General features: G+C 54.5%; 58 protein-coding genes, 2 tRNA genes, 1 rRNA gene and 1 pseudogene (1 of these 62 running past the window's edge). 30 read left to right on the top strand and 32 right to left on the bottom strand.

Translation table 11 applies throughout. From position 1 onward, the window contains the following. From E3E37_RS09400 to E3E37_RS09415, 4 genes and pseudogenes are all read left to right on the top strand, one after another. The coding region (locus E3E37_RS09400; protein WP_167716445.1) for a biotin/lipoyl-containing protein at window positions 1-129 on the top strand (129 nt) is incomplete at its 5' end. 6 nt (window positions 130-135) lie between these two features. Next, a pseudogene (locus E3E37_RS09405) lies at window positions 136-1,340 on the top strand (sodium ion-translocating decarboxylase subunit beta). An 81-nt stretch (window positions 1,341-1,421) separates the two neighbouring features. Continuing rightward, complete coding sequence (locus E3E37_RS09410; RefSeq protein WP_088864032.1) at window positions 1,422-2,267, top strand: CBS domain-containing protein; 846 nt, start codon at window positions 1,422-1,424, stop codon at window positions 2,265-2,267. A 41-nt stretch (window positions 2,268-2,308) separates the two neighbouring features. Next, a complete protein-coding gene (locus tag E3E37_RS09415; RefSeq protein ID WP_167716904.1) occupies window positions 2,309-3,319 on the top strand; it encodes a homoserine dehydrogenase in 1,011 nt (336 codons plus the stop codon). A 53-nt stretch (window positions 3,320-3,372) separates the two neighbouring features. On the opposite strand, the gene E3E37_RS09420 is transcribed toward E3E37_RS09415, so the two are convergent. Continuing rightward, the gene (locus tag E3E37_RS09420) at window positions 3,373-3,750 is read right to left on the bottom strand and encodes a hypothetical protein (protein WP_167716906.1); all 378 of its coding nucleotides are present in this window, start codon (window positions 3,748-3,750) and stop codon (window positions 3,373-3,375) included. Between the two features lie 71 nt (window positions 3,751-3,821). Between E3E37_RS09420 and E3E37_RS09425 the strand changes: the two genes are divergently transcribed. Further along, the gene (locus E3E37_RS09425) at window positions 3,822-4,346 is read left to right on the top strand and encodes an ASCH domain-containing protein (RefSeq protein WP_167716908.1); all 525 of its coding nucleotides are present in this window, start codon (window positions 3,822-3,824) and stop codon (window positions 4,344-4,346) included. Here the strand turns inward: E3E37_RS09425 and E3E37_RS09430 are convergent. The 9 genes from E3E37_RS09430 to E3E37_RS09470 all read right to left on the bottom strand — a co-directional run bounded on the left by E3E37_RS09430 (window position 4,343) and on the right by E3E37_RS09470 (window position 9,949). Beyond that, complete coding sequence (locus tag E3E37_RS09430) at window positions 4,343-4,975, bottom strand: ZPR1 zinc finger domain-containing protein (protein WP_167716910.1); 633 nt, start codon at window positions 4,973-4,975, stop codon at window positions 4,343-4,345. The two genes, E3E37_RS09425 and E3E37_RS09430, sit on opposite strands and share 4 nt — an antisense overlap. Before the next feature lie 69 nt (window positions 4,976-5,044). After that, entirely contained in the window at window positions 5,045-5,440 is a 396-nt protein-coding gene (locus E3E37_RS09435; RefSeq protein ID WP_167716912.1) for a cell division protein SepF, read from the bottom strand. A 51-nt stretch (window positions 5,441-5,491) separates the two neighbouring features. Beyond that, on the bottom strand, window positions 5,492-5,788 hold the full coding sequence (locus E3E37_RS09440) for a hypothetical protein (RefSeq protein ID WP_088864026.1): 297 nt from the start codon (window positions 5,786-5,788) through the stop codon (window positions 5,492-5,494). 32 nt (window positions 5,789-5,820) lie between these two features. After that, complete coding sequence (rrp42, locus tag E3E37_RS09445; RefSeq protein ID WP_088864025.1) at window positions 5,821-6,630, bottom strand: exosome complex protein Rrp42; 810 nt, start codon at window positions 6,628-6,630, stop codon at window positions 5,821-5,823. A 1-nt stretch (window position 6,631) separates the two neighbouring features. Then, complete coding sequence (gene rrp41 / locus E3E37_RS09450; protein WP_088864024.1) at window positions 6,632-7,381, bottom strand: exosome complex exonuclease Rrp41; 750 nt, start codon at window positions 7,379-7,381, stop codon at window positions 6,632-6,634. Beyond that, window positions 7,378-8,148 (bottom strand): exosome complex RNA-binding protein Rrp4, encoded by a 771-nt coding sequence (gene rrp4, locus E3E37_RS09455; protein ID WP_088864023.1) that lies wholly within the window; start codon window positions 8,146-8,148, stop codon window positions 7,378-7,380. The genes rrp41 and rrp4 overlap by 4 nt, the downstream gene beginning before the upstream one ends. After that, window positions 8,145-8,855, bottom strand: coding sequence for a ribosome assembly factor SBDS (locus tag E3E37_RS09460; RefSeq protein WP_088864022.1), 711 nt, complete (start codon window positions 8,853-8,855; stop codon window positions 8,145-8,147). The genes rrp4 and E3E37_RS09460 overlap by 4 nt, the downstream gene beginning before the upstream one ends. 11 nt (window positions 8,856-8,866) lie before the next feature. After that, a complete protein-coding gene (gene psmA, locus E3E37_RS09465; protein WP_088864021.1) occupies window positions 8,867-9,649 on the bottom strand; it encodes an archaeal proteasome endopeptidase complex subunit alpha in 783 nt (260 codons plus the stop codon). A gap of 78 nt (window positions 9,650-9,727) precedes the next feature. Next, window positions 9,728-9,949, bottom strand: coding sequence for a hypothetical protein (locus E3E37_RS09470; protein WP_088864020.1), 222 nt, complete (start codon window positions 9,947-9,949; stop codon window positions 9,728-9,730). 55 nt (window positions 9,950-10,004) lie between these two features. Between E3E37_RS09470 and E3E37_RS09475 the strand changes: the two genes are divergently transcribed. Further along, entirely contained in the window at window positions 10,005-10,463 is a 459-nt protein-coding gene (locus tag E3E37_RS09475; protein ID WP_167717160.1) for an HIT family protein, read from the top strand. On the opposite strand, the gene E3E37_RS09480 is transcribed toward E3E37_RS09475, so the two are convergent. Continuing rightward, window positions 10,432-10,758 (bottom strand): nucleotide pyrophosphohydrolase, encoded by a 327-nt coding sequence (locus tag E3E37_RS09480; RefSeq protein ID WP_167716914.1) that lies wholly within the window; start codon window positions 10,756-10,758, stop codon window positions 10,432-10,434. The genes E3E37_RS09475 and E3E37_RS09480 overlap by 32 nt on opposite strands. Window positions 10,759-10,772: 14 nt before the next feature. Then, a complete protein-coding gene (locus tag E3E37_RS09485; protein ID WP_167717162.1) occupies window positions 10,773-11,060 on the bottom strand; it encodes a hypothetical protein in 288 nt (95 codons plus the stop codon). A gap of 137 nt (window positions 11,061-11,197) precedes the next feature. Between E3E37_RS09485 and iorA the strand changes: the two genes are divergently transcribed. Next, window positions 11,198-13,105, top strand: coding sequence for an indolepyruvate ferredoxin oxidoreductase subunit alpha (gene iorA / locus E3E37_RS09490; protein ID WP_167716916.1), 1,908 nt, complete (start codon window positions 11,198-11,200; stop codon window positions 13,103-13,105). An 87-nt stretch (window positions 13,106-13,192) separates the two neighbouring features. Here iorA and E3E37_RS09495 read toward each other — a convergent pair whose 3' ends face one another. Further along, on the bottom strand, window positions 13,193-13,408 hold the full coding sequence (locus E3E37_RS09495; protein ID WP_167716918.1) for a hypothetical protein: 216 nt from the start codon (window positions 13,406-13,408) through the stop codon (window positions 13,193-13,195). 39 nt (window positions 13,409-13,447) lie between these two features. Further along, window positions 13,448-14,131 carry a DUF4152 family protein gene (locus tag E3E37_RS09500; RefSeq protein ID WP_167716920.1) on the bottom strand — a complete coding sequence of 228 codons (684 nt, stop codon included), beginning with the start codon at window positions 14,129-14,131 and terminating at the stop codon, window positions 13,448-13,450. Window positions 14,132-14,188: 57 nt separating this feature from the next. On the opposite strand from E3E37_RS09500, the gene E3E37_RS09505 reads away from it, so the two are divergent. Next, window positions 14,189-14,668, top strand: coding sequence for a hypothetical protein (locus E3E37_RS09505; RefSeq protein WP_371731712.1), 480 nt, complete (start codon window positions 14,189-14,191; stop codon window positions 14,666-14,668). Here the strand turns inward: E3E37_RS09505 and E3E37_RS09510 are convergent. Next, a complete protein-coding gene (locus tag E3E37_RS09510) occupies window positions 14,634-14,954 on the bottom strand; it encodes a hypothetical protein (RefSeq protein WP_167717166.1) in 321 nt (106 codons plus the stop codon). The genes E3E37_RS09505 and E3E37_RS09510 overlap by 35 nt on opposite strands. A gap of 54 nt (window positions 14,955-15,008) precedes the next feature. Between E3E37_RS09510 and E3E37_RS09515 the strand changes: the two genes are divergently transcribed. After that, the gene (locus E3E37_RS09515) at window positions 15,009-16,055 is read left to right on the top strand and encodes an AI-2E family transporter (RefSeq protein ID WP_167716922.1); all 1,047 of its coding nucleotides are present in this window, start codon (window positions 15,009-15,011) and stop codon (window positions 16,053-16,055) included. On the opposite strand, the gene E3E37_RS09520 is transcribed toward E3E37_RS09515, so the two are convergent. Both E3E37_RS09520 and E3E37_RS09525 read right to left on the bottom strand, forming a co-directional pair. Continuing rightward, on the bottom strand, window positions 15,982-16,527 hold the full coding sequence (locus E3E37_RS09520) for a nicotinamidase (RefSeq protein WP_167716924.1): 546 nt from the start codon (window positions 16,525-16,527) through the stop codon (window positions 15,982-15,984). The two genes, E3E37_RS09515 and E3E37_RS09520, sit on opposite strands and share 74 nt — an antisense overlap. Before the next feature lie 60 nt (window positions 16,528-16,587). Next, complete coding sequence (locus E3E37_RS09525; RefSeq protein WP_167716926.1) at window positions 16,588-16,986, bottom strand: DUF2240 family protein; 399 nt, start codon at window positions 16,984-16,986, stop codon at window positions 16,588-16,590. 54 nt (window positions 16,987-17,040) lie between these two features. Here E3E37_RS09525 and E3E37_RS09530 point away from each other — a divergent pair, with 54 nt between their 5' ends. The 3 genes from E3E37_RS09530 to E3E37_RS09540 are packed head-to-tail and all read left to right on the top strand — an operon-like array spanning window position 17,041 to window position 18,979. Then, window positions 17,041-17,457, top strand: coding sequence for a PaaI family thioesterase (locus E3E37_RS09530; RefSeq protein WP_167717168.1), 417 nt, complete (start codon window positions 17,041-17,043; stop codon window positions 17,455-17,457). Between the two features lie 49 nt (window positions 17,458-17,506). Beyond that, entirely contained in the window at window positions 17,507-17,797 is a 291-nt protein-coding gene (locus E3E37_RS09535; RefSeq protein WP_167717170.1) for a PadR family transcriptional regulator, read from the top strand. 3 nt (window positions 17,798-17,800) lie between these two features. Continuing rightward, entirely contained in the window at window positions 17,801-18,979 is a 1,179-nt protein-coding gene (locus tag E3E37_RS09540) for an MFS transporter (RefSeq protein WP_167716927.1), read from the top strand. 46 nt (window positions 18,980-19,025) lie between these two features. On the opposite strand, the gene E3E37_RS09545 is transcribed toward E3E37_RS09540, so the two are convergent. Beyond that, window positions 19,026-19,241 carry a hypothetical protein gene (locus E3E37_RS09545; protein WP_167717172.1) on the bottom strand — a complete coding sequence of 72 codons (216 nt, stop codon included), beginning with the start codon at window positions 19,239-19,241 and terminating at the stop codon, window positions 19,026-19,028. 39 nt (window positions 19,242-19,280) lie between these two features. Next, entirely contained in the window at window positions 19,281-19,535 is a 255-nt protein-coding gene (locus E3E37_RS09550) for a hypothetical protein (RefSeq protein ID WP_167716929.1), read from the bottom strand. Window positions 19,536-19,790: 255 nt separating this feature from the next. Between E3E37_RS09550 and E3E37_RS09555 the strand changes: the two genes are divergently transcribed. Beyond that, window positions 19,791-26,072, top strand: a complete 6,282-nt coding sequence (locus E3E37_RS09555) for a NosD domain-containing protein (RefSeq protein ID WP_167716931.1) — start codon at window positions 19,791-19,793, stop codon at window positions 26,070-26,072. 1 nt (window position 26,073) lies between these two features. Here the strand turns inward: E3E37_RS09555 and E3E37_RS09560 are convergent, their stop codons facing one another. The 3 genes from E3E37_RS09560 to E3E37_RS09570 form a co-directional block, all read right to left on the bottom strand. Further along, window positions 26,074-28,299: a DHH family phosphoesterase gene (locus tag E3E37_RS09560; protein WP_167717174.1), complete on the bottom strand. Its 2,226-nt coding sequence runs from the start codon at window positions 28,297-28,299 to the stop codon at window positions 26,074-26,076. A gap of 38 nt (window positions 28,300-28,337) precedes the next feature. After that, window positions 28,338-29,516 carry an MFS transporter gene (locus tag E3E37_RS09565; RefSeq protein ID WP_167716933.1) on the bottom strand — a complete coding sequence of 393 codons (1,179 nt, stop codon included), beginning with the start codon at window positions 29,514-29,516 and terminating at the stop codon, window positions 28,338-28,340. A 160-nt stretch (window positions 29,517-29,676) separates the two neighbouring features. Beyond that, complete coding sequence (locus E3E37_RS09570; protein WP_167716935.1) at window positions 29,677-31,146, bottom strand: S-layer protein; 1,470 nt, start codon at window positions 31,144-31,146, stop codon at window positions 29,677-29,679. A gap of 142 nt (window positions 31,147-31,288) precedes the next feature. Between E3E37_RS09570 and E3E37_RS09575 the strand changes: the two genes are divergently transcribed. From E3E37_RS09575 to E3E37_RS09585, 3 genes are read left to right on the top strand one after another with little or no spacing between them, the layout of a single operon-like run. Next, entirely contained in the window at window positions 31,289-31,750 is a 462-nt protein-coding gene (locus E3E37_RS09575) for a DUF2391 family protein (RefSeq protein ID WP_167717176.1), read from the top strand. Further along, window positions 31,751-32,788, top strand: a complete 1,038-nt coding sequence (locus tag E3E37_RS09580) for a DUF3226 domain-containing protein (protein ID WP_167716937.1) — start codon at window positions 31,751-31,753, stop codon at window positions 32,786-32,788. A 40-nt stretch (window positions 32,789-32,828) separates the two neighbouring features. Next, on the top strand, window positions 32,829-33,536 hold the full coding sequence (locus E3E37_RS09585) for an HAD family hydrolase (protein WP_167716939.1): 708 nt from the start codon (window positions 32,829-32,831) through the stop codon (window positions 33,534-33,536). Here E3E37_RS09585 and E3E37_RS09590 read toward each other — a convergent pair. Then, window positions 33,529-33,921 carry a type II toxin-antitoxin system VapC family toxin gene (locus E3E37_RS09590; protein ID WP_167716941.1) on the bottom strand — a complete coding sequence of 131 codons (393 nt, stop codon included), beginning with the start codon at window positions 33,919-33,921 and terminating at the stop codon, window positions 33,529-33,531. The genes E3E37_RS09585 and E3E37_RS09590 overlap by 8 nt on opposite strands. Next, window positions 33,908-34,132: a hypothetical protein gene (locus tag E3E37_RS09595; protein ID WP_167717178.1), complete on the bottom strand. Its 225-nt coding sequence runs from the start codon at window positions 34,130-34,132 to the stop codon at window positions 33,908-33,910. The genes E3E37_RS09590 and E3E37_RS09595 overlap by 14 nt, the downstream gene beginning before the upstream one ends. Window positions 34,133-34,252: 120 nt before the next feature. On the opposite strand from E3E37_RS09595, the gene E3E37_RS09600 reads away from it, so the two are divergent. Continuing rightward, window positions 34,253-35,254, top strand: a complete 1,002-nt coding sequence (locus E3E37_RS09600; protein WP_167716944.1) for a hypothetical protein — start codon at window positions 34,253-34,255, stop codon at window positions 35,252-35,254. Window positions 35,255-35,257: 3 nt separating this feature from the next. On the opposite strand, the gene E3E37_RS09605 is transcribed toward E3E37_RS09600, so the two are convergent. Both E3E37_RS09605 and E3E37_RS09610 read right to left on the bottom strand, forming a co-directional pair. After that, on the bottom strand, window positions 35,258-37,585 hold the full coding sequence (locus tag E3E37_RS09605) for a DNA polymerase (RefSeq protein ID WP_167717180.1): 2,328 nt from the start codon (window positions 37,583-37,585) through the stop codon (window positions 35,258-35,260). An 81-nt stretch (window positions 37,586-37,666) separates the two neighbouring features. After that, window positions 37,667-38,221 carry a hypothetical protein gene (locus E3E37_RS09610; protein WP_167717182.1) on the bottom strand — a complete coding sequence of 185 codons (555 nt, stop codon included), beginning with the start codon at window positions 38,219-38,221 and terminating at the stop codon, window positions 37,667-37,669. Between the two features lie 103 nt (window positions 38,222-38,324). On the opposite strand from E3E37_RS09610, the gene E3E37_RS09615 reads away from it, so the two are divergent. Continuing rightward, entirely contained in the window at window positions 38,325-39,683 is a 1,359-nt protein-coding gene (locus E3E37_RS09615) for an RsmB/NOP family class I SAM-dependent RNA methyltransferase (protein WP_167716946.1), read from the top strand. Here E3E37_RS09615 and E3E37_RS09620 read toward each other — a convergent pair. Together E3E37_RS09620 and E3E37_RS09625 are read right to left on the bottom strand one after the other, a co-directional pair. Next, entirely contained in the window at window positions 39,680-40,783 is a 1,104-nt protein-coding gene (locus tag E3E37_RS09620; RefSeq protein WP_167716948.1) for a hypothetical protein, read from the bottom strand. The two genes, E3E37_RS09615 and E3E37_RS09620, sit on opposite strands and share 4 nt — an antisense overlap. A 93-nt stretch (window positions 40,784-40,876) precedes the next feature. Next, entirely contained in the window at window positions 40,877-41,491 is a 615-nt protein-coding gene (locus tag E3E37_RS09625) for a TIGR00296 family protein (RefSeq protein ID WP_088863988.1), read from the bottom strand. A 94-nt stretch (window positions 41,492-41,585) separates the two neighbouring features. Here E3E37_RS09625 and E3E37_RS09630 point away from each other — a divergent pair, with 94 nt between their 5' ends. From E3E37_RS09630 to E3E37_RS09645, 4 genes are read left to right on the top strand one after another with little or no spacing between them, the layout of a single operon-like run. After that, window positions 41,586-41,888 (top strand): MTH1187 family thiamine-binding protein, encoded by a 303-nt coding sequence (locus tag E3E37_RS09630; RefSeq protein ID WP_167717184.1) that lies wholly within the window; start codon window positions 41,586-41,588, stop codon window positions 41,886-41,888. Continuing rightward, on the top strand, window positions 41,881-43,014 hold the full coding sequence (locus E3E37_RS09635; protein WP_371731713.1) for a DUF373 family protein: 1,134 nt from the start codon (window positions 41,881-41,883) through the stop codon (window positions 43,012-43,014). Before E3E37_RS09630 ends, E3E37_RS09635 begins: the two co-directional genes overlap by 8 nt. After that, window positions 42,992-44,053, top strand: a complete 1,062-nt coding sequence (locus E3E37_RS09640; RefSeq protein WP_167716949.1) for a hypothetical protein — start codon at window positions 42,992-42,994, stop codon at window positions 44,051-44,053. The genes E3E37_RS09635 and E3E37_RS09640 overlap by 23 nt, the downstream gene beginning before the upstream one ends. A gap of 41 nt (window positions 44,054-44,094) precedes the next feature. Continuing rightward, window positions 44,095-44,940 carry a deoxyribonuclease IV gene (locus tag E3E37_RS09645; RefSeq protein WP_167717188.1) on the top strand — a complete coding sequence of 282 codons (846 nt, stop codon included), beginning with the start codon at window positions 44,095-44,097 and terminating at the stop codon, window positions 44,938-44,940. Here the strand turns inward: E3E37_RS09645 and E3E37_RS09650 are convergent. Beyond that, window positions 44,937-45,983 (bottom strand): P1 family peptidase, encoded by a 1,047-nt coding sequence (locus E3E37_RS09650; protein WP_167716951.1) that lies wholly within the window; start codon window positions 45,981-45,983, stop codon window positions 44,937-44,939. The genes E3E37_RS09645 and E3E37_RS09650 overlap by 4 nt on opposite strands. 84 nt (window positions 45,984-46,067) lie before the next feature. Here E3E37_RS09650 and E3E37_RS09655 point away from each other — a divergent pair, with 84 nt between their 5' ends. From E3E37_RS09655 to E3E37_RS09670, 4 genes are all read left to right on the top strand, one after another. After that, window positions 46,068-47,693 (top strand): iron ABC transporter permease, encoded by a 1,626-nt coding sequence (locus tag E3E37_RS09655; protein WP_167716953.1) that lies wholly within the window; start codon window positions 46,068-46,070, stop codon window positions 47,691-47,693. Beyond that, on the top strand, window positions 47,687-48,691 hold the full coding sequence (locus E3E37_RS09660) for an ABC transporter ATP-binding protein (protein ID WP_167716955.1): 1,005 nt from the start codon (window positions 47,687-47,689) through the stop codon (window positions 48,689-48,691). The genes E3E37_RS09655 and E3E37_RS09660 overlap by 7 nt, the downstream gene beginning before the upstream one ends. A 279-nt stretch (window positions 48,692-48,970) precedes the next feature. Then, the gene (locus E3E37_RS09665; protein WP_167716958.1) at window positions 48,971-50,557 is read left to right on the top strand and encodes a hypothetical protein; all 1,587 of its coding nucleotides are present in this window, start codon (window positions 48,971-48,973) and stop codon (window positions 50,555-50,557) included. 142 nt (window positions 50,558-50,699) lie between these two features. Then, on the top strand, window positions 50,700-52,037 hold the full coding sequence (locus E3E37_RS09670; protein WP_167716960.1) for an NCS2 family permease: 1,338 nt from the start codon (window positions 50,700-50,702) through the stop codon (window positions 52,035-52,037). A gap of 38 nt (window positions 52,038-52,075) precedes the next feature. Here the strand turns inward: E3E37_RS09670 and E3E37_RS09675 are convergent, their stop codons facing one another. Further along, window positions 52,076-52,513 carry a metal-dependent transcriptional regulator gene (locus E3E37_RS09675; protein ID WP_088863980.1) on the bottom strand — a complete coding sequence of 146 codons (438 nt, stop codon included), beginning with the start codon at window positions 52,511-52,513 and terminating at the stop codon, window positions 52,076-52,078. Window positions 52,514-52,940: 427 nt separating this feature from the next. On the opposite strand from E3E37_RS09675, the gene E3E37_RS09680 reads away from it, so the two are divergent. Continuing rightward, a tRNA-Lys gene (locus tag E3E37_RS09680) sits at window positions 52,941-53,018 on the top strand. Window positions 53,019-53,237: 219 nt separating this feature from the next. Here the strand turns inward: E3E37_RS09680 and E3E37_RS09685 are convergent. Then, a tRNA-Asp gene (locus E3E37_RS09685) sits at window positions 53,238-53,315 on the bottom strand. 8 nt (window positions 53,316-53,323) lie between these two features. Then, window positions 53,324-53,445: ribosomal RNA gene (gene rrf, locus E3E37_RS09690) — 5S ribosomal RNA — on the bottom strand. 218 nt (window positions 53,446-53,663) lie between these two features. Between rrf and E3E37_RS09695 the strand changes: the two genes are divergently transcribed. From E3E37_RS09695 to E3E37_RS09705, 3 genes are all read left to right on the top strand, one after another. After that, on the top strand, window positions 53,664-54,635 hold the full coding sequence (locus tag E3E37_RS09695; RefSeq protein ID WP_167716962.1) for a DUF835 domain-containing protein: 972 nt from the start codon (window positions 53,664-53,666) through the stop codon (window positions 54,633-54,635). A 42-nt stretch (window positions 54,636-54,677) separates the two neighbouring features. Next, window positions 54,678-55,286, top strand: coding sequence for an SMC-Scp complex subunit ScpB (gene scpB / locus E3E37_RS09700; protein WP_167717190.1), 609 nt, complete (start codon window positions 54,678-54,680; stop codon window positions 55,284-55,286). A 134-nt stretch (window positions 55,287-55,420) separates the two neighbouring features. Continuing rightward, window positions 55,421-55,658, top strand: partial view of an OB-fold nucleic acid binding domain-containing protein gene (locus E3E37_RS09705; RefSeq protein WP_167717193.1) — the 5' portion only. Its footprint extends 827 nt past the window's final position; the window shows 238 of its 1,065 coding nt (coding positions 1-238); the start codon lies at window positions 55,421-55,423; its stop codon lies beyond the right edge, outside the window.

Below are 55,658 nucleotides of genomic sequence, written 5' to 3' on the forward strand. Positions count from 1 at the left end.
CTACTCATCCTCGAAGCAATGAAAATGGAGAATGAAATCCCAGCACCAAAGGATGGAGTAGTCAAGAAAATCCTCGTCAAAGAAGGCGACACCGTCGACACCGGACAAGCACTAATAGAACTCGGGTGAATGGCCATGGCCGGACTGGTGGAATCGATAATAACGTTCTTCCAGGGAATGGGACTGCTGAACCTCACCGCGGGCAACGTGATAATGATAATAGTGGGCCTCACGCTGGTCTACCTGGCCATAAGGTACGAAATGGAGCCACTGCTGCTCCTTCCGATAGGCATAAGCGCCGTGCTGGTGAACATACCCCTCGGACACCTGGCCAACTGGCCCATAGCCCCCAACCTCCCGGAGCACATAGCGGACAACATATTCGCAACGATGAGCTACCTCAACCAGCAGTACGGACCGCCCGGAATCTTCGATATCATCTATTACACCCTCATAAGAACGGAAATCGTCCCGCTCCTGATATTCTTCGGTCTTGGAGCGATGACGGACTTCGGGCCGATGATAGCGGACCCGAAGACGGCGCTCATGGGTGCGGCGGCGCAGATAGGTGTGTTCATAGCGATGCTCACCGCCCTCGCCCTCGCTTCAACCTCCACCAGGCTGCTTCGATAGGAATCATCGGCGGCGCCGACGGGCCGACGACGATATACCTCACCACGAAGCTGGCGCCGGAGATACTTGGAGCCACTGCGGTTGCGGCTTATTCCTATATGAGCCTGGTCCCGCTGATTCAGCCGCCAATCATAAGGGCCCTCACCAGCAAGGAGGAGAGAAGAATCAGAATGGAGCAGCTCAGACCGGTGTCAAAGAGGGAGAAGATAATATTCCCGATAATCAGCATGATCGTTATCGGTCTCCTCGTTCCAAGTGCAGCCCCGCTGGTCGGAATGCTCATGATAGGCAACCTGTTCAGGGAGAGCGGCGTCGTCGAGAGGCTCAGCAAGGCCGCCCAGGAGGAGCTGATGAACATAGTCACCATATTCCTCGGCCTCGGTGTCGGTTCGACGATGCGTGCCGGGAGCTTCCTCACCCAGGAGACCCTGATGATTCTCGGTCTCGGAATAGTCGCCTTCGCCAGCGCAACAGCGGGAGGAGTGCTCTTTGGAAAGCTCATGATGAAGCTCTCCGGAGGCAGGATAAACCCGATGATAGGTGCAGCAGGCGTTTCAGCGGTTCCGATGTCGGCGAGGGTCGTTCAGAGGATGGCCAGCGAGGAGGACCCGGGGAACTTCATCCTCATGCACGCGATGGGACCGAACGTCGCGGGAGTTATAGGAACCGCTGTGGCCGCTGGAGTTTTCCTGGCGGTTCTCGGGTGACTTTCTACCTTTTTGTCAATTTTTGAATGAAAACCTTAAAATAGGAGAAGAGCGCTTTAGGTTAAAGCGGTGGTGAAGAAAATGCGCGTGAAGACTCTGATGACTCCAGACCCAGTAGTGATAGAGCTCCCGGCAACGAGGGAGTACGCCCTCAGCCTCTTCAGGAAGTACAAAGTAAGGTCATTCCCCGTCATCAACAAGAACACGAAGGCTCTCGTAGGAATAATAAGCATAAAGCGCGTTCTGCTCCACCCCGATGAGGAGCAGCTTGCAATGCTCGTTAAGAGGGACGTCCCCACCGTCAAACCAAACGATGACCTGAAGAAGGCCGTTAGGGCCATGCTTGAGATGGATTACAGGCGCGTGGTTGTTGTTGACGATGAGAAGAGGGTTCTGGGCATCCTCACGGTAGGGGATATTGTAAGGCGCTATCTGGCGAAGAATGAGAAGCTGAAGGATGTCACCATCGAGAGGTATTATCAGAAGAACGTCGGCGTTGTCTGGCACGGAACGCCTCTCAAGGCCGCTCTCAAGGCTCTCCTCCTGTGCAACGCGATGGCGATTCCGGTCATCGACGACGAGGGCAACCTCGTGGGAATGGTCGATGAGACCGACCTCCTGAAGGACAGCGAGGTCGTAAGGGTCATGAAACAGACCGCCCTGGCCGCTTCGAGCGAGGAGGACTGGATACTGGAGAGCAACCCCACGCTCCTCTTCGAGAAGGCCGAGCTTCAGCTTCCGAAGAGGCCCGTTTCGGATATAATGAACCGCGAGCTGGTCGTTGCAACGCCCCACATGAGCATCTACGACGTCGCCCAGAAGATGGTTCAGTACCACATCGAGCAGCTGCCCGTCATCAAGGGTGAGGGTGAGCTGGTCGGCATCGTCAGGGACATGGACATCATAAAGGTCATCCTCAACAAGTAAGCCCTTTAAGTCCTTCCTCCTTTTCTTATCGGTGGTTTACCGTGAAGGAAATCAGACTCTCGCTGTTCGGTTTTGGTAACGTGGGAAAGGCTACCGCAGAAGTCCTCCTTGAGAAGGAGGCGTTCTTCCGCGAGAGGTACGGTTTGAAGTTCAGGGTGGTCAGCATAGCCGACACCAGCGGGGTAGTGTGGTTGCCCGAGGGCATAGACCTCAAAGAGGCCCTGATGGTAAAGGAGACCTTCGGAAAACTCTCCGCCTGGACGAACGACTACGAGGTGTACAGCTTCACGCCTGAAGAGGCCGTAAGGGAGATAGATGCTGAGGTGGTCATTGATGTTACCAACGACAGAAACGCCCACGAGTGGCATCTGGCGGCACTGAAGGACGGCAAGGCCGTCGTCACGAGCAACAAGCCGCCGCTGGCGTTCCACTACTCCGAACTCATGGAGGAAGCTGAAAGAAGAAACCTGCCCTACCTCTTCGAGGCCACCGTTATGGCGGGGACGCCGATAATAACCCTCCTACGCGATGACCTCAAGGGGGATACCGTTGAGGGGATTGAGGCGGTACTCAACGCAACGACGACGTTCATCTTGAGTCAGATGGAAATGGGACTTGAATTTGAGGAAGCCCTGAGGAAAGCCCAAGGGTTGGGCATAGCTGAGCGCGACCCCAGCGGAGACATACTCGGCATCGACGCGGGATACAAGGCAACGATACTCCACTGCCTGGTCTTCGGGCCAATAACCTTCGAGGGGATAGAAGTCAGGGGCATCGTCGAGGTAACGCCCGACGAGATAGAGCGCGCCAAAGGCAAGGACAAGACCATACGGCTCGTCGCGAGGGTGGAGGATAGAAAGGTAACGGTTGAGCCGAGGGAAGTCCCCCGGAACAGTCCTCTGGCCGTTGAAAGCCACGAGAATGCCGCGGTGATAAGGACGGACCTCTTGGGAGGGTTAGTCATCAGAGGGGCCGGAGCGGGACTTAAGGAAACGGCAAGCGGTGTTGTGAGCGATGTTATAAAGGCGGCCCTTGAGCTCAGGAGGAACTGAGCCCTTCTTCCGACGGTTAGCATCTGCCCACAGGGCTATTAATCATGACCCTATCACCCCAGCCTCCCGATTTCTTTTCCATTGAACTTGATGCTCAGCTTTCCGTCCACGATATCGAAGGAGAAATCTCCAACTTCAACGTAGTCCTCCACCGTGCCCCTCCACGAGACCCTCTCGTTTTCCAGCAGGATAACCTCGAAGGGAGCCTTCCTGCCCCTGACGAGCACCTTGAAGTTCCGGCCGTCTACCGAGACGACCATTGCCCTCCTTTTGTCGGCCTCCCAGAGGAGCGTTAAACCAGATATGCTAAAGAAAAACCCGAGAAAATCTCTTCCATACGCCCAAGAGAAGATGCTTAAAGCCATAAAAATCAAGCCAATCGTTAGGTACCCCATCTTCCAAACACCCACCTCCCTTGCTGAGACCTTCACTTACCACCACCGATCCTAATTGTTGGGTTAAGGTTTTTAACATTTCTTCCGAATGTTGCCGCGGTGAAACCATGGAGCACGTGATAGCGCTCCACCAGGTCTACGCCGAGCTCATCTTCCGCGGACTGAAAACGGTCGAGCTGAGGAAGGCGAGGGCGTTCAGCGAGGGAGACACGGTTTTCCTCTACGTGGCGAGGGGCAACCCCTACGAGTTGAGGGATACCCTGAGGAGGCTCGGCCTCCACGAGGAGCAGACGCTCACCAGGAGGGGCACCATAGCGGGGGGCTTCGAGGTCGGTGAGGTCATGAGGGCAGACCTGGAGACGCTCTGGGAGATGACGAAAGATACGAGCGGTCTGGCTTTAGTCCATGGTGAGAACGGCAAGAAGTGGCTGGGCGAGTACATCAGGGAATACGGCTACGCCTTCACGATAGAGAGGCCGTTCCTCTTCAAGGAGCCGATGAGCAGGGAGGAGATGAAGGAGCGCTACGGGGTTCACGTGGAGGGGATAATCCATCTCTCAAGAAAAACGAGGAAGCCCTGGGTAAGGGCTTTGATAGAGGACCTCCTGGCGAGGGAGGCAGTTTACCTCTAATCGGACTCTTCTCCCTCCCCCGCTTCCTCAGGTTCAACTATCTTATATGGCCCAAGGCTGAGCTTTTTTATTTCCTCCTCGCTCAAAAGCCTGCTCTTCACCTTCTCACCTATAAGGGCACTGTTGCCCAGCGGGTCGGCTATCTTAACCGTCAGGGGCTTCTTTCCGGCCTTTACCTCTTCTATGTACTCCAGTATCTCGTCGGCCTTTCTAACCGCTTCCTCATCACCCTCACTCTGCCGGAAATGCTTCGCCATTATGAGGGTCTCCCTGACCCTTTCAAGCACTCCCTCGACGTTGCTGACAAAGCCCTCCGCTGCTGGCCCTGGCTCTATCTTGACGCCTATTTCCTCCAGCTCTATCGTCCCGCTCTTGCTCCTCACCACGCGGGTGAAGAGGTCCTTCTCGTTCTCCACCTTAACCGTGTAGAGCTTGGGTGGCCTGTCCTCGAGTATCATGACATCCGCGTTTCTATAACCACAGCGCTCGCAGATTATGGTGCTCTCCATGACCTTTCCAAAGTAAGGGATGTCGTGAACGTATTGAATAGCCTTGAGCGTGCCCTTGCCACCGCAAATCGGACAGTCGCCAAGGCGAATCTCTTGAATCTCTCCTTCCCTCTCGGTCATCTCTCCTCACCGAAGAATAGAGCAGGTAAACCCTTTATAAAATCATGGTAGGGTAGAAAAAGAAAGCCGTCACTTGGCGATCCTTATGTCTGACGGGACGAGAATCAGCTTTATCTCGTGCTTGCAGATTTTAGCGGCCTGTCCACCGAGGGCGCTGACCATTCCCTTTATCTGCTCCGCAACCTTTTCGAGAACCTCCGGTTTGACCTCCAGCGGTGTGAGGTCGACCAGGATTATGTTGCCGTTCTGGAGCTCCTCGGAGATTCTCTCGAGGTCGGCATAGCTGGTAACGACGATCTTCTTGAGGTACCTGACCTGGGGCTTGACAATCTCCTTAGCAAGAACATCCTCCTCGAGAGGGATGACATCGATATCACGCCTAGGAGCAACCTCCTTTTTAATCGCCGCGGGCGGCTTCTTCTTGGCCTTTTCGTCCTTCTTTTTAAGGCTGTCAAACAATCCCATAACTGTTCCCCCCAGTTAATCGTAAGGCTGGATTAATTTGGGCATTGGTGTTTATATCTCTTTCTGAAAACCCCCCAACCCCTCCTCTTCCCGCAGCCGGAACAGACCAAAGACGCTGAGGAGAAAGGTGGCAACCGCAAAGGCAAGGGGAACGTAGGTATATACATCCCATCCCCAGGTAAAGGAGGCGTTGTAGATAAGCCAGACCCCAAGGGTAATCGAAAAGAGCGCAAGCGTCAGGTAAAGCTCCTTTTTGGAGCCCCCTCTAACGGCCAGTCTGAGAAACTGAAACAGAAAAAGCACCAGCACCGCAATGGCTATGATGTCAACAAAAAGAGAGGCTCCCATGGCAGCCACCCCAAAAGGTGAAAAGAAAAGGTTCACTCGGCCCCTACGGCCTCAAGAACCTTCTCCCTGATCTCAGCGGCCTTCTTCAGGGCAAGGTCAACCGCGTACATGACCTCCTCAAGCTTAAAGCTGCCGCCCTCGCTCTTCTGAACCGAGGAAATCATGCCGTTCTCGTCGGTGGTTATGGTTATCCTGCCGTCCATGACGCGCTCCTCGTCGAGGTTGGGGTCGGCAAGGAGGTTGCCGCCGATTTTGGCTATCGTCACGGGAATCGGCACCCTGCTCACCGGAAGCGGCTCGTACTCGTCGAGAACCTGAACCTCGTCGTTCTCCTCGTCGTAGACGACCTTTGGCATCTTCGTGCTCAGAAGGGCGGCGATGGCACCGATTCCACTGGCGTCCAGCAGGTTTCCGTCGTGGTCAAGGACGTGGACGTCTATGAAGACTACACGGACGAGCTTGCCAGGGACTATGACCAGCTTCTCAAGCTCCACAGCTTGACTCTCCCTTATACCCCTGTCCACGACACGCGCCAGCTCGATGGCGTTCTCGTCGGGCGGACCGGGCTCGAAGCTCGGGGAGGCGAGAGGCACGAGCTCGACGTTGGTCGTTATGACGCCCTTCTCAGGAAGGTCCGGGAACGGCTCGCCCATGTCCACCTTTATGCCGACGAGAACCTGGGTGTTGCCGAGCCTCACCCACGCCGAGCCCTCGGCCTTTTCAATGACGTTGACCCTGACCTCAAGATCGCGATAGTCCTCAAGACCGCGGCCGTCTATGCGCCTGCCCTCCTTAAGAAGGCTCAGGATGTGGTCGCGCATTATGCTGGCCATCACTTCCATCTCAGTCACCTCCACCGACCTCCTCCGCTATCTTGAGATACTTGACCTTCAGCGCCTCGCGCTGCTTCTGGTAGACTGCCTTTGCCCCCTTGATTGCCAGCTTCACCGCCTCAACAAACTCCTCTCTGGTGAGATAGCCATCCATCTGAAGGAGCGTTATATCGTTCTTGAGGGGCATTATCGCAACAGGCACGTCTGCTTCACCGTAGTTGTCCTCGTCCTTGTTGAGGTCGAGGACTATTTCGCCCTCTATCTTCCCCGCGGCGCACGCCGCCACGAGGTCCCTCATCGGAACGCCCGCATCGGCCAGGGCCAGAGATGCGGCGGTTATACCGGCAACCCTCGTTCCGGCGTCGGCCTGAAGGACTTCGATGAAGATGTCTATGGCAGTCCTGGGGAACATCTCAAGGATAAGCGCCGGTTCAAGCGCGCCCCTTATGACCTTGCTTATCTCAACGCTCCTCCTGTCCGGACCGGGCTTCTTGCGCTCCTCCACGCTGAAGGGTGCCATGTTGTAGCGGACGCGCAGGATTGCCCTGTCCGGCCTCTGAAGGTGCTTGGGATGAATTTCCCTCGGCCCGTAAACGGCGGCGAGAACCTTGTTCTTGCCCCACTCAACGTAGGCAGAACCGTCGGCGTTCTTCAGCACGCCGACTTCCATCTTTATAGGCCGGAGTTCGTACTTCTTTCTACCGTCTATCCTTCTCCCGTTCTCATCTATGAGCTTTAAACCCTCTGGCTTGCCCATCATTCTCCTTCACCCTCTCCAGCAGTTTGCTCTTCAATCTTGGGTATCTCCTCAACGACTCCCCTCTCCTTGAGCTCCTGGAGCCTGGTCATGAGGAGTTCCTTGACCCTGTCGGTCAGTCCCTGGGTATGGCTCTCCCTGTCCACCTTGAGTATCGCCTCAATCGCGAGCTTCTCAAGTTCATCGTTTCTCCCGCTGACCCAGACCCAGCCGTTCTGGCCGACTATTATCCTCGTCCCGGTCAGCTTCTTGATGAGGTTTATCATCGAACCGCCCTTGCCGATGAGCCTCGGCACCTTGGAGGGGGTTATCTTCACTATCTGCCCTCCCCTGAGCGGGCCGCCCTTGAAGGGCATGCCCTTCGTCGTCAGGTCTATCTGGTTTATCTCGTTGTACGCCTTTATCCTGGCGTAGATTATGTCGCCAATGTCGAATATCTTCCTCAGATCCGTCTTCAGTATATCTATGCGCTCCTCCACCGCGTCCTGGACGCGCAGGTTGGCCTCGTAGGGTGCCCCTATGTCCACGCTCCAGTTGGAGAACCTAACGTCGGTTATCTTACCGAGAACGTTGTCGCCCACCTCTGGGATGTACGGTCCTTCGAGGGGTATCACCCTTATGGAGTCTCCCCTTATCTCAACCAGTCCAACGACCGTGGAGTATATTCTGTTGCCTTCCCTGAAAGTCCCTCTTCCGCTCTTAAACGGCCCCTGGGCAAGCAAAGTGCCCGGGACCACCAGTTCCCTATTCTTTACAAAAATCCGTCTCATAGTCCCTTCCTCTCTATCAGTTTAGTTACAGCGTTGCCCTTCGTGAGGGCGTTAAGCTTCTCATAAAACTCGTCCTCAATTCCTCCAGGAATCTCGATAAGGAACAGCCACGAGCCGTCGCTGGCCCACTCCTCGCGCTTTATCGTTCCGAACTTCCGCACCTCCCCGTAGGCCTTGCCGACGTAGTCACCGGGTATCTTGACGGCTATGACCTTAAGCTCCATCTTTATCGGGAGAAGGGGCCTTATCGCCTTGATAACCCCGGGAACCTGCGCCTCGGCGTCCTTGAAGAGGTCTATGTGGACCCCGGCTTCCTCCATCGCGCGGAGGATTCTATCAACCGGGTGGGGATAGCCTGTTCTCGGGTCAACGGCGTGCCTGTGAATAATCGTCGCTATGTAGCGCCTCTTATCTTCGAGCATCTGCCTCCTCTGCTCTGCGGTGAGCTGAACCTCTCCCTTACGGAGGATTATCTTTGCCACCTCGTAGGGGTCGCTGGTGCCGAATATCTTCTCCATCTCGTGCTCGCTCGCCTTGTCGCCCTTGTGGGCGTCCTTGAAAACGTAGGGGGTGGCAAGGATCTCTTCTATCGGAACCTCCTTGCCCTCCTTGAAGTCCCTCGCGAGGTAGGGGTCAACGAGTATCTCGAAGGTCTCGCCGTGCGTCTTCAGACGGGCGATGACGGCTTTATCAACGCTTATGGGCATCGCCCGTCACCTCAGTAGTTGCTGTCCAGTTCGGAGTAGTCCTCTTCCTTCTCTTCAACTTCCTCTTCCTTGACCTCTTCAAGGATTTCATCGAGGTACTTGGCGACTTCCTCCTTGCCGAGCTTCTTCCAGCGCTTGTCCTCCATGGTTATGTAGGCAACCTCTATGCTGTCCGGGCTCGGCTCCTCAAGGGTCTTCGCGAGGGCCATTATGGCGAGCTTCACCGCACCCTCCATGTCTATGTCGTCGGTGTAGTGCTCCTCGAAGATGGCCATCGCCGTGTTCCTGCCGCTACCTATGGCGACTGCCTTCCACTCGAAGTAGGCCCCGCTGGGGTCGGTCTCATAGAGCTCCGGTTTGTCGTTGACGCCGGCCATGAGGAGGGCGGCACCGAAGGGTCTCACACCGCCGTACTGGGTGTGAGCCTGTTTAAGGTCGCAAATCTTCTTCACCAGAACGGTGAGCGGAACGGGTTCGCCGTAGGTCAGGCGGTAAATCTGGGCCTCCAGCCGGGCCCTGTCAACGAGAACCCTTGCATCGGCGATTATACCGCTCGGAGCGGCCGCTATGTGGTCGTCAATCTGGAAAATCTTCTCGTAGCTGCTCGGCTCTATGAGCTTGCTCGTTATCCTCTTCTCAACCGCGAGAACTACACCCTCCTTCCACTTAACACCCACTGCAGTTGCTCCCCTCTTAACGGCCTCCCGTGCGTAGTTTACCTGGAAGAGCCTTCCGTCAGGGCTGAAAACAGTAATGGCCCTGTCGTAACCTGCCTGCGGTGGTACAAACGCCATTTTACATCACCTCTAACGAATTATCGTCATATCTCCTACTCTCTGGCCATAATTCTCGGACGGCCTAATTAAGCTTTTCTATTCACCCCGCAAGGCGAGCATCGCCATCTTTCTGGCTATTCTCCTGGCGAACTCCAGGGGAATGAACGCGATTACGAAGAGTATCGCCGCCAGAATCAGCGACGGCTCCCGGCCAAAGGGCTGAACTATCATCATGCCGAAGGCCACTATGAGAAACCCCATGCCAACCGCGAGGAACCTCCGGTACGTTTTGTTCATTACCTCAAGGGTCTCCTCCATTCCCTCCACCGAGGCATTTTTATTTGAAACCCGTTTTAAGTCTTTGGTGTTGGCGATGGAGTGTCCGTTCTGCAGGCCGAAGATTGATGTTCTCCTGTATGAGGACAAGCTGATAAGGATACTAATCGACTCGTATCCAGCGAACAGGGGGCACCTGCTCGTCGTCCCCAGGAGACACGTCGAGAGCTGGTGGGAGCTTAGCGGTGAGGAGAAGGAGGCACTGCTGAGGGGAATGGAACTGGCGATGGAGAAGCTGACCCAGGTACTGAAGCCCGACGGGTTCAACGTCGGAATAAACCTAGGCAGGGCCGCCGGCCAGACCGTTCCGCACCTGCACGTCCACGTGATTCCCCGCTGGGAAGGGGACAGCAGGAACCCGCGCGGCGGCGTGAGAAAGGCCGTCCTCGATCTGGAGGACGAGAACCTCAGCCTGAAGGAGCGCTGGATAAAAAACCGCTTATGGGAAGAGGAACTAAACGCCCTCAGGGAGGCCTTTCGGGAGCTGGATACTTGAGCTCGTTCTTCCTCAGCTTCCTCTCAACCGCCTCGTTGAGGTCTATGCCGAGCTCGTGGGCCAGTAACGTTAGGTAAATCACGACATCGGCTATCTCGTCCGCTATGGCTTCCCTCTTGGCCGGGTCTTTCACCGCTTCGAGTACCTCCCCATCGCTCTCCCACTGGAAGTGCTCCAGAAGCTCGCCCAGCTCGACCGCAGCCGAGATGGCCAGGCTCTTCGGCGTGTGGTACTTAGCCCAGTTCCTCGCATCTCGGAAGGCCACGAGCTTCTCCTCAAGCTCCCGGAAGTCCATACCACCACCCCGGCTTAGAAGGCGTGAGGGTTGGAGCTTTTGAGAAGTTCCAGGAGCTTTAAAAACTCCTCTAGCTCCTCCCTGGAGAAGTGTTCCTCAGCATCGCTCTCGGGATCGAGTTTTGACAGCATCTCCCTCGCCTTCATGAGGTCATCCAAATCTTCCTGGAGCTCAAGGGCGCGCTGGATAAACTCATAGCTCGTTTGAGGGCTCTCAAAGGCCCGGCTCTGGTTGGCAACTATCGCTATCTTCAGGTTCGCTATGGTCTCGTCCACCCGCTCGATGAGCTCACCAATCTTCATGGTCACCACGTTCCACCATGCTCTCAGGGGTATTTAAGCCTCCTGCCCTCACCGGTCCCGAAAATCTTTCGACTTTTTGAGGGGGTTCCTGAAGGCAGAGTTTTAACCCCCAACGGCGAAGGAACTACGGTGGTGACATGGAGGCGGTCAAGGCTTACCCTTCTAACTCGGCTGGGGTAAAGGAAAAAAAGCGCGAGAGAAAGCTCCTGATGGGTAACGAGGCCATAGCCTACGGCGCCCTTGAGAGCGGTGTTGTCTTCGCCACAGGCTACCCGGGAACGCCTTCAACCGAGGTCATCGAGACCATCGCGAGGCTCAAGCCAGAGGTCTTCGCCGAGTGGGCGCCCAACGAGAAGGTGGCCTTAGAGGAAGCCGCGGGAGTTGCCTACACCGGATTAAGAGCCCTCGTGACGATGAAGTGCGTCGGCCTTAACGTAGCGGCCGACCCGCTGATGAGCTTAGCTTACTCGGGCGTCGAAGGTGGCCTGGTAATCCTCGTTGCCGACGACCCGGGGCCACATACAAGCCAGACAGAGCAGGACGACCGCTACTACGGCAAGCTCTCGCTCCTGCCTGTTCTCGAACCTGCAGATCCGCAGGAGGCCCACGACCTGATAACCTACGCCTACGAGCTGAGCGAGCGCTATAAGGTTCCGGTAATATTCCGCACGACGACGAGGGTGAACCACACAACAGCTGACGTCGAGGTTGGCGAGTTCATCGAGCTAAACCGGAAGCCGGTCTTCAAGAAGGACATAGAGCGCTACGTCAGGGCCAGCATGGAGGGCAACAGGAGGAGGCATAAGTGGCTCAACGAGACGCTGGAGAAGATCGAGGAGGAGTTCAACTCGATGCCCTTCAATCGGGTCGAGGGGAGCGGTAGGATCGGAATAATCGTCGAGGGGGCGCCGTACAACTACGTGCGCGAGGTTCTGCCCAAGCTCGACGGCGACTTCAAGGTTCTCAAGCTCTCAACACCCCACCCTCTCCCGAGGAAGCTCGTCGTGGAGTTCCTTAAGAGTGTGGACTTCGCGATAGTTATCGAGGACGGCGCGCCCTTCCTTGAGGAGGAAGTCAAGATTGCCGCCTACGAGGCCGGGCTCAACGTGCCGATATACGGCAAGAGGACCGGCCATCTGCCCCTTGAGGGGGAGCTGACGCCTTCACTGGTCAGGAACGCCCTGCTGAGGCTCACCGGCGAAAGCGGGGAGACCTACGAGAAGCCCGAGGAGGTAAAGCTCGCCGAAAACCTCGCCCCGAAGAGGCCTCCTGTTATGTGCCCAGGCTGTCCCCACAGGGGGAGCTACCGCGCCGCGCTGGACGCTTTGAGGGATCTAAAGCTCGGCCGCTACTCCGTCCCGATACACGGCGACATAGGCTGCTACGCCCTCTCGCTCCTCCCGCCGCTTGAAGCCATCTGGACCGAGTTCGTCATGGGCGCGAGCATAAGCCTTGCCAACGGCCAGAGCGTCGTGATGGACAAGAAGATAATCGCCACGATAGGCGACTCGACCTTCTTCCACAACGGAATCCAGCCGCTGGTTGATGCCGTCTACAAGAACCTGAACGTTCTCGTCATGATACTCGACAACAGGACAACGGCCATGACCGGCCACCAGCCGCACCCAGGAACCGGCGGGAGCGAAACCGGCAGGAAGTTCAACGAGATTGACATCGAAGCTCTCGTCAAGGCGTTGGGAGTCAAGTACGTCAAGACCGTTGATCCCTACGACCTCAAGGCCACGAGAGAAGCCATCAAGGAGGCCATGCAGGTTGAAGGGCCGGCGGTGATAATAGCAAAGCAGGAGTGCGTCATTCCTGTCATAAGGCGCGGGGAGATAGGGGAGATACCTCTCGTCATCGAGGACAAGTGCACAGGCTGCAAGGCGTGCATACTCCTCACCGGCTGTCCCGCCCTAGTCTACGACCCGGAGACGAACAAGGTGCGCATTGACAACCTGCTCTGCACTGGCTGCGGCGTCTGCAACCAGACGTGTCCGTTCGATGCCATCAAGTTCCCGAGCGAGCTGGAGAAGGGGGCTTAACCTGCCTTCTCTTTTTCTGTACTCACTCGCAAATATTACTCATTCAGTAATATACTCCACGAGTAATAGCTGTATATGACGTTTGCATCAATATAAATCACCGAACTCAGCCTCCAGCTCGTATGCCTTCATCTCCTCAAACTCTGCCTTTCCTAAAATCCCTCTGAGCTTCCTGAAGTCGTCCTTTGGCCGTTTCCGCTCCTTCACGAGCTCTCTTCGAATCAGCTCAAGCTCTAAGAGCCTCTTCAGCTCTTCAGGGTCGGCGTTCTCAGGAACGTTTACCCAGATGGTAATTACTGGCATGTGACCACCAATAAAAATTTGGATAATGACGTTAACCCCTCACTCCCTCCACACTTCAAGAACCATGTAGCGCCTCACGAGAGGATTGGGGTACAGCTCCCAGTCGATTCCCTCGGTTTCAGCATTTATTTCACCGAATAGGCCGCCCTCGCGGGGGTCCAAGCTTTCCCCGTAGATTTTTCCAGGACGGATTTCAACTTTCATGTACCTCGGCAGTCCGACGATGGCCTTCCCGTTCTCCCGCGCGTACTCGATGGCCCACTTCACAGTGTATAGCCCGGAGTATATCTCCGCTATCCTCACCGGGACGCTGGACTTGCCGATGGCTATGATTTCAATTCCAGTCTCCTCCCAGAGCTTCTTTGCCAAGGGCTGAAGGTCCTTGGCCAAGTCCTTCCAGACCTCCTTCCCGCGGTCGGTTATCGTCAGGGCCTCTATGGTCGGCTCATCGAGCTTCCTGACCTCAATACCACCTATAGTCGAGTCGAGGTGAACGACGTCAGGCTTTGTCTCCCTTGCCAGCTCCACCGCGAGCAGGACCTCGTCCCTTATTGCCTGCCTGCCGCTCATGTCGTAGTTGAACGGATCAGCGTACCTGGCCCTGCTCAGGGTTGCCGTCCGGTAGGGCCTCTCCACGAGCACAGCGGCCGTCGCTATAAGCCCAACCGGCTCGTAGTCCTCGGTGAGAAGTGCCCCACCCGTGTCAGCGGCGACTATTCTCATCGTAACCACCGTTAAGGACCAATTACCAATATATGACGGGAGCCAAGGTATAAAGTGGTGATAGCGTTGGATGTGTCAGGCGATATTGTTTATGAAGCTTTGGGTTCTTACATAGACAACCTCTGCGGTTCGGTGTTTCTTGGAACTGCCAGGGGAAAGGTCGTCCTGTACAAGATGGGAACGTACCCCTTAACGCCCACAGGCGAAACCCTTCCGTTTCTCAACGTCTTCTATTCCCGCGGAATGCTTGAGATAACCGGAATATGGAACCGTGAGGGCAGGAGCGGAGCGTTTCTGCTGAAGATGGTTCCCTCCGGAATAGAGGTGAGGGACGGGGGCATCGTGTACATAACCTTCCATCCCTCGGACGGAGGTATAGTGCTGGTCACCCTTTACGGAAACGAGGGATTGGCAAAGACACTCGAAGGGGCTGTCCTTGACTGCAGAACGGAGAGAAAGGAGGATGAGAAGATGCTGTCCTCCATGCTGCACGTGAAAACAATCAATCCGGCCCAGTGGGAAACACTGAATCCCTGAGCCTCTCCACCTCTTTTCTCATGGCGGTTAATGTCCCCTCATCAAAGCTCGTTACCCGGGAATAGCGGGCTATGACCCCATGGACTTCCGGATGCCGGCTCTCAAGGATTCCCATCATCTCTCTCACGGACATGAGCATTCCCGTGTCCAGGTAGACCAAGTAGGCCCCAATGGTGTGTAGGGCGTCCATATAGGCGTTGTATGCCATCTCAAAGCGTTTCTCCGCCATATAGTACTCAGCACGGCTTATATAGGCCAGAGCCTTTTCCCTCAGAGCATCTTCCATCGCCGGCACCACGCATGGTTTATAAGGAGAGACCTAATAAACCTGTCGAGGGGTATGAAGGCGGAGAGACTTGCCTGGGCTATCACAGTGCTCATAATAGCATACATAACTTGGAGGGCCATCAGCCCACTGATAACCCCGATATTCTTCGGCCTGATTTTAGCATATGCCGCCTATCCCATACACAGGCGACTTGTCCCCAAACTCGGCGAGGTCCACTCCGCTGTGCTCCTCACGGTGGGAATGCTGGGCCTTGGTGGTGTGGTGACCTTCGAGCTTCTGATGATATCCGTCCAGGTCGCTGCGTCCTTCTACCAGAGCGTTGTTGATTTCTTCAGGTGGCTCATGACCCAGCCACTGCCGCCAGAGGTTCTCGATTTCCTCCAGAACTTCTTCAACCAGCTCATCCCGAGGTTGTCGGAATACCTGTCAAGGCAGGCCTTCTCCCTTCCCATGTACCTCCTCCAGCTCGTCGTATTCCTCTTCACCTTCTACTATGCCCTCGCCAACGCCCATGAGATAGCGGAGGAGATAAGGCTGGCGATTCCAGGCAAGAACCGCCGGCTGGGCGAGGAGATACTCGAGAGCCTAAACAAGACCCTCGGGGCACTGGTGAGGGCCTGGCTGGTTCTGAACGTCATAAAAGGTATCCTGATGACCTTTGGCTTTCTCCTGTTCGGGGTCTCCGATTTGTACACCGCGATAGTGGCCGGCTTCCTGACCTTCATCTTCTCCTTCGTCCCGCTCTTCGAGGGCTGGATGATATGGCTCATCGCGGCCGCGTACTTCGCCAAGGAGGCCATGTACCTCCACGCGATAGGGATAGCGGTTTACGGCTTTCTCCTGGTCTCCCCGATGCCGGACTACACTATAAGACCGATGATGGTGGCGAAAGACGCGGACCTTGACGAGACCCTCGTCTTCATAGGGATGATAGGCGGAACCTGGGCCATGGGGGTAAAGGGCCTCATAATCGGTCCGATAGTGCTCAACCTTCTCTTGGTCCTCCTAAAAGAATGGAAGAGGGTCATATCAGGTAAAGAACCTTCACGCCGGTCCTCTCCATCTCCCTCAAAGCCCTCTCCTCATCCTGGGGGTTGATTCCCTTCACGGCATCCCTGAGGAGGTACGTCTCAAAGCCATTTTTGACCGCATCCAGGGCCGTAGCCCGAACGCAGTACTCGGTCGCAACGCCGCAGATGTAGACCCTTTTCACGCCGTTTCTCTTCAGAATCTCCGCCAGTTCGGTTCCCTCGAAGCCTGAGTAGGCCTCCTTGTCCGGCTCCGTCGCCTTCGAGATTATCACTGCATCAGCTGGAAGCTCCACGACGAACTCTGCCCCGGGGGTGTTCTGGACGCAGTGCCTCGGCCAGGGGCCGCCGTTCTCCCTGAAGCTGATGTGGTTCTCGGGATGCCAGTCTCGCGTGGCGACTATTAAAGCCCCCCTCCTCCGGAACTCCTCGATGTATCGGTTGCACCGGGGTATTATCTTGTCCCCCTCTGGAACAGGCAAAGCCCCGCCGGGCATGAAGTCCCTTTGCATGTCCACAACTATGAGCGCCTCCTCGGGCATGGTATCACCCCAAAATAAGATTGCCCAGAATCGTTAAAACGGTTTGCGGAGATGTGCCCCTCACAGCTCAAGCCGGTCTTTAAAACGGGACATATCAACGCCCTTCTCCATGCCGAAGAGGTACGCCAGAACCTTCTCGTCGAGGTCGCCGTAGCGTTCACGCATAGAGTTGATGCCCTCGATGACCTCCTCCCGCTCCCAGCCGAGGGAGTTGGCAATGTAACCCACCATCTCGTTGAAGAGATCCTCCTGGGCTTCTTCCTCCGACAGTAGGGCTTTGTTGACCACGAGAACTCCATCGCGTTCCTCAAGGAGACCCTCTTCCAGGGACTTGGCTATAAGCTCCTTCGCGGCTTTCACGTCCATAAGCCGGAGACTGAAGGCCAGTATTCCAACGAGTTCGCTCCTGGTGAACTCAAGCGAACCCTTATACTCAACCGCGCGTTTTATCGGGTGCACGCAACCACCTAACTTTTTTAGGGCGAGGAAATAAATAAACCTTTGGTGGAGACCATGGAGCAGAGGACGCACAGGCTGACCTCGGAAAGGCTTGTGGGTAGGCCGCTGAGAATAGAACCTGGAATGGCTGAGGTGGAGCTTCTAACCACTGAGGAGATGGCCGTTGACGAGCACGGCCTCGTTCACGGGGGTTTCACCTTTGGTTTAGCGGACTACGCGGCGATGCTGGCTGTCAACGAGCCCACCGTTGTTCTCGGAAAGGCCGAGGTGAAGTTCCTGAAGCCGGTGAGGGCAGGTGAAACCCTGCGAGCGAAGGCTGAGGTTATAGAAGAGTCTGGAGGGGGTGTGGGTGACGGCACGTCCCCCCGAAGGAAAAAAGTGGTAAGGGCCGAGGTTTTCAACGAGAGGGGCGAGAAGGTCTTCGAGGGGACCTTCCACTGCTATGTTCTGGAGAAGCACGTGCTCGAATGAGCCAAAATTTTTTAAGCTTCAGTATCGCATTTCGATATCGGTGTTCGATATGAAGTACCGCGATTTCCTGACCCTGCACATACTCCACCACGCGAGCGAAGAGCCGGTCACAGGTTCGTTTCTGATGAAAGAGCTTGAGAGACACGGCTACCACATCAGCCCCGGCACGATGTACCCCCTCCTTCACTCCCTGGAGGAGGAGGGCCTTCTGAAGAGTCAGTGGAAGGTCAAGAACGGAAGACGCGTGAGGGTTTACGAGATAACGGAAATCGGCCGGAGAACCCTCGACGAGGGCAAAGAGAAGCTGAGGGAGCTCTGTCTCGAACTGCTGGGGGAATGAGGAATGGAGGAAAGGGAGAAGAGAATATTCGGAATAAGCTGGAACGTCTTTCTGCTCGGCATCGTCAGCTTCCTCAACGACATGAGCAGCGAGATGATAATCCCGATAATGCCGAGCTACCTGATGGAGGTTCTCGATGCCGGAAAGCTGCTCAGTGGCTCTGTTATGGGCGCGATAGAGAGCATGAGCTCGCTGTTCAAGGTGGCCTTCGGCTACGTGAGTGACCGCTTTAAACGGAGGAAGGCCTTCGTCTTCGCCGGCTACGCCCTCTCGACTCTCTCAAAAGGAGCCCTTGCCTTCACCCGCCACTGGTGGGACTTTCTCCTCCTCCGCGCGGTGGACAGGGTTGGCAAGGGCGTAAGAACCGCCCCCAGGGACGCGCTGATAGCGGAGTCAAGCGAGAAGGGGAAAACCGGGAAATCCTTCGGCTTCCACAGGATGATGGATACCCTCGGCGCGGTCGCAGGTCCTCTCGTTGCGATAGGGCTGATAGAACTCCTCAAAGACCTTCCAGCCGAGACTACCTACCGGTACATCTTCCTGCTCTCCGCGGTTCCGGGGGCGATATCGCTCCTCGTGATAATCCTCTTCGTGAAGGACAGGGGCGGTGAGGTTAAGAGAAAGATAAAGGGCATATCAACGCTGAGGAGCAGGAACCTCCAGCTCTTCCTCGCGGTGGTCGCGATAGGCGCCCTCGGGAGGTACAGCTACGCCTTCACGATGTGGAAAGCGCAGGAGCTGGGCTATTCGGTCGTTCAGAGCATGGCCTTCTACGCGCTGTTCAACCTCATCTATGCACTCTCAGCGTATCCCCTCGGGGTTATCTCGGACGGCTTCGGCAAGAAGCGGCTCATAACCCTCGGCTTCGGGGTGGCGGCTCTGGCGGCCATGGCTTTCGCCTACGCAAGGGACCTCTACACGCTGATGGCGGCCTTTGTGCTCTACGGGATTTACATAGCCATTGAGGACACGATTCCGCGGGCCTACATGGCCGACCTCGCGAAGGAGTTCGAGAAGGGAACGGTGATAGGGGCATACCACACCGTCTTCGGCGTCTTCGTCTTTCCCGCCTCGGTGATAGCGGGCTGGCTCTGGAGTTCCTACTCCCTAGCCTATGCATTCATCTTCGCGGCGGCGATGAACCTCGTTGCGATGGTGCTCATGGCCTTCGTGAGGGAATGAGGGTTTTCCCAAATTTTCGGGAGAAAAGGTGGAGGCAGGCTAAAAATCAGGCGCCCATCTTTTCAAGTTCCTCCTTCCCAATAAGCAGGGGTCTCTCGGCTTCAATGACGTAGCTCAGCTCCCACCTGACCTCTCCCCTGTTCATCGCCTTTGCGTAGCGCTCGGCGATTTCCTCCGCCTCCTCCAGTGAGGAGGCCTCGACGATTCTCCGGACGTACCATTTCATGTCGCCGAAGCGAAGCTTGAACTCAGCCATGTACATGGCCATCACCGTAGAAAGTTGGTGGGGAACTATAAAAACCTAAGGCTCCACCGCTCGATAAAGGCCGTCCTCCCCAACGGCCCCGAATATCTTGCCGCCTTCCTTGGTCTTAAGCTCGACCATTACGGCCGAGGGCTCACGCTCGACCTCTTCCTCGACCTTTCTCTTGCTGAGAACCTGTATGAAGGTATCTCCAAGGCGCTCGAACTCAAAAACCAGGATATTATCCTCCCAGCGATGGCCGCGGTAGGAAACGCCACCCATCCTGAAGGTAACTTCAAGAACGATTTTCACAAAAATCCCTCCTAACTTGTCAGCACATATGTCTTGAAACTTCAGCTTAAAAATCTGCGGTCAAAGCCGAATATGCCCGAAAAAGGTCTTTGTCAAAATGATGAATGACTTTTCAAAAGTTATTTAAACGAAAAACGCAAATATAAAGCAAGATAAAGTCTCAGAAGCCTTTCATTCTCACTTTACATTCTTGGCTTCTGGGAGATTCTTAATAGATGCTGCTCAATTCGGCCCACAGCATCTGGAGGAGTTGGCATGAGAGGATTGGGATACTTTCCCATTCTCCTTACCTTTCTTCTTTTGAGTTCTATGCTGAGTGCTCCAAGCTACGCCAGGGCAGGTGCGATTCCCGTGGTGCGCAACCTGAATACCGGCGAGATATTTTCCAGCATAAATGAGGCCATAAGCGATCCCGATACAAAACCTGGACACGTTATACTCCTTGACAGCGGTAGGTACATCGAGAGCGTCACCGTGGATAAAGCCGTTGTAATACGCTCTGTTTCTGGAAATCCTGAAGATGTGATAGTCGAAGCCCCAGAACCGGGCCTTCCCGTGTTCAGAATAAAGGCCAGCGGAGCAGTGGTAAAGGCGCTGACCATAACGGGAACCAAAAAATCAGGAATGTATTCCATCGTAATAGACAGCAACACAGAGGGGTGCAGTATTCTCGAAACCCTGATAATTTCGAGCTACGGTGGGATTTACCTGGCACAAAAAGGCGCGGGCCATGTCATCTCCCGGAACCGCTTTGAGAACGTTTCAGTCCCTGTTATGGCATACAGAGACCTCCAGGCAGAGATTTCCTTCAACGAAATCCTGAGACCTGAGAGGGGCATATACCTCAGCTCCACCGTTAAGAGCACTATTATCAACAATACAATAGTCGAACCCCTATATTCGGGAATTTTTCTCAAAGAGTCGTCAGATGACAACATAATAGCCGGAAACAGGATTGAAGAAAGTGCCGAAGACGGCATTACCATTCAATCCAGCGAGGGGAACGTGATTGAAAACAACACCCTAACGCTGAACGAGAGGGGCGTATCCGTCTTTGGAAATGAAAACACCATCAGGAGCAACGTGATAGCAAACAACAGTCTGGGTATATACTCCGCCGATACGAGGGGAAACCTGTTCTACAACAACTACCTCTCCAACGAACAAAACGCGATAGACGTCGGAAACAACCACTGGAACACCACAAAGAAACCGGGAAAAAATATCATTGGGGGTCTCTACATAGGCGGCAACTACTGGAGCGACTACGACGGGAAGGATACAAACGGCGACTGGATAGGAGACACCCAGCTACCCCACACCTCAGGTGGAAATGTAAGAAACGGGGACTGGCTTCCACTGGTTCTTCCAGCCCCAGAAAAAAGGGCGGACCTCCTGATCACCGACATATGGAAAAAAGGAAATGAGATAGGATTTCAGGTCATGAACGCCAAAGAAAAGTTTTCCGAGGAGTTCACGGTCACCCTTCTGATAAACGGAGAAGCAGTAGAGTCCACAGTTCTCAAAGGACTTGGAAGCGGTGAAAGGATTGATGGCAGCTTTGAACTGTCTGAATGCCCCTGGAAAGCGTTCCAAGTGGAAATAATCGCAGACGAAGGGGATTCTATTCCTGAATTCAACGAGAGCAACAACTTCAGGGTGGAGACCTTTAAGTGCGACGAGAAGCCGCCGAAGATACTGAACGTCACCGTTGAGGACGTCGGGACGGAGCACGTAGAGCTCAGCATACTAACGGATGAACCGTCAAAGGTCGAGGTAAAGTATGGAAGAGACGCCCTAAGCTTTGAGGGAACCTTCAAGACTGAAGAATTCTCCCGGGAGCATTCTATCCGAATAGGCTCACTGAAGCCCTCAACCCTTTACAGATTTGTCATTACGACCACAGATGAGAGCGGAAACGTAATGAGGGACAGGGAGAGGTTTTTTGAAACTGAAAAAGTGGCCGACGGAAAAAAGCCAATGTTGGGGGAGCTCTCCATAAGAGGTTCGGGAGACTACTACGAGATTAGGATTCCAGTAAGGGACGAAAGCGGAATCTCAAGGGTGGAGTTCTACGTCGATGGAATGCTTGTAGGGACTGTGTACAACCCCCAGGATTCGGCCAGCGTAGCGTTTAGTCCCTCAGCTTTGGGAATGAGCGGTCCCGGCCTTTACCGCGACCATGAGATAACGGTAAGGGTCTGTGACATGACCGGCGTCTGCGGGATAGGTTCAGAACTCTGGAGGCCAGAATATGAGGTCCACAGTGTTGACGTGGAAATAATCTCGCCCCAGGACAGGTACTCCGTGAAAGCAGGAAGGAACGGAGTCGCTCCCGGAACCTTTGTTGAGGTTGAGATATACGCGGCAGAGTACGAGCTGAGGATGAGGGACTGCCCAAGTTCAGAGCTGGGAGAGCTTGCGTGCATGCACAATCCAGGGGAGATTGTTCCACACGCCATCGGAATGGTCACACTTCATATCTGGGGGCCTCAGAACTATCACTTCTCCCGCACGTTCAGGCCGAGAAGCGATGACGAACTCACATACACTTACACCTGGGACATGAGCGGTCTGCCCGTTGGGTTGTACCTCATCGCGGCAATTGCCAATTCAACGGACGGGGGATTTCACTACTCCAGGGCCATCACCGTGGAAGTTCAGCCCAGGGAGGAGGATTACTCTCTGGAGACAAGAATAGTGCGCCGTGGGAATTACCTCAACGTCACCCTAAGGGTTCTCAACACCGGAGATGTGCCCTTTGGATTGATGGAGATAACCCAGCGCCTCATAGGATTCCAGGCCGTTGAGAGGGACGGCGAAAGCTACAACATGAAGACCGTCTTTGACCCCGCCACTGGAGTCAATACCATTTACTTCACCTTCGATTCCGTGGTCCTTCAGCCGGGAGAGCACTTCGAAGTGAGCTATCCTGCGGTTCCCGTTATGTATCCACATCCAATATACGTGAGTGCAGCCTACGGTGGGATAACCGTCGAGACTTATTCAACCGTAAAAAGATTTTACCAGGGTTATGGGGTCATGAGCTTGGATGGAGGAACCTGGAAGAGGGAAGATATAAGCGAAGCCTGGGAGAGGGCAATCAAGGAAAGTGACTACCTGATAGTTACCGACCCCACGAACCTCTACACACTGAACGACGAGGAAAGCGTTAACCGCCTCCTATCCACCATAGCTGAACTTGCCGTGTACAGGAACGGGGTTATAGGATACGTGGATTCCTTCAGCTCCATCAGAATTCGAGTGGGGGATCCCGAGCTTGTATCGGGTGGCGACACTGACGGTGATGGGACGAAAGAAGTGGTCACGTACAGCTCATCTTCAGGCCTCTGGATCCACGAACCGGTTCAGAGGTTCAGGCACGCCTTTGAGGGAATCGGCAGTGCAAAGGCAATGAGCCTGGTGGACTTTGACGGGGACGGCAAGGACGAAGTCATTTTAGTGTTCGACAACATGACGGTAATGGTCTACGGTAGAGAAGTCGTTACGGATGGGCGGGGAAATCCCCGCGAGGAATATATAAAGGAGTTTGAGTTTCGGGTTCCGCACTTCATCGGGGGAAGACTCGCCTGTGGTTTTCTCCATATGGACGTTCTTGAACAATCTCGGTACCCAAGCTGCCTCTACCAGGCCCAGGATAGGTTGGTGTGGTTCCGCTATTCAGAGACAGACACTACACCGGAGTGGAGGAGCATCAGCCTGGATGTTCCAAAGGACAGCCTCATATTCATCGGCAACTCCCATCCGGAGAACTCCGATGAGGTGATTATACTGAGACCCGATGGAACCCTCGAATTCTACGACCTCATGGGGGTGCAGAACGCAAACCTCCTAGGAAGCGTTCAGACATCATACAGAAAGGGGGATGACGTAGATTGGGGAGACGTGGACGGGGACGGCGTTGGGGAGCTCTTGGTCTTCAAAAAGGAGCTTGGTACCGTTGAAGTGTACGACACCGCTGGACTAAGGGAAACACGCAGGTTCTTTTACTCTGGAAAGGCGATGCTCGTGGATATCGTGGGAGGACAGAGCGATGAGATCGCTGTAGTCCATGGAGAGAACTTTGAGTTTACCACCTGGCGCGAAGTCACCGAAGGTCCTTCACCCCTCTCCACGACCCTCATCGAGCGCTGGGGCACGAGAATGAAAGAGGGCTGGCTTTCTGATGGATACCTCCTCATAGTAGGGGAGACCGAAGTTGTCCCGGCACAGAAAATGAGCTTTGAGCCGCTGTGGCTGGACTGGGGCGCTGTAAAGCACGTCAGGGTGACGGATCTGCCCTACGCGAATACGGAAGGAGACGTTCTAGATCCGGAGCTCATCATCGGGAGGATAGTTGGAGACACGGCGGATAAGCTTGAGGTGGCCATAAGAAATGCAATAAGGGCCGCGAGGGGGGAGTGCTCATTTGACCGCTCCCACGCGTTAATACTATCTGGCTGGCCCAAATGCAGAAGCGGGGGTTGCAGCGACAATGATTTTGCAGAGAGGAGCAGAGCCGTGAAGAGGGCACTGGAGGGGCAGGGTACCCTGGTAACAATGGTTTTTACCACGGACTACCGGGATGTAAAGGAAGGGGACAGGATAGTGGTCAACGGAAAGAGGCTGGCCGTGGAGGCGTTCTTCAACAACACCCCCGAGAAGGACATAATACACCTTGAGGGCCATGGAAACACCAATGTCATCGACGACATCTCAGTGACAGACGTGATCAACAGGAGGAACCCCTTCGGAAGCGCATGCCCCTTTGTCTACGCTGAATCCTGTCTCACAGGGGACTACACAAAAGGAGTGAGCGTAGCAGAGGCGTTCCTTCAAGCGGGGGCGGTTGTGTATCTCGGGTCAACGGAAGAAACGTATTCTGCCCCGTGGACTGCGAGGGCAAAGAGGCTCTACAGGCGCTGGGAACTGGGAACCCCCATCGGTGACGCCTTCAAAGAGCTTAAGCGGGACATGGGGATAGGCAGGGTTTGGGAAATCGAAGACGACACCGACCTTCTGTGGGTCATGTCAATGCATCTCTACGGCGACCCAAAGTTTGGGCTTGGAGCCGGCACACCGGAAGGAGAGAACGAGGGGGCCCCAGAGAGCCTGGAACTGGAGACGCCCGCGTACAGCATTCAGGAAACCGGTGAGGGTTCACTCGTGGAACTCGAAGAGGGAGGCATTCTCCTCCTACCGGGAAGGTCACCAATCCCGTATTACACCTACAGTGTGAAGATTCCGAGGGGGAGGCGCGTTCAAAACGTTGAACTCGTGGAGAGAGAGGCTAAAGAAGTGCTCAGCATCACAATGGTTCCCTTTAGGGTAGGAAAGCTCGGCGAAGAGGTCGGAAGCGGGACCGAGGAGGCCACACCGCTTCCACCTTACCAGTGGCGCGTGAGTGAGAACCCCGACGGAAGCAGTACGCTCTTCATAAGGGTGTTCCCTCTGGAGTACAACAACCTCACCAAGAGGGCCGTGCTGTACGGCCGCCATCGATTCACAATTGAGTACATAAAAACGGGTGTCGAAATCGCGGGTGCGAGGCTTGAGAGGGATGTATACAAACCCGGAGAGCGTGTGAGGGTAGCGGGAGTCATAACAAACTCTGAAGGCAGTACCGATGTTATTCTGAGTGCAGTTCTCAGGAAAGGGACGTATGGAGCCACCGTTTCTGAAGCCAAACTTCTCAGCCTCGGAAATCTAACCGGCACCGGATACTTCTCCTTTGAGTTCCAGACGAAGGGATTAACCGGCGGACAGTACGGGATAGAGATCCTCGCCAGGGATGTAAACGGAAACGTTCTCGACAGAAAACTCCTTCACTTCCTGCTGGGAGTTAAACGCGTTGAAAACATCCTCACCATTCCACAGGAACCCTCTCCGGGAGCCGCCTTCACGGCGGTTTTGAGGGTCATCAACACCGGAGACCTCCCGGTAACGGGTGAAGTCCACTTCCTCTCCGGAACAAAAGAGGTGATCATGAACGTGACTCTGGAGCCCGGGGAGGAGACAACCTTCGAGGAAACCTTCCGCGCCGGGAAGTCCGGTGCAGAGGTTACAGGTTACGTCCTCTACGACGGGACCATGAGCGAACCGGCCACAGCAAGCTTCTCCTTCAGCACATCCCCCAAAGCGGATTTCCACTACTCCCCCGAGACCCCCGAGGTGGGTATGGAAATCCAGTTCAAGGACACTTCCCTCGATCCCGATGGGGAGATAGTCTCGTGGGAGTGGGATTTCGGGGACGGTTACGTGTCCAGAGAGAGGAACCCCACCCATTGCTATCGGAGTGAGGGGACCTACACCGTCAGGCTGAAGGTCACGGATTCAACGGGGCTGACGTCGGAAACGACGAAGAAGATAACCGTGACCGCTGAAAAAGAGGAAGAAGGCCCTCCAGCTGAGAGCCCCACAGGGGAAACAGAGCCAGTTTCCCCCACCTCACCTGGGGGACAGGAAGGAGGGATATGCGGGATGGGTCTCTTACTGCTCCTCCTGCTCGTGCCGCTGGCAGCGAGAGGAAAGAGGTAGCCTACCCACTCTTTTTCAATTTTAGCACCTGCTTGGCAAACTCTTCAAGGACCTCCTTGCGCATGCCCTCGAAGAACTTTATCGAGCCGGCGTAGCTGTGGCCGCCGCCCTCGATTCCAGCGCTCGGCAGGGCCTCCTGGAGCCTTGGGATTATCTCGTTCAGGTCGAAGTTGTAGGCCGCCATGCCGTCGCTGGCCCTGACGACAGCGAAGTCCGGCCCGTAGGCGAGTGTGAGTATTGGCGCATCCTCCCCGTACTTCTCCTTGAAGTGGTCGTGTATCAGGCCGGAGAGCTTGCCCGGGCTCGGATAGCTGAACTTCGGCGCAAAGAGCTCGATGTCTATCGTGTTGAACCTTATCCCGTTGGGCAGGACGACGCTCTTGACGTGAGGCAGCGAAGCCTTTAGCGCCTTCTCCTGCTTCTCCCTGACCTCGGGGTAAATCGCGTTGATAAGCTCGCGGTGCCTCTGGAGATTACCTGTGAGGAGCAGGATCTCGTCTATGATGCCGTGGCCGTCCATGAACTTCCAGAAGTAGGCCTCATGGTCGATTACCTCGGCTATCTTCTTCAGGTCTTCCTCGTCAAGGCCCTTGGCCTTCTTTGCAATCTCAAGGTACTGGTAGAACTCCGGGGCCTTGCTCCTGTCGCCGGTTCCGGCTATAGCCGGCAGGTGCTTTATCCTGTCCTCCACATCAGGGTTGATGAAGCGCGCCACTTCCGTTGCCAGCATTCCGGCCGTTAATTCGTAGTAGCCGCGCTTTATGTGGTGCGGGTTGACGTGTACGTCAACGTAGTCGTCAACCTTGGCCTTATCCTCACTCACCCACTCGCGCGGGTCGTGGTGGTCTATGACCACTATCGGGACGCCAAAGGCCCTTATGCGCTTGTAAGCTGGAATGTCCTCGCTCGTCCCGCCGTTATCCACTATAACCAAAAGCGGGAGCGGGTCGCCGAACTTCTCGTGGTCCTCGACCATGAATATGATGTCCTTGAGAACATCCTCCAGCTCGTAAAACGGAGCTCTGCTCGGCCTTCTCTTGAAGAGCTTCCATCTGGCGCCCGAATCCGGAGAGACCTGCTCGATGAGGGGCACTATAGCGTACTCCAGGGCTAGGCCCGAGGTGTAGCCGTCGGCATCGGCGTGGTGTCTGAGCAGAATCGGTCTGCCCTCGTAGATCGCCCTGCGTATCATAAATGCCGCCTTCATTATCTTCGGCTTGAGCTTCTCAAGAACCTCGCTCTCCACGAGGAAGCCCACATCCTTTGGCTGGGCGCGCCTGTCGAGTTCCTCCTCTATGCGCTTCTTTACCTCCGCGGCTTCCGGCCCCCAGAGCCTCGCCATGTCGCTGACCTCTATCTGAATCTCACCCGAATGGAAGGCCACCTTGCCTATTATCTCCACGATATCTCCGACGTTTATGTTCGGGTAGGCCCTCACCCCGGGAGCCTCGAAGGCGGCCGCCCATGTTATGCCCGTCCCATCGGTTATCGTGAAGACCGTAGGCCCGCCGGTAACCTGTATCTGGGTAACCCTGCCGCGGAGCCTGACGGTCTGACCTGCCATGTCCTTGCTGAGGTCCTTTATGAGCGTGACGGGGAGTTCCTTCCTGACCACAACCTCCTTGTAGTGCTTGAGGGCCGACTCTATGAGGTCTATCTCGCCCTTGTCGGGTCTAACGTCGAGAACCTGGGCCAGAATCTCGTCGCCCGGCCGGTACTCCCTGCCGCCGAGGAGGTCTTTTCTCCGTATAAGCCCCCTGACGTGCGGGTTGAGGCGGACGAAGACGCCGAAGCGCTCCACGCGATCGATGGTTCCTTTGTAAACGTTTCCGACCTCTATGTCCTCGATGTCGCAGGTCTTGTCGAGGACGTAGACGACCTTGTACTTCCTCATGCAATCGGGACAGACCCAGGTAGTTTCCATTCCTGGCTCCCAAGGCTCCTTGACCCTTCCGCAGATGTCACAGGCCAGAACGCGGCCGGTTCCACCGCAGGTGGGGCAGGTGTCGTAGACCGGAACCACTCCTTTACCGTGGCACTCAGGACAGGGTATTTCGTCAACCTCGTCCTCAACCCCTATATAGTCAAGGTTTCTGTAGCCCTTCAGCTTGTCGCCTATCTTGAAATCAGCGGGAACGTAACCCCAGCCCTCGCAGACAGGGCACTCCTTCTCGCCGACCTTGACCTTCCCGGTTCCATGGCACTCGGGACAGTCCTTAACCACCATGAGCATCACACTCCAGAACTCTTCTCACTGGGGGAACCTTAGGCGGCTGAGGACTTATAACCTTTTGTCTCCACTCGGCCGAAAAAGCCCCAGAATAACACCATTGAGAAGCAGTATAGTACGGCGGTTATCATGAACGGCCAGGTGAGGGAGAAGTCGAAGAGCCTGCCGCCAAGGTACTGCCCAACCCCAAATGTAGCCGTCCAGGACAGGTTGCTGAGAGCCATCACAGTCGAGCGCTCCTCCTTCTTGAAGAAGCCCATCATGAACGAGTTCCAGATTGGGTTAACTATGTTCATCAGAATTGTCCTGACCGTGTAGACCACGGCCGCTATTAAGAAGGTTGGAGAAAACGGCATCGCCGCTATGAGAGCGCTGGCGCTTCCGTTGAAGGACACTATCGTCTTGACGCTGCCCAGCCGGTCGGCTATCATCGGCAGAATAAACATCCCCAGCCCCATTATAAACTGCTGGAAGGCGAAGAGCCAGCCTATGCTCTCAAGGCTCGTGCCAAAGCGCTGGTTGAACCATAGCCCCATGTAGGGTATCGTGACCCCAGCGCCGAGGCCTATAAGGGCACTTGGAATGGCAAAGCGTCCTATCTTAAGGAGCAGCTTCCTGTTCAGCTCGAGCCTCTTTTCCGTTTCTGCAAGAACCGACTTAACTAGCACCACTAAGGCAAACCTGATGGGTATTATTACGAGAACCGTTGCAAAAACCTCCCTGTACGGGAGGTACCTGGGCAGAAAACCGGCCATGATGAGTCCGACGGCCGAGCCTATGGTGCCCATTGCAGAGGAGAGGCTGAAGAGGTAGTGCCTCTTCTCGTCGCTCACCTCACCGCTCAGCAGCGCCATGTAAGAAGGGCCCTCAAAGGCCATACCTATGCCCACGAGAACGCCACCAAGGGTCAGAAGGGCTATCGTGGGATAGAGCACCTGAACCAGCCTGCCAAGGAACATCAGTAAAACGCCCAGAAGGACCGCTCTCTTATAGCCCATTTTCGTGCCGAGAGGGCCTGAAAAGAGAAGAACGCTCGCCTGGGCGATAGTTGAGAGGGAGAACACTATCCCGATGTCCGTGTAGCTGAAGCCGAGGGACTTCAGGTAGAACGGGAAGATAAACCACGCTATGTTACCCCCCATCCAGGAAATGAATGAGTACGCAACGAGCAGCCACGCATCCCTGCTGAAACCCCTATAATTCTGCAGCGGCATGAACGTTTAGACCGCCGTCGAGTATATAAACCTACCCCCCACCCCAACCGAAAAGTTTATTAAAAAATTCGAGGATTACTCAGCGTTTAAATCAAAAACACGACTTAATTCTGGCTCAAATTGGAGGGGTAAAATCAAGAGAAAGAGGTAAAATAAGACTTTACATTTCCTCCATGAACTTCTCCACGGCGAGCCTGGTCTCCTCATAGGTCTTTCCTGCAAGGATTATCACTTTGTAGCTCGGGTTGTGCGGGTTATTGAGCTCCTTTATCACGTAGCCCTTCTGGTTTATTTCATCCTTGATTGCATTGATGGTGTCCTTGCCGTAAACCTGCTCAAGCAGCGCCCATGCTTTGTTGCTGACCCAGCCGCCGACGATTATAACATTTTTGTCGGCCGGCAGGTTCTTGAGCTGGGTGTCCTCGACTATGAACTCATAGACGTCGTCGGTAGCCTCTATCTTCGGCGCGGTTATGGAGACCTTCTTGGTCACGGACGCAACGCGTACGAAGCGGTAGCCCTCGATGCCTGTTATCTCACCCTCATTGTTTTTCACAAACACAGGCTCTATCTCAAGCCCCCACTCCGTGGGCAGTTTCAGGGCGGAGCCTTCTCCAATGAAGACCGGCTTAAAGCCGGTGAGGCTCTCATTGACATGGAGGTAGAGGACGTAGAGGTTGCTGTTGGGGTCTATATCCCATACCCACTGGCCTTTGTACACATCGCCGTCCTGATACTGCCTGACCTTTTCGTAGTGCCAGTAGTCGTAGGTGACCATCTGGGCGTTGTTTATCCCCACGAAGAAATCCGTCGGGGTGAACACGAAGAGCTCTTTGACACCCCTTTCGAGGAGTTCGTTTATCCTGGAGGATGGGTATGTATCAAACCACTCAAAGTCCTCGTTTCCGTCAGAATCAACGTACATGATGTAGTAGTTGCCCTTGTCCATGGTCTTCTGCTTGATTATGCCGCTGGGATACGTCAGGTCAACCAGCATCTCCTCCTGGTTGATGTTAATGTCCACGAACTTCAGGGTCCACCTTCCAACTGTTATGCTCTCCCCTAGGGAGCTCGTGGTTGATTCCACTTCCGTGTAGGCGTAGAAGTACATAGTGTCCTTCCCATCCACTGTCGTCGAGATGACCTTGTAGTCCCCGCCGATATTGAGGGGGGTGGTGTTCTCGTTAAAGATTATCTCGACACTCCTGTCCCCGAACTCGGCGGCCTTCTTGGTGGAGTTGAAATCAATCCGTGAGAAGTTTACCTGAACGACTATCCCGTGCCCAACCGGCTCATCGCTGACGTTAACGCCAACGTCAGGCATGTCAACGGAGTTGAGCTTGTACGTCTGGTTCTCATCGTGAATGAGCACGCTGTGGTACTCAACCGGCACAGAAACGGTTTTCGTATACGTTCCCTGGGAAACACCCTGGAGAACCAGAAAGGCACCGAGCCTCGAACCGGTTATCGCGTCCTCACCTATGTGAAGCGGCACGCCGTTGACTATCTTGGTGGTCGGAAGGACTATCACTGTGTTCGAGGAATTGATTCCCGTAATCGCTGCATTAATAGGCGTAAGGAGCAGGCCCAGAACCACCAGGCCCATAAACAGAACCAAAGCCCTTTTCATCGTTTATCACCGATTTAAAGTGCATCTCAACCTTTATAACCTTTCCCCGGAAGTTACTTCTGCGATGATGAGTGAATCCAATGCTGACCGGATGATGAACCCCGAACCTGAGCACGGGATAGAAAACGAAAGGCGAACTGAAATGGAGAAACGACTTGAAGAACTGTACTCCAGCATCGAGGAGCTAAAAAGGGAGAACGAGAGCAGAAAAGCCCCTGATAAACTTGGCTGGGACGACATAGCCCAGGAAATAGTCGGTGCAGTTACCTTCGCCCTCCCATTCCTCTTCACGGGCGAGCTGTGGGAAGTTGCCAAGGACATATCCGTTGAGCGCTCGCTGGCGATACTCCTGATGACGCTTGGAGTGGCTTACCTCTTCATAGCCAAGTCCAGGATAGGAAACCTGAAGAAGGAGGAGCTTTTCCACGTCCCCAAGAGACTTCTAACCGTCACGGTGATAGCCTACATGATATCGGCGGTTCTGATATACGTGTACGGGATAAACGGCCTGGCCGACTTCACCCCGGGCCAATACATCAACGCGACCATACTTATAAGCACCTTCGCGGTGATAGGGGCTATAACGGTGGACATGGTGAAGTGAATGAAGGTAATAACCGGAGACCGGTTCGAGGCATTCGCCGACGAGAGCACTATTCTATTTCCGGAGTACAGAAAGAATCGCGATGAGCTCCTGAACTTCGTGGCAACTCTCAGCGGAGACGAAACGATCGTGACCGCAAGTCTGGAACTGGTGGATCTGATCGCCTGGCGCTTCCGCAGGGGCGAAGAGAACGTTCTGGTATACTCTGACACCGGGAAGTCCCTCACCCTCAAGGAGGTCTACGAGCTGAGGAAGTACCTCGATTTTGACGTCCGCGGCGGCTTTGAGGGAGAGAGGGCAGAGACAAGCGTTCTGTTCGTCGAGGGCAAGACCGACGCCAAGTTCTTCAAGGCGATCTTCAAAAAGCTTTTTGAGTTCAAGGAGAGCAGAGAGGCACCATACAGCCTAAGGTTCATAGAGCGGGTCTTCGAGCGTGACAACTTCGACCTCCTTCGGCGAGAGGAGGACGGACACTATCTTGCCATAATCCCCAGCGAGGGCAACTCCGGGGTGATAAGGAACCTTGGCAACTTCCTCAGGGCGATGGACGTTTTTGGCTTCACCGTTGAAAAGATAGGCGTGGCAATAGACGTTGACGAGGACAGGGAGGCGGCGATGGCTTCGATAACGGGCAGGCTATCAGGGTTCAGGCATGAAAAAACACCCCTCGGCTATCGGGTTGGGGGGACTGAAGTTGTCCCCCTCATAATCGGCCTTCCTTTCGAAGACGAGGTCATAGAATGGAAGAAACCCACCGTGGAAGACCTTATGCTCCACATGATCGCGAGGGAAGGCCTGCTGGAGAGGATAAAGCCTGCACTCAGAGCCCTTAACGAGAGCCTCGGGAGAAGGCTCAAACCCAAGGAAGTCATGTATCTGGCCCTCTCAGCATACGGCCACTGGGGCAACCTGGAGGGCTTCTACGAGCTCTTCATCATGCGCTCGCGCTTCAGAAACCTCAAAGCGGTTCTCAGAGAGGCAGGACTCATGAATGGGCTCATCTATCTTGCAGGGAGAGAGGAAGAGAGAAGGCGTTGAATTTTTATCCCCTGTGCTCAAACCGAAGAGGGTGGTGAATATGAAACTCGTTTCATTCGACGTCTGGAACACCCTCCTCGACATCAACGTGATGCTCGACGTCATGGCCGTTGAGCTCTCCAGGCTGATGGGAGCGTGCATAATAGACGTCGTCGAGGGCATGATGCTCACGCGCGAGAGGATAAAGCGCATGCGCGCCGGGACTCAGGGGGACCCCGAGAGGGCGCTGGAAGAAAGCCAGGAGATGCTGGCTGAACTTCTGGGAACAGACGTCGAGGTGGTTAAGAGGGCCGCCGCGAGGGCGACTCTGAACGTTGGCGATGAGATCGTCATCCCAGGTGCAAAGGAAACCCTTGAAGTCGTTAAAAGAAAGGGACTTAAAATCACGGTAACGGGCAACGTGATGTTCTGGCCCGGCTCCTACACGAGGCTCCTCCTCGAGAGGTTCGGCCTGATGAACTACATTGACAGAACCTTCTTCGCCGACGAGGTTCTAGCTTACAAGCCGATGCCGGAGATGTTCGAGAAGCCGCTCAGAACGTTCAACATAATGCCTGAAGAGGCGGTGCACATCGGAGACACATACGCTGAGGACTTTGAAGGGGCTTTAAAGGCCGGCCTCTGGGCGGTCTGGATAAACCCCGAGGCCGATGAGGTGAGAAGAATCCACGAGAGGGGCTTTGAAGTGCCGGGCGTTGAGGGAATTCTGGAGGTTTTGGAGGAGTTAGAGAAAGGAAAACCTACCTGACCAGCTTTGCCTTCACATAATTTTGAGCCGCATGGTACTGCCTCTCGTCCGCTGTGTGGAGCTCAGCGTTGAGAGCTTCAGCGAGGGCTATGTAAAGGGCGTCGTAGATAGTCATGCCTTCTTTCAGCGCTATCTCAAGGCCGCGCTCAAAGAAGTTCTCGGCCTCGAAGAGGAACATTCCCTTACCAAGTAGCCTGAGAACGGTTACAAGATTCCGGCCGGCCTCTTCGGTTGCCATGCCCTGCTTAACGGCCTTCCAGATGGCGTTCATGCCTTCGACGAGCGCGTAGTCGAGGGTCGCCACGCTGGGCTCCACTGGAACCTTTTCCCAGCCGGGCTCCTGAAGGACGACCTTTACAAGGGCTGAAGCATCAACGACTATCACGGTCCTCCCTCACCGACTTCGCTGCGAAGCCCCTCTCGACAGATACGGGAGTGCGTTTGAGTATCTCAAGCGCCTCGTTTATCTTTTTCCGCCTCTCTTCCTCGTCTATGCGCCTTCTTATGAACTCCCTTATCTCCTCGCTCCAGTTGATGTTCAGCTCCTTCATCTTGAGCTTCAGCTCGTCGGGGACGCGGACGGTGACGATGGCCATGTAATACACCTAGAAATACGTTTTGTATTGCAGAGATAAAAGGGTTTCGGTAATTATCAAGAAGGCACACTAAAAATGTTTTAAATCAACAAAGAATAAAAACAGTTCGGGTGACACAAAATGCATCTTCTTCCAGAGCAAAAACTACATGGTCCCAAAGCTGACTTCGAGTTTTCCACAGATTCAAAAGAGGATACTACAAGTCCGTACCAAGACACCGTAATTATCGATGCCAAAAGAGGGGCAATAATTGCTGAGAGACTATTCCCAATGTACTCAACAGAAGGGATTTTCGGAAAAAGAGAAATGCCAGAAGATTATCCACCCAAAGGAGTTGAAATCGGATCACGAGAACACCTTCTGTTTTTGACTCTCACCGTTGCCATAGATTACCTGAGAAACGCAGATGCACTATGGGAAAGCGCCAGAAAAACGTTTGAAGACCCTAAAACTCAGTTTGTATTCTTCCCCGAGAGGTTGGCTGAGATTCCGTTGGGGCACATCGAAAAGATAAAGTCCGCTCTCACCAAGTACAAACTTGCGTTAAGGCCTAACCGAGATACAAATATCTGGCTTACGATTGCTCTAACCCTTCACGAGGAGTGGAGTGACGATCCGCGAAATTTCTTAGAAGCAATGGAATTTGACGCCATTAAAATCATAGGACATCTCACGAAACACAGGTCAAGGTATCCAAATCTGAACGGAGAGAAGATTAGATCACTGTGGTTGAGAATGCTCAGAGACAATGCTGGGATTAATCTGAACAACCTCGAAAAAGTTCCAATCCCCGTAGACGTTCATATAACCCGCGCCACGCTAAGCTTAGGCATCATACGAGGGAGATTTGAAGGCACACTGGAGGAATTCAGAGAGACAGTGGCAAAAGCATGGATGGAGAGCACAGAACCCATTAGGAAGTCTGGAAAACACATTATACCCCTTGATTTGGACAGGCCTTTATGGCACCTCTCCAGAAACGGATGTAGTTACAGAGCGGGAATACATCCAGAATCATGCCCGAAATTTGAAAAATGTCCATTTAGGGAGTATTGCACTCCCGGAGAGATTAAAATCAAGAGAAAAGGGAAGCACCAATATTGGGTACACTTAAAGACATGAATTTCACTTCTTCCCCTTCGGCTTCAGCCACGCGCCAAGCCCAACCTGCCTCGTCTTCTGGTAGCGCAGGTCTTCCTTCTTGTAGCCGAAGGCCCTAAGGATTCTCTCCACCGCTGGAAGAACCTGGTTCTCGATGTAGTAGTCAGCGTCGTACCTGTGCTTCGTCGGGTCGAACTCGTCGAATGGGATGGCTCTATCTCCAATCCTGCCTGAACCCTTAAGGACGATGTAGCTTATCACCGTCCCGGGGCGTATCTTTATTCCCCTCGCGGCGAGGCGCTTCGCTATGGCCACGTGCGGGCCCGTTGCCTTGTAGTCCTTGAGCTCGCGCGTTATCTGCTCGTGGATAACCAGCTTCTCCGGGGGAACTTCGTACTTGCTCAGCTTTTCGGTGACTTCCCTGACAATTCTGACGGCCTCCTCAACGTCACCGTGCCTGAGTATCGCCTCAAGAACCCTCGCCTGCGTCTCCTTCGCTATCTCGCTCCAGTCCCTCCTAACTATCTCAAGCCCGCGCGTGGTTATCTTGCCCTCCTCGTCTATAACCGCGTACTTCTTCTTCGTGACGAAGAAGCCCCTGACGTAGAAGCCCTCGTATTCGAGTTCAAGAAGGCCGGGCAGTTTGGGATTGATATAGTTTAAGAACTCCATTGCCTTTTTCTTGACTGTTTCAGCGTCCGCTCCAGGAATGGTGGCATGGAGACCGTCTGTGTCTGCATAGAGGACTTTAAAACCGAACTTTTCCTCAAGCTCTCTGATGACCATTTCGATGTACTCCCTGCCCCATGCCGTAACGCTCTCGGCGCACTCCTTGCAGTACCATCTTGCCCTGGCGTAGCCGTAGTAGCCGTAGAAGCTGTTCGCCAGGATTTTGATAGCGCGTTGCCTGTAATCGAGGAGCTTCTTCTCCAGCGGGTCGAGCGTTGCCTTCATCTTCCTCTTTATCTTCTGCCTCTCCTCCAGCAGGTTTCCGAGCAGGCTCGGAATGAAGCCGGGGAAGTCTTTGCAGAACTTGTGACCGACCTGCGGGGCTGTATCGTACTCCTTACATCCCTCGCGGTTGAGCGTATCTGGCGAGACGTTGTGGGTGATGATAATGGAGGGGTACAGCGAGCGAAAATCGAGGTACACAATATTATCCCACAGTCCCCGCTCCGGCTCCTTGACGTAGCCACCGGCGTAGCCCCCCCTTCTCCTCGCCAGCTCCCTCTCGTCGGGCTTGTTGGGAGCGAGTTCGTTCCTCTCGTAGGCTTTCCTGAGCAAAAACCACTCAACAAGGTTGCCGGTGCTGGAGCGGGAAACGTCCCAGAGACCCTGGCCGATGAGCCTGGAAAGCTGGGCCTCCATCGGGAAGAACTCCCTGCCAAGCTCGTAGGTAACCCTCGCGTCCTCCATCGAGTAGCGCGCGACCCTCTCAAGCCCCTCGCCGGTCTCCCAGGCGGTGGCTATCTCCTCGGCGTAGACCTTCTCCTTGGGCTTGCCGAAAACCGCCTCGTATACAGCCTCAAGGGTGTAGGTCGGGAGGTTTATGGTGCGCCTTATGACGGGGTACAGGTCGAAGTGTATCCTGCCCTTCACCTCAACCGCAAACCTGTCCCCCATGCGCTGTATCTTCGGCTCGCTCCCGTCCCTTCCGAGGGTAAAGCTCACGCCAAGCTTCTCACAACGCCTCTTGAGGTAAGCGAAGTCGAAGTTGTCGCCGTTGTATGTTATCAGCACGTCCGGGTCCTTCTCCTTAACGACCTTGAGGAAGCGCTTTATCATCTCCTTCTCGGTGGAGACAACCTCAACGTAGGGCAGGTCGATCTTCTTCCAGGTTATCACCCTCGCCTCGCTTTCATCGGCGTAGCTTATCATGAGGATCGGCCCGGTTCCGAACTCCTCCCCCTCATGGTAGAGCGTCTCGATGTCGAAGGACATGAGTTTAAGCTCCTCATTGCCCTCCATCGGGACGAGACCCTTGTCTATGAGGTAGCGCTTGGCGAAGGGTATGTCGTACTCGTAGATGTCCACAACGGCCGGATGCTTCCTTATCTCTCCCCTTATCGCCGGCACGTCCTGCGGGTGCTCGAAGTAGAGCTTCCATACCTCAACCGGTCGGCCGAGGAACTTTTTCTTCACCTTCTCGGCGCGCTTTACCTTGACAACCTTTCCGTGACGCTCCGCGGTTGTCTTTTTGACTTCCTCTATGGCAGAATCGTCCTTGAGGAGTGCGTAGATATAGGGCTCGAATTCCCTGTCGTACTCAATTTTGAACTCTCCCTTCTCCTTCTTGAAGACCCTGATGACAGGCTTTCCGTCCTCTGTGATATAGTCAACGTCAAGGATCATGACCAACACCTGCCTGATTATCGAACTGAGAACTAATAAACTTCGCCATCGATGTTATCAGAAAAGAGGAGAAAACAACAATCAAGGGCTCACAACTCTTGGAACAAGGGCACCACACTTCCTCTGAAGCTCGGCGTTGGCTTTCAAAAGCTCTTCACTGGGATAGTTGCCACTTTCACGCCATTCTGTGGCAAAGTCGTGGATCAGGTCTAATCCCTCCCGGACGGCGGAGACGTTGGCACTTCCATTGAGAAAAGCCGTTCTTGATGTGTTCAGAAACTCTATGCACTGCCCCGTGTCAGCCATCTCAAGAACCGAATCGTTGAACGTGTCCAGTTCAAGGTAATTCGCGGTCTCGATTAAGTGATTGAGGAGGCGCAGAAAATCACCCTCAAGCTCAACGGTGGAAAGGTTAAAACCGACCGTGGAATTTGAGTCGAGTGCCCCAAGCGCATTCTTGGAGTGGAACTGGATATCAACCATTGTGGAAAAAGTCACGGTGTGGATCCAGCCCCTTTCACAGTTCCTCTGCCCCTCAATCAGGGCGTCCAAACGCTCTCTCTGGACGTAGAGATGGAGGGCCGAAATCAGGACTATCAGCAACACCGCAAGGGCCACCACACTGCTCAGCTTCATTGACTCCACCACGTTAATCCCACGTTCCAAGGTAATAAGTATTTCGGTGAACAAAGTAGAAACACACCACCACCTTTTTAAACTCCCGCTCAAAGCCCCGTCCATGGAGCTGTTTTACAGGGTGAGCTTTCAGGAAGTTGTGGCCGACGCTTTAAGCCTGGTTGAGGAGCGCGAGCTGTCGTCGAAGCACGCCCTTGAGAGAGTTTTTAAGCGGGTAGCTGGTAGGGATAGGGACAAGGCCCGCGGATTGGCCCACGCCTACGTCTTCGAGATAGAGAAGTGGAGGGCGAAGATAGACTTCATAATCAACTCGGTTTTGAGGGGCTCGACGGTTAATGATCTCGACCCCTATCTGGCCAGTCTCCTCCGCATAGGAACCTTTGAGATACACTTCAGAAAGGTTCCGCCGGCGATAGCCACGGACTCGATAATTCGCGTCGTCAAGGAGCGCTTTGACTTCAGTAGGGCGAAGTTCGTCAACGCGCTCATGCACTCGATAGAGAAGTTCGACGTTGATAAGGCGCTTAAGAAGCTCAAGGAGAGGGACAGAATCGAGTGGCTCTCCGTCCGCTTCTCCCACCCGCGCTGGTACGTTGAGTACGTGATAGACCTCCTCGGCTACGATGAAGCCGTTCGCCTGCTCCTCAGCAACAACAGGCCGCAGAGGTACTACGTCCGGGCCAACACGCTGAAAACGGACGTTGATTCCCTCCGCGATTACCTTGAGGAGAACGGGGTAAGGACAGCAAGAACCCCCGTCCCCGATGTCCTGAAGGTTCTCGACTACAAAACGCCCGTAACAAGGCTCGACTGGTACAGGGAAGGGAAGTTCGTGATCCAGGACTTAGCTTCTGCCTACGTCGCCCACGTTCTGGCCCCAGAGCCAGGTGAGAGGGTCCTCGACCTGGCGGCCGCCCCCGGTTCAAAGACCTTCCACGCCGCTGCCCTGATGGAGAACCGCGGTGAGATAGTGGCGGTGGATTACTCCTACGACAGGCTCATGCGCATGAGGGAGAAGATGAGGTTCCTCGGAATCAGAAACGTCAAGCTCGTCCACGCGGACGGCCAGAGCTTCAAGGATAGGGAAAAGTTCGATAAGATAATCCTCGATGCACCGTGCTCAAGCTCCGGAACCTACCGCCAGTTCCCCGAGGTAAAGTGGCGCTTCAACGAGGAGAAGATAAAGCGCATCATAAACGTCCAGCGCAACATGCTCCGCAACGCGTACGAGAACCTCCGCGACGGCGGTGAGATGACCTACTCAACCTGCTCCATTAGAATAGACGAGGACGAGGAGAACGTGCTCTTCGCGATAAACAGGGCCGGGCTGGAGCTTATTCCCTACGACTTCAGCTGGGGCGATAGGGGCTTCCTTGAGGTGGGGGAGAAGGTCTTTAGAGCATGGACCCACAGGCACGACTGCAACAGCTTTTTTATTGCAAAATTAAAAAGAAGGGACTAGCTGCCTTCTAGCTCTTTCATGGCATCTATTAGCAGGTTAACAGCGTCTTTTTCTGTAACGTATGCCCTTCTTACTAGGTGCATCTTCGGGTATGTAGGTATGGCTCCCCACAGGCGCAGTTTGATGTCATCCAGATTGTCGGTGTCCCACGCATCCATTATCATCTGGGTTGCGTTCTCGTGAAGTTCCTTCGCCAGCGAAAGGGTCTCGTTGTCTACTCCCATCGCACTTGCGTTGGCGTAGAGTTCATCGAATTCATCGTGGAGCTTGAAGAAGTACATAGTCCACACCTGGGCAATCACCATCATGCGGTTGTATACAAAGAAGGACTGGGGAACATCGAACTTGAGGTCGTCTATGAGAACCGCGGTATCGACTATCTCGTCCTCAGTATCGGCAACCTGGAAGACTATTGTTATTTCCTTCCCCTGGTACTGGGAGACGTCCACCACGGCAGTCGAGGTGTAGTTCATTATGGCGTACAGGTACACTCCATCGCCAAGGGTTGTTTCGCGCGTATAAGGTGCTATCGGTCCAACGTAGGGGATTGTACCGTTGGGCAGTGTAGCGGCCACGACCTTTTTCCCATCTGGGAACACAACGTAAGAGTAGAAGTAATCCTGGAAGGTATCATCGCTCGGTTCTTCATCGGTGGTGAATCTCCACCTGAACGAAAGCTTGGTGGCCCCGTAGGGAACCCTGAGTTTTAAAGTCAACGTGGCTACGTCGTATGCATCGGCACCCGAAACTGGGTGGCCGTTTTCGATGTAAACACCTCCTACATCCCCATCATCAGAGTAATAGCTATCGTTCCCGGTTATCACGTATCTCGCATCACCGGAGCTGATGATCAGATAGGAGTCCCCCTCAACAGGAAATCCCGCAGCTGGTGTTGTTGCAATTAAAATCTGCTCCTCAACACCCTTGAACTCAGCGCTTACCAAGGAACCCATGAAATTTGAGTTCAAAAGTGCTTTAGCTTCCTCCATGGCGTCCCTGGCCGTAACCGTCCCGTATGTGGCACTAACATACCCGAGAGGTATCAAGCTTCCAAAAAGAAGAAACACGGTCAAAACCATGGCAATCTTTCTCATCTTCACCGTAACCTCACCTTGGGTTTAATCTACGCCATAAAACTATTTAAATATTCTTGAAGAAAATTCGACGATTTTCCGAAAAATTTCAAAAACTGCTCACAGTGGCTTCCTCCTCACAGGTCCTCTTGGGTACTCCTCCTCAAATATCTCCGCGGTAAAGCGGTAGACCTTCGTGTCCTCATCGAGCCAGCAGTCGGGAGGCAATCCTGCCTTCCAGCAGGTCTGAGCTAAAAACTCCTCCTCGTCCCAGCCCCACTCTATCGGCACCTGCGGGAGGAGCAGGCCGGAATAGATACCCTTCTCGATTATCAGACCGTCCCTGCCGACCTTTATCCTCCTCGGCCTCTCCTCGGGCGGCCCCTCTATGGGTTCTGGTGGTGTCAGGACGCTGACCTCAACCACAAGGTCGTTCAGCTCGCTTTCCCTGACCGGCGGGAAGCGTGGGTCGTCCACGGCCGCATAGATTGCCGCCTTTATCGTGGCCTCGACCAGAGGGTAAATCGGCAGTGGAAAGCCGATGCAACCGCGGAGGGCCATCTGAGGCGGGGCATGGCGTTTGTTCAGCGTCACAAAAACTCCCATCTTCTCCCACAGCTCGGGAGGGGTATCCTCAGGAGGTTTTATCGTCCTGCCGTTCCTGACGTACTCCTCAATGGCTTTTCTCGCAAGCCTGACGAGGAACTCCCCCCATTCGTCCCTGATTCTGTACATCGTTCTCACCCCTAGTTCCTACGGCGGGAGGAGTTATTTACCTTTCCCGCAAAGCTTAAAAAATTGCCGAAGGAAGTTAAGTCGGGTGTCGAAAGTGGTGATAGTGGAGTTCGTGATTGTTCCCCTCGGTGAGAAAAGTCTGAGCCGGTACGTCGCCGAGGTGGTAAAGCTTTTAGAGAGAAAGGGTGTTAAATACCAATTGACACCGATGGCAACGATAATAGAGGTTCCGACCGTGAGGGAAGCTTTCGATATAATCGAGGAGGCACACGAACTGGTATTCAAACTGGGCGCTTCACGGGTTTCAACAACCGTAAGGATCGACGACAGACGGGACAAGCATGTCCACATGGAGGACAAGGTAAAATCAGTTCTCGAAAAGGCGAGGGGTGGTTGAGATTAGGGCACTGATTCTCGCCATAGACCGTGATGACGATTTCGGGCAGAAGGCCGGCGTCGAAGGGCCGGTGATAGGGCGAGACGCCTGTGTAGATGCAGCCCTCAAGCTCAGTCTGGCCGATCCGGAGGACAGCGACGCCAACGTTGCTTACGCCGCTGTCAAGCTTCACGACGAGCTCAGGGAGAGCGGGGAGTTTGAAGATGTCCAGGTTGCCCTGATAACCGGCCACCCCAAGGTGGGCGTCAAGAGCGACCTGGAGCTGGCCAGACAGCTGGAGGAGGTTTTGAGGGTCTTCCCTGCCGATGGGGTCATCACCGTCACCGATGGGGCAGAGGACGAGCAGATATTCCCGATAATAACCTCAAAGCTCCCCATAATAAGCTCTCACCGCGTCGTGGTCAAGCAGAGCGAGGGCATAGAGACGACATACTACATCATCTACCGCTACCTGAGGGAGATACTCAGCGACCCTGAGGTGGCTAAGGTAGTACTGGGCATTCCTGGGATGATACTCCTTCTCTATGGAATAGCGCGTCTCATCGGCGTCTGGTATCCTGAAAGTGTTAAGATAGTCTCCGCGACAATAACCGGTACGATACTCCTCTTCATCGGCGGCTACTTCTTCACCAAGGGCTTCAGATTCAACTTCAGGGAGACCATAGCGAAACAGTTCATCTTCGTCATTTCCGTTATCGCGGGCCTACTCATAATCGGAGGCGGCGCCATAAACGCCTACTTCCGGCTGGAGGAGTACGCAAAGGAGATAATAGGCGGCTGGCCAGGAACGCCGTTGCTCGCTACCCTCATTTACATAAACGCGGTGGCGGCCCCGCTGATAATTGGAATCTCCGTGATGATAATGGGAAAGAGCATACAGGCGTACCTCCGGAAGGACTACCACATCTGGTACTACGTCTCAGCGCTCCTCCTCATGCCCGCGCTCTGGATAACCATCGACCTGACGACCAGGTACGCCATGGCCATACTCACGATATCGGATATAGACGTCTTTGCTAAGTTCCTGCTCGCCCTCGCCGACGTGGCGGTGGCGGTTCTCGTTGGAATCTACATGAGGGGAAAAGTTAGGGGATGGGAGAGAGTTGAGACTGGAACGAGCGCTTGATGAGTATGAAAAGAGGAAGAAGAAGGCCGAGAAAGAAGTTGAAAAGGTCAGAAAAAAGTACAACAAGCACCTTGAGAAGAAAATCCGGGAGATTCTAAAGAGGATAGACTCCCTGGAGAAGAAGGAAGTCCCCAAGAACGTGGACGAGAAGATAAAGAAAATCGTGACCGCCGAGAAGAAGAACTACGTCACGGCATTGAGAAACGCGCTGGCAAGCATAGAAAACATGGACGACCTCGGAAAGCGCCTTCCGGACCTGGCAAAGCTCCACGTAGGGCACGGGAAGTATCTTCTCATAATCTTTGAGAAAGAGGTCTACGCCATCAACCGCCTGCTAAAGGAGCTCAACGAGGATTACGTGAAATACTACAACGAACTGACCAGAAAAGGTCTGCCAGAGCTGAGACTCAGGGAACTCCTAAAGGAAGAGGAGCGAACGAGGGGAAGCATTGCCACAGCGGAGAGGGAAAAGCTGGAGCTGGAGAAAGAGCTTAAGGCCAAGGAAGAAGAGCTTAACGAGTTCTACAGGGAGCATGGGTTGGAGGGGCTTGAGGAGGATATAAAAAGCCTCTCCTCCTCTCTCCGAAGTGCCGAGATGGAGATTCGTTCGAAAGTCTCAAAGCTCCAGAAGCCGATAAAGCGGATGCGCCTCCACGAGCCGATAGCCGATGAACTCGTGAGGGACAGTTCAGTGGCCCTCAGAAAGCCGGAGGAACTCATCTCCCTGCTCCAGAGGATATACCCCCGGCTGGAGGGCAAGTACAGAAAAACCGCCCAGTGGCTGATCGAAAACCTCAAAGAAAGGGCTGAAGCCCTCGAAAGGGAGAGGGAAAAGCTTTCAGAACTCGAACGAAAAAGGGACAGAATTCTGGAAGATGGAGAGGCCAGAAAGAAGGATATCTGGGAGATTAAGAGGCTAATCGAAGAAAAGGAGGCCGAGATACGGAAGCTCAAACGCCAGCTTGAGCACCTGGAGAGGGAGCTGGACGAAAGCATCACAAAGCTCGGGGAGATACTCGGGGAACCGATAGAACGATAGGTTTATGAGTTAGGCTCCCCTAATTCTTATGGGTGGTGAGCATGTTCAAGGTGGACAGGCTTCGCTTTGGCACGGCCGGGATACCCCTCTCAACGCCGAAACGTTCAACCATTGATGGAATAATTCACGTGAGAAACCTCGGGCTGGACGCGATGGAGCTGGAGTTCGTTCGGGGCGTTAACCTCAAGCCCGAGCTGGCGAAAAAAATCAAATACGTCGCCAAGAAGCACGACGTTCTTTTAACCGCCCACGCGCCGTACTACATCAATCTAAACGCGGCGGAGAAGGCCAAGGTCGAGGCGAGCAAGAAGAGAATAATCCAGAGCGCCGAGAGGCTCTACGATGCCGGCGGCTGGAGCGTGGTATTTCATGCGGGCTACTACCTTAAGCAGGACCCGGCAAAGGTCTATGAGAGGATAAAGGGCAAAATAAAGGACATAGTGAGCACCCTCCAGGACAGGGGGATTGAGGTCTGGATAAGGCCCGAACTGACCGGCAAACCAACCCAGTTTGGAGACCTGAAGGAGCTGGTGAGGCTCAGCGAGGAGCTTGAGATGGTTCTGCCGACGATAGACTTCGCGCACGCGCACGCGAGGAACAAAGGGAAGTGCAACACCGTCGAAGAGTGGCGCGAGATGCTGAGCTTTATGGAGGACAGGCTCGGGAGGGAAGCCTTGGACAACATGCACATACACATAAGCGGCATAAACTACACCGCAAAGGGCGAAAGAAACCACCTGAATCTGCGGGAGAGCGACATGAACTGGGAGGACCTGCTGAGGGTTCTTAAAGAGTTCAGGGTCAAGGGCGTCGTCATAAGCGAGAGCCCAAACATTGAAGGCGATGCACTCCTGATGAAGAAAAAGTACGAGGAGATAAAAACTTAGGCCCTCTCCAGTCTCCCGTATTTTTCGAGGATTTCCACCAGCCTGTCGACAGGCAAGGCGTAGCGGGTTCTGCCGTCCCTCCCCCTCATCGTCTTTGCCTGGAGGAGGGAGTTTATTATCGCCTCCTCCGTCGAGTCCGCGGCAGCTATGAAGAGCCTGTTCATGGCGTCGTCCGGGAGAAAGCCGATGGAATGCACTTCTTTGCCAGCTGGCATGGTCTGTGCCGTAGAGAAAGCCAGCACTATGTCCCCGCTCCCGTTGTGACCGTAGGAGCCGGTTCTCGCCAGACCCAAAATGGCCCTCCTGGCCAGCCTGGTCAGCTGTCTGGACGTTAGGGGTGCATCGGTGGCGATGACGATTGAAATGCTCCCCCTCATCGATAGACCCCTGCCGGGATAGTCCCTCAGCTCCCATCCGACGGGGACGCCTGCGATTATGAGGTCCTCCCTCTTCCCGAAGTTGCTCAGAACGAGGGAAGCGACCGTGTACTCCTCCCCGCCGATTTCAACGACCCTTGAGGATGAGCCTATTCCGCCCTTGAACTCGAAGGCGCTCATCCCGGTGCCGGCTCCAACGGCGCCCTCCTCAAAGTCGAGGGAGGCGTTCTTGAAAGCCTCAAAGACATGCTCCTTCTTCACGGCTCGCTTCTTGTTGTCGTTGAGGTATCCGTCGTTGCACTCCATCACGAGGGGGTTGACGGAGATGCCGTCGGGATTTTCCGCCAGCCAGAGGTCTATCAGCGCGTCCGCAACCCTGTAGCCGTTGAGGGTGCTGGTCAGGGCAATGGGCGTCTCTATGTAGCCCAGCTCCTCCACCTGGATAAAACCGATAGGCTTTGAAAAGCCGTTGAACGTGTATACTCCGGCGAAGAGCCTTTCTTTGTACGGGTTCTTCACCGGAGGCAGGAGAACTGTGACGCCGGTTCTGATATCATCGCCTTTGATTATCGTTGAGTGACCGACCTTAACGCCCAGATCGGCGATGGAATTCCTCTCTCCATGCTCGTAACGACCAACTCCTATTCCCAGCTCGGGGGCCTTCATGGTATCACCGGATATAGGTGAACCGAAGGATTTAACAACCTTGCCCAATCAACGCTTATAAAGAGCAAAAACCGAGTTGTGAGCATGAGGGTGAAGCCTTCGAAGCTCCTCCTGCTCATCCCCATTGCCTTCCTGCTGGTCTTCTTCTACGTCCCGTTAGTCAGTATTCTAAAAACCGGCCTCTGGGAGAACGGATTCACGCTCAGGCACATCTCGGCCGTCCTGACAAACGACTACCACAGAAGGGTCATCCTCTTTACGATAGGGCAGGCCGTAGCCTCAACCCTGCTGACGCTTGCTCTCGGCCTCCCCGGGGCGTACATCTTCGCCAGGTACGACTTCCCCGGGAAGAGGGTCATAAAGGCCGTCCTGACGGTCCCCTTCGTCATGCCCAGCGTGATGGTCGCCCTGGGATACATCCTCCTATTCGGGAAGAGCGGGATAATCACGGGGCTCATCGGCCGCGACCCCGGAATTCTCTACTCCTGGAAGGGAATCCTCCTCGCCCACGCCTTCTACAACTTCCCCATCGTTATTCGCATGGTCTCGTCGCTGTGGCAGCGCGTTAATCCCCACTACGAGGAGGCGGCGATGGCCCTGGGGGCGAGGGGCTGGACGCTCTTCCGCAAGGTTACCCTGCCGATGATATCCCCGGCGATTTTTGCCTCGGCGATGCTCACCTTCGTGTTCTGCTTCCTGAGCTTCTCGATTCCCCTCATAATCGGCGGCTACCGCTACGCCACCATAGAGGTGGACATCTTCACCTCGATAATGGTACTCCTCGACTTCAAGACCGGCTCGGCGCTGGCCATAATCCAGATACTCCTCAGTATGGGCTTCATGTACCTCTACCTGAGGGCACTCGACAGCTACGCCAAGCGCGAGGAGCAGAGGGTTTTCAGGAAGCCGGTTCCCTTCACGAGGCGTGACTGGCTGAGCGTCAAGGGACTGCTCGTTGGGGTCTACTCACTAATCGTCTTCGTCTTCATAGTCTCCCCCCTCCTGGCCGTTCTCTACGACTCCCTGCGCTTCAGCGGCCAGTGGAGCCTGGAGTGGTACAGGAGGATATTCTCGACCGAGTACAACCCGATGTTCGGAGCGACAACGCTCGACGCGATAAGGAACTCCCTGACCTTCGGCCTCGCCACTGTAGTCCTCTCGGTTCTCGTGGCGTTGCCGATAGCCTACGCCCTCCACCGCTGGAACTTCAGGGGAAAAAGGCTCTTCGACGTCCTCGTCATGCTCCCGCTGGCGAGTTCAGCCATAACCCTCGGTCTGGGATACATAAGGGTCTTCCACACCACGCCCCTGTACTTCACCGCCTGGATAATCATCGCCGCCCACACGGTGATAGCGTATCCCTTCGTCCTCCGCGCCGTTTCCACGAGCCTGAAGAAGATAAGGCCCAACCTCTTCGAGGCGGCCATGAGCCTGGGAGCCAGGGAGTGGAAGGCCTTCCTGAGGGTGGAGCTTCCGCTGGCACTCGGTGGAGTCATCGTCGGTGCGATATTCGCCTTCGCCATGAGCATAGCCGAGCTGGGGGCGACCTACATGCTGGCAAAACCTGAATACACCACCATGACGGTGGCGATATACAAGTTCCTCGGGGCGAGGCAGTTCGGCTCAGCCTCCGCCCTGGCGGTTCTTCTTATGGCCGTCTCAACTCTGGCCTTCATGGTGATAGAAAGGGTTGGTGAGGAGGTATGGTGAGGGTAGAGCTAAGGGGAGTGGTCAAAGAGTGGGAGGATTTTCGGCTTGAGATAGGCGAGTTGAAAGTCAGGGACGGCGAGTTCCTCACGCTCCTCGGTCCGAGCGGCTGCGGAAAGACCACGACGCTGAGGATGATAGCGGGCTTTGAAAGACCTGATAGGGGAGAGATACTCTTCGACGGAAGGCCTGTGAACGAGTTACCTCCCTACGAGCGCGGGATAGGCATAGTCTTCCAGGACTACGCGCTGTTCCCCCACATGACGGCCTTCAAGAACGTTGCCTTCGGGCTGGAGATGAAAAAGCTCCCGAAGGCCGAGATTGAAAGAAAAGTGAGATGGGCGCTCCGGCTGGTCGGTCTGGAGGGGCTTGAAAACCGCTATCCGGAGCAGCTGAGTGGTGGCCAGCAGCAGCGCGTGGCCCTCGCGAGGGCACTCGTTGTGGAGCCTGACGTTCTGCTCCTCGACGAGCCCCTCAGCAACCTCGACGCGAAGATAAGGGAGCGCCTGAGGGGGGAGATAAAGAGAATCCAGCGCGAGCTCGGAATAACGACGATATACGTCACCCACGACCAGGAGGAGGCAATGGCGGTAAGCGACAGGATAGCGGTGATGAACGTCGGAAGGATAGAGCAGGTCGGAAAGCCTCTGGAACTCTACTACCGTCCAAAGACGGAGTTCGTGGCGCGCTTCCTTGGCCTGAGCAACATACTGGAGCTCAAAGCCGAGAACGGAATGGCCTGCCTCGAAAGCCTATGCTTCGACGTGGGGAGGGAAGGAAAGGTCAGGGTCTTCTTCCGGCCCGAGAGCGTTCACATAAAACCCGGCGACGCGGCGGAGGTTCTCGACTACGAACTCCTGCCCGGCAGGATAAGGCTGAGGCTCAAAGTCGGGGATAAGGTCATCCTCGCGGAGCGCTTCCTGGACGAGATTCCCTTCGATGTCGAGGAGATGCCGGAGAGGGTTGGCATTGAGGTGAGGAGCTTCTCGGTGCTGGGGTGAAAAGCCCAGAGGATTTTTCAAAGTGCCGTTTCACACCCATAATATTTGTAATAGTTCGAACTGGCATAACTTGTTCCGGCTTTGTTTTCACTTTTGGCGATAGAAAGGATTAAATAATTTGTCGGCATATTTTGTAATGCAATCCCAAATTGAAAGCGCAAGTTGGGACTGGGAAGCCCATGGGTGTTATCGTTGGGAATCCTACTGTTGGGGGAACCGTGACGGCAGCACCGGCCGGAAAGCCAGAAACAGTGTACCCAACCAGGAGGAGGGAGAAAATTGGACCCTAAGAAGACTGTGGCCGCCATAACGATATCCATTATCTCCCTCTCCCTTTTTATGGCGATCCATAATACAACCACAGAAAACGAACAGGATAGTATCACCCCCCTTCCCCAATGCAGCATAGTCTACGCTCCCAATTTTACACCGTCCAACTCATGGCACTGGAGCGTGGAGGAGGTTATGAACAGAACAATAAAGGGTTTTGATGACAGGATTCTGTTCGAGAACACTGATAGACTGGAAAGGGAGGACTGGCCATCTGCACTGGGCATAGAGCCGCCCTGCTTCATGGCAAAGGGAGCGCTCCACATTGAGGGAGAAAATGTGGGAACAACATACCGGCCGGTGGTGGGGTTCACAGAATATTACGGGGTGGAAAACGCCACAATGCCCAAAGGCGAGGTGTACCTGGCACACTACGCAGTACCGACCGCCGGGGTGATATGGAGGATAAGGGAGTACGGGGTTTACCCCGAAGATAGAGCCAGAGAAGAAACACCGGTAGCTGAATGCAACTGCTCCCTGAAAGACATTATAAAAGCCACACTGGGGAGAATCGAGAAGGGAGGCTTCATTGAGATTGAATCGAGCCTAAAAACCAGCGAAAACAATTGTTTTGAGCTTATCACCTCCAGACTGTACAAAGGGCCGGAGGGCTACCTCTACGTCGAGTTTGCGAGGGTTAGGGGACTGGACCTAATCAGGGTTCTCATGGTAATGGGAAGGGAGCGGGGGGTGGTTGAGGCCTACTCAAGGGCCCTAAGCGCCGGTGGCCCCTTAGAAGAAGTTAATGCGGGATCCTGGCCTGAACACCCGAACATGTCCGCCTGCAAACTCAGTATGAATCCGGAATTTACCCCCGTTAATGCCTGGCCCGGCTGGAGCGTCAGGCGTCCTCTGGGAAATCTGTACGTGGAATACAACGACGGTCTAACCATCATGCCCCAGTTTTCCCCGAAAAACGTCAGCTCGGAGAATCCTCCAGGAGCTTTGTACGGTGTGGACTGGCCCTCCAGAATTGGGATAACTCCCACATGCGCGATAGCCGGTAGCCAGGTAGCCTTTGTGACCTGGAACACCGAAAACGCCACGGGATCAATCTGTCCCACGGTGAGAAACAAGCTATGTGCCATTAACAGACAATCTCCCTTCCTGCCAGGGGGAAAGGTGTACCTGGCCACGTACGTGATACCCCAGGCCAACACGACATGGGTAATTCAGGAAAACCTTGCCTGTAGGGGGTGGAACAACTTTCTGGAGCCGGCAACCTGCGGGAAAAGGGAGACCACAATAAAGGGAGCCTGCACCTGCCCCACCGGGACCGTTATCGACCAACTCGGGAACGCGATAAATGCGGCAGGATTTGAAGAAGTCCCTCTAGAGAAAAAACCCGTTGAGAACGATTACTTCAGGCCGCTCAGCGTCAAGCTCTACCGCAAAGACGACCAGTACCTCTACGTTGAGTTCGCACGGGTTAAGGGCATGGATCTCGTCAGAGTCCTCATGATAATGGGCAACGAGGAGACAGTCAAGGCATACACAGAGGCCTTCACAGCCGGAGTCGTTGAAAACAACTCCTGAGGCCAGTTCATATAATTTCTGACGCATTCCAAGCTTCCTGTTTCCATGAATCGTTCCTTATTGTTTTAACATTTTTCTGTCAAAAAAATCTTTAAAAAACCAAGTTATTAGCAAAAATCAGTCAACTCAAGGGGTGAGGCTTATGGGATGGTTTGAGAACTACTTCGAGTTTGAGAGGTACGGAACCGACATGAAAACCGAAGTGCTCGCCGGAATGACCACCTTCATGACCATGGCGTACATCCTCTTCGTAAACCCTGCGATACTCAGCGATGCCATGGGCAAAGAAGCTTTTAGCTCGCTCGTCGCCGTCACCGCCCTTGCCGCCGGGCTTGCAACGATTCTCATGGGGCTGTACGCCAAGAAGCCCTTTGCCCTCGCGCCGGGAATGGGACTGAACGCGTACTTTGCCTACAGCGTTGTCCTTGGAATGGGCTACGACTGGCGGGTGGCGCTCGCTGCGGTGTTCGTTGAAGGTTTAATCTTCATAGTCCTCAGCGTCACAAAGGTGAGGAGCGCGGTAATCCACGCGATACCCATAAGCCAGAAGTACGCGATAGGTGCCGGTATAGGCCTCTTCCTGACCTTCATCGGCCTGAACGACGTCGGCCTGCTCACCGCCGTGGTGAACGACGCGGGGGTGCTCCAGTTCACCGGCCTCAACACCGCTGCCCTGACCAGCGGGAAGATACTGCTCTTCTTCTTCGGCCTGTTCCTGGCGATGGTTCTCATATCCCTCCGCGTCAAGGGCTCGCTGCTCATCTCAATCCTCGCCACGAGCGTCATCGGCTGGGTCACCGGGATCGCCCCCTGGCCGGACCAGCTCTTCTCAACGCCCGACATCAGCTACACCTTCATGCAGATGGATCTCAAGGGACTCCTCAACGTCGGGGCGCTCGGGGTTATCTTCGCCTTCTTCATGGTGGACTTCTTCGACACCCTGGGAACGGTCACAGGCTTAAGCGCCAAGGCGGGCTTTCTAACCAGGGACGGAAAGGTTCCCGACGCCGAGAAGATACTCCTCACCGACGCGATAGGAACGACGGTTGGAGCGATTCTCGGAACTTCCACCGTCACAACCTACATCGAGAGCGCCGCTGGTATAGAGGAGGGTGGAAGAACCGGAATGACGGCCCTCGTTACCGGCCTGCTCTTCCTTGGAATAGGACTCTTCATAGCACCGCTGGCCGGGGCCATACCGGCCTTTGCAACGGCTCCGGCACTCGTCATAGTGGGTTACTACATGCTCAGCGCCATAAAGGAGGTTAACTTCACCGACCACACCGAGGCCATCCCTGCCTTCCTGGTGCTCATAACCATACCCTACACCTACTCGATAGCGGACGGAATAGGCATCGGCTTCATCAGCTACACGATACTCAAGCTCTTCAGCGGCAGAATGGAGGACATACATCCGCTCATGTACGTTCTGTCCCTGATATTCGTGGCGTACTTCGCCTACCTCGGCGGGGTATTCTGATTCCACCTTTCTTTTTAGAGAATGCAAAAGCCTGAAAATCACCTGGATTCAGCGTTCTCGGCCATCTTCTCCTTGATGAACTGCTTGAGGACGTAGGGACACTGCTCCTGTATGTACTGGGCGAACTCCCTTATCCTCCGCACGGTTATCTCGCTGACGTAGTGCTCGAACTGGCAGGCGTCGTGCTCGGCTATCTCGGGGGGAATTCCGAGGATGTCAATGAAGAACTGAGTGAGTAGCAGGTGCTTCGAATAGGTCGCCTCCGCTATTTCCCTTCCAGCATCGGTCAGAAGAATCCTATCGTACTTCTCGTATTCCACCAGGCCCTTCTCGGAGAGTTTCTTCAGGGCATCCACCACGCTGGGGGGCTTGACGCGCATCATCTTTGCGATATCCTTGACACGGATGACACCCTTGTTCTTGTGGAGGATGTACATGGTCTCGAGATACTCCTCTTCCCTCTTGCTTACCTCCAACGACCTCACCAGTCGTTAGGTTGGCCAAAAATGTTTAAGTAGTTTTCGCAACAGGGGAAACTTTGCCTGCGCAAAGTTTCATCAAAGTTAGTAGCCCTTTTCAAAGATCGTTCTTTAGCAACGTGATTATCCGAATCCAACCCCAGAAAAGAAATCCACTTCAAACACCAATCTTTCAAGGAGTTTCCCTTTTTGACGCCCTTCGGGCATCGATTTAAAAGCGAACTCCCCACAGGAAGGTGATTTACACGGGATTTAACTCAAGACGGGCAAAGCCATGAACAAATCACTTATTCAATTGCCATCAACTCGAGAGCTACAAACTTCTGTGAAACGTTTTCTAAAAGCTTCCTTTGATGAAGCTTTAGGGGATGAATTTTTTGGGGCAAAGCTTATAAAATCTCCCGGCCGTTATCCCATCGGGCATGGGCCGGTAGCTCAGCCTGGTTAGAGCGCGGGGCTTTTAACCCCGTGGCCGCGGGTTCGAATCCCGTCCGGCCCGCCACACAAAATTCCCCTATTAATGCCTTTCTCACAGGGAGTTCCTCTTCTTTGACGCCCGAAGGGCGTCTTTTTAGAGTTAAACCCACTTACAAGAAGCACCTAATGAGTTTTTCCTCTCTAAAATTTGACTTAAAGCAGGTAAACCTCCGTAATAAGCCACACCTCAAAAAGGAGCTACAAACTTTCCATCAACGCTTTGCGAAGCAAAGGGTTGTTAGAATGGCGCCCGGGTCGGGATTTGAACCCGAGTCACGGGAGTGACAGTCCCGTATGATGGGCCTGGCTACACCACCCGGGCGTTTGAGTGGCCGGCGGCGTCCCCGGTTTCCCGCCCCCTCCCGGAGGGCAGTACACCCGGGATCGCTGGCGGGCTTAACTTCCGGGGTCGAAACGAGACCGGGTGTGACCCCGCCGCTATGACCGCCGTACCGGTACAGACCTCCCAGGTTGGGTTTATAAAGATTACGGTCATCTGCGAGTTCACGCCAGCGTTCCAGCTCCTACACAGTAGACAAAGCTTTTTATACATGCAGAACATAAGTTAACAGCCGGACGCATCAGGAGGGTCAATATGAACACCACTCTCTTAATGGTGGGTCAAGCACTCAGTCTCTCCGCAAAGTTTGGCGTTTCAGCGGTACTATTAATGGTGTACATACAGTCACGACGAAAATCCGCGTTCATCTGGGCAATGGCCTGGCTCGTGGCGGCCATGAGCATATTTGCCGACGCTCTGGGGATTCTCCAGCTCGTTGCATTTACCGAGGCCGTCTCTTCTTCCCTACTGTTCCTTGGCTCTCTGGCGTTTCTCTCAGAGGAGATTGGGAAGAACGTCAGGTACCTGGTCCTGTGGGCAGCTCCACCACTCATCGCAGCGGTCTACGGAATCGCCCTCGGAAACGATTGGAATTCAGTCGTCGGCATCCCTTATGGTGTTTCTGCCTTCTTCATAGTTCTTTCGGGCGCTCTGATCGTTGCTTCTATAGATCCAAGGTTCAGAGGTGCCAGAAATGCTGCGCTCGCACTCGGTATCCTTGGGGCCCATAAGATGGACTATCCTTTCCTGAGGGGTGTGCCCTGGTTTGCACCCATCGGCTTCGCCATAGGCGCGGTCCTAACCGTGGTCGCGGCGTATTTCATGGCCCGCATGGTACTGTCCAGAGAGTTCACAAACCTCAACGGAGCTATAAGGCTTGAGATAGAACCCGGAATTGAGCTCGTATCGAGCAACGAGTATCGCAGGGTCAAGGAGGATCTCAAGGGCTACCCCGTGCTCGCATTCATCAGGGAGCTGACACCACCTGACAAGTGGAAGGCCTACTTCCTGACCAGCCTGCCCGGAAAGGACACGATAGCACCGACAAACCTTCCCAGAATTCTGGAGCTGGCCGGCAGGTATCTCCGGGAGGCTGAGATGAGGGGTGTAACCGGGGTAGTGGTTGTAGATGGAATAGAGTACCTCGTGATTCACAATGGAATAACCGCGGTGACCAAGTTTCTCGGGACTCTCCGGGACCTCGTGATAATGAGGGAGGGCCGGTTGATAGTCGTGGTTGACGAGACCGCCCTGGAGAAAAAGGACTACCTCACCATAAGACGAGTTCTCATCGGAGGGTAAACCCTATAAGAGAGGGGCGCAATTTTCAATGTGGTGGTAATAATGGGACTCCTTGAGGATAAGGCCCTCGTTGAGGCTGCACTGTTCGTTTCTGGAAGGCCGCTCAGCGTCAAAGAGCTCTCAAGGGCTCTGGGAATAAGGTCGCTGGATTATCTTGAAAAGCTTATCGAGCTCATAGCGGCCGAGTATGCGGAGAGAAAAAGCGCGATAGAGGTTGTAAAGGTTCTCGGAGACAAGTACGTGATGCAGGTGAAGCAGGACTACAGCCAGCGCGTCGTTCATCTCATGCCGAGGCCCGACCTGAGGACGGGCGAGCTGAAGACCCTCGCACTCATAGCTTACCTCCAGCCGATAGAGCAGAGCAAGGTGGTCAAGCTCCGCGGCAGCCAAGCTTACGAGCACATAAGGAAGCTCCTTGAGATGGGACTGATATACGCCGAACCTTATGAGAGAACGAAGCTCCTCGGAACGACGCCGAAATTCGCCGAGCTTTACGGGTTCCCTGAGAACGATCCCAACATCATAAAGGAGGCCTTCAGGAGGGTCGTGCACGCGGAGTACAGCGACCTCATAGCGAAGCTGGAGGGCAAAGGAGGCAATGAAGAACCACAGGAGATTGAAGCGGAGACCCCGGTAGAGGGCGAAGAGTAATTCCTTGGCCCTTCAGTCACCCAATTTTCCTCCAGAGGAGGAAATCGCCCTTCCTTTCTAAAAACTGGCCCCTGAGACCGAGTTTGGGAAAGGTTTAAATACCCGGAGTCATTATTACCATTAAGGTGAGTGTTATGGGAGTGCTGACAAAGGAGCAGATTGTTGAGATGATTGGGAGGCAGAAGGGCATTTCAAGGGATGAAATCGAGAAGAGGATATCTGAGATTGCCTCCCGCGAGGGAATCTCCGAGCATGCGGCGGCGTTGATGCTTGCCGAGGAGCTGGGCGTTAATCTCGAAGGCAAGGAAGAGCTTCTCCACATAGCCGACCTGGTTCCGGGGATGACCGGCGTTAACGTCGTGGCGAGAATTC

Origin of the sequence: Thermococcus sp. ES12, assembly GCF_012027515.1 — an archaeon.
GTDB lineage: Archaea > Methanobacteriota_B > Thermococci > Thermococcales > Thermococcaceae > Thermococcus > Thermococcus barossii.

Bases quoted from the DNA above. Each gene is read 5' to 3' on its own strand.
- E3E37_RS09410 (WP_088864032.1), top strand. From the start codon at position 1,422: ATGCGCGTGAAGACTCTGATGACTCCAGACCCAGTAGTGATAGAGCTC.
- E3E37_RS09425 (WP_167716908.1), top strand. From the start codon at position 3,822: ATGGAGCACGTGATAGCGCTCCACCAGGTCTACGCCGAGCTCATCTTC.
- E3E37_RS09430 (WP_167716910.1), bottom strand. From the start codon at position 4,975: ATGACCGAGAGGGAAGGAGAGATTCAAGAGATTCGCCTTGGCGACTGT.
- E3E37_RS09435 (WP_167716912.1), bottom strand. From the start codon at position 5,440: ATGGGATTGTTTGACAGCCTTAAAAAGAAGGACGAAAAGGCCAAGAAG.
- E3E37_RS09440 (WP_088864026.1), bottom strand. From the start codon at position 5,788: ATGGGAGCCTCTCTTTTTGTTGACATCATAGCCATTGCGGTGCTGGTG.
- rrp42 (WP_088864025.1), bottom strand. From the start codon at position 6,630: ATGGAAGTGATGGCCAGCATAATGCGCGACCACATCCTGAGCCTTCTT.
- rrp41 (WP_088864024.1), bottom strand. From the start codon at position 7,381: ATGATGGGCAAGCCAGAGGGTTTAAAGCTCATAGATGAGAACGGGAGA.
- rrp4 (WP_088864023.1), bottom strand. From the start codon at position 8,148: ATGAGACGGATTTTTGTAAAGAATAGGGAACTGGTGGTCCCGGGCACT.
- E3E37_RS09460 (WP_088864022.1), bottom strand. From the start codon at position 8,855: ATGCCCATAAGCGTTGATAAAGCCGTCATCGCCCGTCTGAAGACGCAC.
- psmA (WP_088864021.1), bottom strand. From the start codon at position 9,649: ATGGCGTTTGTACCACCGCAGGCAGGTTACGACAGGGCCATTACTGTT.
- E3E37_RS09470 (WP_088864020.1), bottom strand. From the start codon at position 9,949: ATGGAGGAGACCCTTGAGGTAATGAACAAAACGTACCGGAGGTTCCTC.
- E3E37_RS09475 (WP_167717160.1), top strand. From the start codon at position 10,005: ATGGAGTGTCCGTTCTGCAGGCCGAAGATTGATGTTCTCCTGTATGAG.
- E3E37_RS09480 (WP_167716914.1), bottom strand. From the start codon at position 10,758: ATGGACTTCCGGGAGCTTGAGGAGAAGCTCGTGGCCTTCCGAGATGCG.
- E3E37_RS09485 (WP_167717162.1), bottom strand. From the start codon at position 11,060: ATGAAGATTGGTGAGCTCATCGAGCGGGTGGACGAGACCATAGCGAAC.
- iorA (WP_167716916.1), top strand. From the start codon at position 11,198: ATGGAGGCGGTCAAGGCTTACCCTTCTAACTCGGCTGGGGTAAAGGAA.
- E3E37_RS09495 (WP_167716918.1), bottom strand. From the start codon at position 13,408: ATGCCAGTAATTACCATCTGGGTAAACGTTCCTGAGAACGCCGACCCT.
- E3E37_RS09500 (WP_167716920.1), bottom strand. From the start codon at position 14,131: ATGAGAATAGTCGCCGCTGACACGGGTGGGGCACTTCTCACCGAGGAC.
- E3E37_RS09510 (WP_167717166.1), bottom strand. From the start codon at position 14,954: ATGGAAGATGCTCTGAGGGAAAAGGCTCTGGCCTATATAAGCCGTGCT.
- E3E37_RS09515 (WP_167716922.1), top strand. From the start codon at position 15,009: ATGAAGGCGGAGAGACTTGCCTGGGCTATCACAGTGCTCATAATAGCA.
- E3E37_RS09520 (WP_167716924.1), bottom strand. From the start codon at position 16,527: ATGCCCGAGGAGGCGCTCATAGTTGTGGACATGCAAAGGGACTTCATG.
- E3E37_RS09530 (WP_167717168.1), top strand. From the start codon at position 17,041: ATGGAGCAGAGGACGCACAGGCTGACCTCGGAAAGGCTTGTGGGTAGG.
- E3E37_RS09535 (WP_167717170.1), top strand. From the start codon at position 17,507: ATGAAGTACCGCGATTTCCTGACCCTGCACATACTCCACCACGCGAGC.
- E3E37_RS09540 (WP_167716927.1), top strand. From the start codon at position 17,801: ATGGAGGAAAGGGAGAAGAGAATATTCGGAATAAGCTGGAACGTCTTT.
- E3E37_RS09545 (WP_167717172.1), bottom strand. From the start codon at position 19,241: ATGTACATGGCTGAGTTCAAGCTTCGCTTCGGCGACATGAAATGGTAC.
- E3E37_RS09555 (WP_167716931.1), top strand. From the start codon at position 19,791: ATGAGAGGATTGGGATACTTTCCCATTCTCCTTACCTTTCTTCTTTTG.
- E3E37_RS09560 (WP_167717174.1), bottom strand. From the start codon at position 28,299: ATGGTGGTTAAGGACTGTCCCGAGTGCCATGGAACCGGGAAGGTCAAG.
- E3E37_RS09565 (WP_167716933.1), bottom strand. From the start codon at position 29,516: ATGCCGCTGCAGAATTATAGGGGTTTCAGCAGGGATGCGTGGCTGCTC.
- E3E37_RS09570 (WP_167716935.1), bottom strand. From the start codon at position 31,146: ATGAAAAGGGCTTTGGTTCTGTTTATGGGCCTGGTGGTTCTGGGCCTG.
- E3E37_RS09575 (WP_167717176.1), top strand. From the start codon at position 31,289: ATGGAGAAACGACTTGAAGAACTGTACTCCAGCATCGAGGAGCTAAAA.
- E3E37_RS09580 (WP_167716937.1), top strand. From the start codon at position 31,751: ATGAAGGTAATAACCGGAGACCGGTTCGAGGCATTCGCCGACGAGAGC.
- E3E37_RS09585 (WP_167716939.1), top strand. From the start codon at position 32,829: ATGAAACTCGTTTCATTCGACGTCTGGAACACCCTCCTCGACATCAAC.
- E3E37_RS09595 (WP_167717178.1), bottom strand. From the start codon at position 34,132: ATGGCCATCGTCACCGTCCGCGTCCCCGACGAGCTGAAGCTCAAGATG.
- E3E37_RS09600 (WP_167716944.1), top strand. From the start codon at position 34,253: ATGCATCTTCTTCCAGAGCAAAAACTACATGGTCCCAAAGCTGACTTC.
- E3E37_RS09605 (WP_167717180.1), bottom strand. From the start codon at position 37,585: ATGATCCTTGACGTTGACTATATCACAGAGGACGGAAAGCCTGTCATC.
- E3E37_RS09610 (WP_167717182.1), bottom strand. From the start codon at position 38,221: ATGAAGCTGAGCAGTGTGGTGGCCCTTGCGGTGTTGCTGATAGTCCTG.
- E3E37_RS09615 (WP_167716946.1), top strand. From the start codon at position 38,325: ATGGAGCTGTTTTACAGGGTGAGCTTTCAGGAAGTTGTGGCCGACGCT.
- E3E37_RS09625 (WP_088863988.1), bottom strand. From the start codon at position 41,491: ATGTACAGAATCAGGGACGAATGGGGGGAGTTCCTCGTCAGGCTTGCG.
- E3E37_RS09645 (WP_167717188.1), top strand. From the start codon at position 44,095: ATGTTCAAGGTGGACAGGCTTCGCTTTGGCACGGCCGGGATACCCCTC.
- E3E37_RS09650 (WP_167716951.1), bottom strand. From the start codon at position 45,983: ATGAAGGCCCCCGAGCTGGGAATAGGAGTTGGTCGTTACGAGCATGGA.
- E3E37_RS09655 (WP_167716953.1), top strand. From the start codon at position 46,068: ATGAGGGTGAAGCCTTCGAAGCTCCTCCTGCTCATCCCCATTGCCTTC.
- E3E37_RS09660 (WP_167716955.1), top strand. From the start codon at position 47,687: ATGGTGAGGGTAGAGCTAAGGGGAGTGGTCAAAGAGTGGGAGGATTTT.
- E3E37_RS09670 (WP_167716960.1), top strand. From the start codon at position 50,700: ATGGGATGGTTTGAGAACTACTTCGAGTTTGAGAGGTACGGAACCGAC.
- E3E37_RS09695 (WP_167716962.1), top strand. From the start codon at position 53,664: ATGGTGTACATACAGTCACGACGAAAATCCGCGTTCATCTGGGCAATG.
- scpB (WP_167717190.1), top strand. From the start codon at position 54,678: ATGGGACTCCTTGAGGATAAGGCCCTCGTTGAGGCTGCACTGTTCGTT.